Origin of the sequence: Bradyrhizobium sp. 199 (assembly GCF_023073355.1) — a bacterium.
Taxonomy (GTDB): Bacteria; Pseudomonadota; Alphaproteobacteria; order Rhizobiales; family Xanthobacteraceae; genus Bradyrhizobium.
On the sequence record NZ_JADPJI010000002.1, the window covers coordinates 1,073,923 to 1,131,593 of the forward strand.

At 64.7% G+C, this 57,671-nt stretch carries 46 protein-coding genes and 1 pseudogene (2 of these 47 only partly in view); 27 read left to right on the top strand and 20 right to left on the bottom strand.

From position 1 onward, the window contains the following. Positions 1-84, bottom strand: partial view of an SDR family oxidoreductase gene (locus tag IVB28_RS05140; protein WP_247524958.1) — the beginning only. 765 nt of this gene lie to the left of the window's left edge; 84 of the gene's 849 nt are visible here — the first part of the coding sequence; the start codon lies at positions 82-84; its stop codon lies off the left edge, out of view. Positions 85-241: 157 nt separating this feature from the next. Between IVB28_RS05140 and IVB28_RS05145 the strand changes: the two genes are divergently transcribed. Then, positions 242-976 (top strand): HAD family hydrolase, encoded by a 735-nt coding sequence (locus tag IVB28_RS05145; RefSeq protein WP_247525344.1) that lies wholly within the window; start codon positions 242-244, stop codon positions 974-976. Between the two features lie 45 nt (positions 977-1,021). Here IVB28_RS05145 and IVB28_RS05150 read toward each other — a convergent pair whose 3' ends face one another. Next, on the bottom strand, positions 1,022-1,429 hold the full coding sequence (locus IVB28_RS05150; protein WP_247525345.1) for a nuclear transport factor 2 family protein: 408 nt from the start codon (positions 1,427-1,429) through the stop codon (positions 1,022-1,024). Between the two features lie 88 nt (positions 1,430-1,517). After that, positions 1,518-2,999, bottom strand: coding sequence for a mannitol dehydrogenase family protein (locus IVB28_RS05155; RefSeq protein WP_247524959.1), 1,482 nt, complete (start codon positions 2,997-2,999; stop codon positions 1,518-1,520). Positions 3,000-3,137: 138 nt separating this feature from the next. On the opposite strand from IVB28_RS05155, the gene IVB28_RS05160 reads away from it, so the two are divergent. The 6 genes from IVB28_RS05160 (at position 3,138) to uxuA (ending at position 9,433) form a co-directional block, all read left to right on the top strand. Continuing rightward, complete coding sequence (locus tag IVB28_RS05160; RefSeq protein WP_247524960.1) at positions 3,138-3,950, top strand: FadR/GntR family transcriptional regulator; 813 nt, start codon at positions 3,138-3,140, stop codon at positions 3,948-3,950. A 68-nt stretch (positions 3,951-4,018) separates the two neighbouring features. Beyond that, positions 4,019-4,996: a sialic acid TRAP transporter substrate-binding protein SiaP gene (locus tag IVB28_RS05165; RefSeq protein WP_247524961.1), complete on the top strand. Its 978-nt coding sequence runs from the start codon at positions 4,019-4,021 to the stop codon at positions 4,994-4,996. A 138-nt stretch (positions 4,997-5,134) separates the two neighbouring features. Next, positions 5,135-5,713, top strand: a complete 579-nt coding sequence (locus IVB28_RS05170) for a TRAP transporter small permease (RefSeq protein WP_247524962.1) — start codon at positions 5,135-5,137, stop codon at positions 5,711-5,713. A 4-nt stretch (positions 5,714-5,717) separates the two neighbouring features. Next, entirely contained in the window at positions 5,718-7,124 is a 1,407-nt protein-coding gene (locus IVB28_RS05175; protein WP_247524963.1) for a TRAP transporter large permease, read from the top strand. Further along, positions 7,121-8,170: an L-idonate 5-dehydrogenase gene (locus IVB28_RS05180; RefSeq protein WP_247524964.1), complete on the top strand. Its 1,050-nt coding sequence runs from the start codon at positions 7,121-7,123 to the stop codon at positions 8,168-8,170. Before IVB28_RS05175 ends, IVB28_RS05180 begins: the two co-directional genes overlap by 4 nt. Positions 8,171-8,242: 72 nt before the next feature. Continuing rightward, positions 8,243-9,433 (top strand): mannonate dehydratase, encoded by a 1,191-nt coding sequence (gene uxuA, locus IVB28_RS05185; protein WP_247524965.1) that lies wholly within the window; start codon positions 8,243-8,245, stop codon positions 9,431-9,433. Between the two features lie 172 nt (positions 9,434-9,605). Here the strand turns inward: uxuA and IVB28_RS05190 are convergent, their stop codons facing one another. Continuing rightward, the gene (locus tag IVB28_RS05190; RefSeq protein WP_247525346.1) at positions 9,606-10,295 is read right to left on the bottom strand and encodes an aspartate/glutamate racemase family protein; all 690 of its coding nucleotides are present in this window, start codon (positions 10,293-10,295) and stop codon (positions 9,606-9,608) included. Between the two features lie 222 nt (positions 10,296-10,517). Here IVB28_RS05190 and IVB28_RS05195 point away from each other — a divergent pair, with 222 nt between their 5' ends. From IVB28_RS05195 to IVB28_RS05210, 4 genes are read left to right on the top strand one after another with little or no spacing between them, the layout of a single operon-like run. Continuing rightward, positions 10,518-12,179: a thiamine pyrophosphate-binding protein gene (locus IVB28_RS05195; protein ID WP_247524966.1), complete on the top strand. Its 1,662-nt coding sequence runs from the start codon at positions 10,518-10,520 to the stop codon at positions 12,177-12,179. A gap of 4 nt (positions 12,180-12,183) precedes the next feature. Beyond that, positions 12,184-13,449, top strand: coding sequence for an FAD-binding oxidoreductase (locus tag IVB28_RS05200; protein WP_247524967.1), 1,266 nt, complete (start codon positions 12,184-12,186; stop codon positions 13,447-13,449). Between the two features lie 9 nt (positions 13,450-13,458). Beyond that, a complete protein-coding gene (locus tag IVB28_RS05205) occupies positions 13,459-14,202 on the top strand; it encodes an aspartate/glutamate racemase family protein (protein ID WP_247524968.1) in 744 nt (247 codons plus the stop codon). A gap of 38 nt (positions 14,203-14,240) precedes the next feature. Then, positions 14,241-15,020, top strand: a complete 780-nt coding sequence (locus IVB28_RS05210; protein ID WP_247524969.1) for an SDR family oxidoreductase — start codon at positions 14,241-14,243, stop codon at positions 15,018-15,020. Between the two features lie 5 nt (positions 15,021-15,025). Here IVB28_RS05210 and IVB28_RS05215 read toward each other — a convergent pair whose 3' ends face one another. From IVB28_RS05215 to IVB28_RS05225, 3 genes are read right to left on the bottom strand one after another with little or no spacing between them, the layout of a single operon-like run. Then, entirely contained in the window at positions 15,026-15,820 is a 795-nt protein-coding gene (locus IVB28_RS05215; protein WP_247524970.1) for an IclR family transcriptional regulator, read from the bottom strand. Between the two features lie 21 nt (positions 15,821-15,841). After that, complete coding sequence (locus tag IVB28_RS05220; protein ID WP_247524971.1) at positions 15,842-17,575, bottom strand: FAD-dependent oxidoreductase; 1,734 nt, start codon at positions 17,573-17,575, stop codon at positions 15,842-15,844. Between the two features lie 7 nt (positions 17,576-17,582). Further along, positions 17,583-18,797: an ABC transporter substrate-binding protein gene (locus IVB28_RS05225; RefSeq protein ID WP_247524972.1), complete on the bottom strand. Its 1,215-nt coding sequence runs from the start codon at positions 18,795-18,797 to the stop codon at positions 17,583-17,585. A gap of 370 nt (positions 18,798-19,167) precedes the next feature. On the opposite strand from IVB28_RS05225, the gene IVB28_RS05230 reads away from it, so the two are divergent. The 6 genes from IVB28_RS05230 (at position 19,168) to IVB28_RS05255 (ending at position 23,531) form a co-directional block, all read left to right on the top strand. Beyond that, entirely contained in the window at positions 19,168-19,629 is a 462-nt protein-coding gene (locus IVB28_RS05230; RefSeq protein ID WP_247524973.1) for an Hsp20 family protein, read from the top strand. Positions 19,630-19,705: 76 nt separating this feature from the next. Further along, entirely contained in the window at positions 19,706-20,197 is a 492-nt protein-coding gene (locus IVB28_RS05235; protein WP_247524974.1) for an Hsp20/alpha crystallin family protein, read from the top strand. Positions 20,198-20,282: 85 nt separating this feature from the next. Continuing rightward, the gene (locus IVB28_RS05240; protein ID WP_247524975.1) at positions 20,283-20,618 is read left to right on the top strand and encodes a hypothetical protein; all 336 of its coding nucleotides are present in this window, start codon (positions 20,283-20,285) and stop codon (positions 20,616-20,618) included. A gap of 156 nt (positions 20,619-20,774) precedes the next feature. Beyond that, positions 20,775-21,881: a Do family serine endopeptidase gene (locus tag IVB28_RS05245; protein WP_247525347.1), complete on the top strand. Its 1,107-nt coding sequence runs from the start codon at positions 20,775-20,777 to the stop codon at positions 21,879-21,881. A 113-nt stretch (positions 21,882-21,994) separates the two neighbouring features. Beyond that, the gene (locus IVB28_RS05250) at positions 21,995-22,786 is read left to right on the top strand and encodes a fumarylacetoacetate hydrolase family protein (RefSeq protein WP_247524976.1); all 792 of its coding nucleotides are present in this window, start codon (positions 21,995-21,997) and stop codon (positions 22,784-22,786) included. Positions 22,787-23,147: 361 nt separating this feature from the next. Beyond that, positions 23,148-23,531 carry a hypothetical protein gene (locus IVB28_RS05255; protein ID WP_247524977.1) on the top strand — a complete coding sequence of 128 codons (384 nt, stop codon included), beginning with the start codon at positions 23,148-23,150 and terminating at the stop codon, positions 23,529-23,531. A gap of 156 nt (positions 23,532-23,687) precedes the next feature. Here the strand turns inward: IVB28_RS05255 and IVB28_RS05260 are convergent, their stop codons facing one another. Both IVB28_RS05260 and IVB28_RS05265 read right to left on the bottom strand, forming a co-directional pair. After that, positions 23,688-24,539, bottom strand: coding sequence for a CoA ester lyase (locus IVB28_RS05260; protein WP_247524978.1), 852 nt, complete (start codon positions 24,537-24,539; stop codon positions 23,688-23,690). Then, positions 24,539-25,000 (bottom strand): annotated as a pseudogene (locus tag IVB28_RS05265) (MaoC family dehydratase); the annotation flags it as partial. The pseudogene IVB28_RS05265 and the gene IVB28_RS05260, both read right to left, overlap by 1 nt. Positions 25,001-25,221: 221 nt before the next feature. Here IVB28_RS05265 and IVB28_RS05270 point away from each other — a divergent pair. Continuing rightward, entirely contained in the window at positions 25,222-26,388 is a 1,167-nt protein-coding gene (locus IVB28_RS05270; protein ID WP_247524980.1) for an acyl-CoA dehydrogenase family protein, read from the top strand. A 32-nt stretch (positions 26,389-26,420) separates the two neighbouring features. Here the strand turns inward: IVB28_RS05270 and IVB28_RS05275 are convergent, their stop codons facing one another. The 3 genes from IVB28_RS05275 to IVB28_RS05285 all read right to left on the bottom strand — a co-directional run bounded on the left by IVB28_RS05275 (position 26,421) and on the right by IVB28_RS05285 (position 29,452). Beyond that, positions 26,421-27,995, bottom strand: coding sequence for an AMP-binding protein (locus IVB28_RS05275; RefSeq protein WP_247524981.1), 1,575 nt, complete (start codon positions 27,993-27,995; stop codon positions 26,421-26,423). A gap of 33 nt (positions 27,996-28,028) precedes the next feature. Then, the gene (gene upp, locus IVB28_RS05280; RefSeq protein WP_247524982.1) at positions 28,029-28,664 is read right to left on the bottom strand and encodes a uracil phosphoribosyltransferase; all 636 of its coding nucleotides are present in this window, start codon (positions 28,662-28,664) and stop codon (positions 28,029-28,031) included. 320 nt (positions 28,665-28,984) lie between these two features. Continuing rightward, positions 28,985-29,452, bottom strand: a complete 468-nt coding sequence (locus IVB28_RS05285; RefSeq protein WP_247524983.1) for a hypothetical protein — start codon at positions 29,450-29,452, stop codon at positions 28,985-28,987. Between the two features lie 439 nt (positions 29,453-29,891). Between IVB28_RS05285 and IVB28_RS05290 the strand changes: the two genes are divergently transcribed. The 6 genes from IVB28_RS05290 to IVB28_RS05315 all read left to right on the top strand — a co-directional run bounded on the left by IVB28_RS05290 (position 29,892) and on the right by IVB28_RS05315 (position 38,158). Then, the gene (locus IVB28_RS05290; protein WP_049823729.1) at positions 29,892-29,981 is read left to right on the top strand and encodes a K(+)-transporting ATPase subunit F; all 90 of its coding nucleotides are present in this window, start codon (positions 29,892-29,894) and stop codon (positions 29,979-29,981) included. A 113-nt stretch (positions 29,982-30,094) separates the two neighbouring features. Further along, a complete protein-coding gene (gene kdpA / locus IVB28_RS05295) occupies positions 30,095-31,798 on the top strand; it encodes a potassium-transporting ATPase subunit KdpA (RefSeq protein ID WP_247524984.1) in 1,704 nt (567 codons plus the stop codon). An 18-nt stretch (positions 31,799-31,816) separates the two neighbouring features. Beyond that, positions 31,817-33,919, top strand: a complete 2,103-nt coding sequence (kdpB, locus tag IVB28_RS05300) for a potassium-transporting ATPase subunit KdpB (protein WP_247524985.1) — start codon at positions 31,817-31,819, stop codon at positions 33,917-33,919. A gap of 183 nt (positions 33,920-34,102) precedes the next feature. Then, positions 34,103-34,708 carry a K(+)-transporting ATPase subunit C gene (locus tag IVB28_RS05305; protein ID WP_247524986.1) on the top strand — a complete coding sequence of 202 codons (606 nt, stop codon included), beginning with the start codon at positions 34,103-34,105 and terminating at the stop codon, positions 34,706-34,708. Between the two features lie 40 nt (positions 34,709-34,748). Beyond that, positions 34,749-37,472, top strand: coding sequence for a sensor histidine kinase KdpD (locus IVB28_RS05310; protein ID WP_247524987.1), 2,724 nt, complete (start codon positions 34,749-34,751; stop codon positions 37,470-37,472). Next, a complete protein-coding gene (locus IVB28_RS05315; protein WP_247524988.1) occupies positions 37,469-38,158 on the top strand; it encodes a response regulator transcription factor in 690 nt (229 codons plus the stop codon). The genes IVB28_RS05310 and IVB28_RS05315 overlap by 4 nt, the downstream gene beginning before the upstream one ends. Before the next feature lie 129 nt (positions 38,159-38,287). Here IVB28_RS05315 and IVB28_RS05320 read toward each other — a convergent pair whose 3' ends face one another. After that, positions 38,288-39,169 (bottom strand): Ku protein, encoded by an 882-nt coding sequence (locus IVB28_RS05320; RefSeq protein ID WP_247524989.1) that lies wholly within the window; start codon positions 39,167-39,169, stop codon positions 38,288-38,290. Between the two features lie 117 nt (positions 39,170-39,286). Between IVB28_RS05320 and ligD the strand changes: the two genes are divergently transcribed. Continuing rightward, positions 39,287-41,986, top strand: a complete 2,700-nt coding sequence (gene ligD, locus IVB28_RS05325; protein ID WP_247525348.1) for a DNA ligase D — start codon at positions 39,287-39,289, stop codon at positions 41,984-41,986. A 130-nt stretch (positions 41,987-42,116) separates the two neighbouring features. Here the strand turns inward: ligD and IVB28_RS05330 are convergent, their stop codons facing one another. Next, positions 42,117-42,281 carry a DUF3309 family protein gene (locus IVB28_RS05330; protein WP_007595743.1) on the bottom strand — a complete coding sequence of 55 codons (165 nt, stop codon included), beginning with the start codon at positions 42,279-42,281 and terminating at the stop codon, positions 42,117-42,119. Between the two features lie 179 nt (positions 42,282-42,460). Between IVB28_RS05330 and IVB28_RS05335 the strand changes: the two genes are divergently transcribed. Further along, positions 42,461-42,778, top strand: a complete 318-nt coding sequence (locus IVB28_RS05335; RefSeq protein ID WP_247524990.1) for a polyhydroxyalkanoic acid system family protein — start codon at positions 42,461-42,463, stop codon at positions 42,776-42,778. A 2-nt stretch (positions 42,779-42,780) separates the two neighbouring features. On the opposite strand, the gene treY is transcribed toward IVB28_RS05335, so the two are convergent. The 6 genes from treY to IVB28_RS05365 are packed head-to-tail and all read right to left on the bottom strand — an operon-like array spanning position 42,781 to position 56,775. Further along, positions 42,781-45,561, bottom strand: a complete 2,781-nt coding sequence (gene treY / locus IVB28_RS05340; RefSeq protein WP_247524991.1) for a malto-oligosyltrehalose synthase — start codon at positions 45,559-45,561, stop codon at positions 42,781-42,783. Position 45,562: 1 nt separating this feature from the next. Beyond that, positions 45,563-47,314: a malto-oligosyltrehalose trehalohydrolase gene (gene treZ, locus IVB28_RS05345; protein ID WP_247524992.1), complete on the bottom strand. Its 1,752-nt coding sequence runs from the start codon at positions 47,312-47,314 to the stop codon at positions 45,563-45,565. Then, complete coding sequence (gene glgX / locus IVB28_RS05350; protein WP_247524993.1) at positions 47,311-49,389, bottom strand: glycogen debranching protein GlgX; 2,079 nt, start codon at positions 49,387-49,389, stop codon at positions 47,311-47,313. Before glgX ends, treZ begins: the two co-directional genes overlap by 4 nt. A 3-nt stretch (positions 49,390-49,392) precedes the next feature. Further along, positions 49,393-51,531, bottom strand: coding sequence for a 1,4-alpha-glucan branching protein GlgB (gene glgB / locus IVB28_RS05355; RefSeq protein ID WP_247524994.1), 2,139 nt, complete (start codon positions 51,529-51,531; stop codon positions 49,393-49,395). Continuing rightward, positions 51,524-54,817 carry a maltose alpha-D-glucosyltransferase gene (gene treS, locus IVB28_RS05360; protein ID WP_247524995.1) on the bottom strand — a complete coding sequence of 1,098 codons (3,294 nt, stop codon included), beginning with the start codon at positions 54,815-54,817 and terminating at the stop codon, positions 51,524-51,526. Before treS ends, glgB begins: the two co-directional genes overlap by 8 nt. A gap of 11 nt (positions 54,818-54,828) precedes the next feature. Next, the gene (locus tag IVB28_RS05365) at positions 54,829-56,775 is read right to left on the bottom strand and encodes a maltotransferase domain-containing protein (RefSeq protein WP_247524996.1); all 1,947 of its coding nucleotides are present in this window, start codon (positions 56,773-56,775) and stop codon (positions 54,829-54,831) included. 205 nt (positions 56,776-56,980) lie between these two features. Between IVB28_RS05365 and malQ the strand changes: the two genes are divergently transcribed. Beyond that, positions 56,981-57,671, top strand: the 5' end (the start) of a protein-coding gene (malQ, locus tag IVB28_RS05370; protein ID WP_247524997.1) for a 4-alpha-glucanotransferase. It continues 1,286 nt past the right edge of the window; only the first 691 of its 1,977 coding nucleotides appear in the window; its start codon is at positions 56,981-56,983; its stop codon lies beyond the right edge, outside the window.

Sequence of the window (57,671 nt, forward strand, 5' to 3'; positions counted from 1 at the left end):
GCCGGCGACATGCGAGAAGGCGCCGCCGAATTTGCCGACGAAATGCCTCGCGCTGTAGCCCAAGCCAAGAATGAAGAGCCGCATGCCTCTGCCGTATCGGTCGGAGTTCCCGTTCGCGCCGCGCGCCTCTCGCTCATAAGAGATTTTTGGGTTCGGCAAAAGATATTGCGATTTGTCTCGCCTGCCACCGCGGGGGATGCTCGCTCGTCACGGTAGATCGGGAGGGAGAGAGGTGTCGATCATGCAGGCAGGCGTGCTCGCCTCGGCGCCGGCGGATGCCGCGGAGCTGATCCGGCGCGCCGGCGCGCTGATCTTCGACGTCGACGGCACCCTGGCGGAGACCGAGGAACTGCATCGGCAGGCCTTCAACCATGCCTTCGCCCGTCACGGCCTCGACTGGCAGTGGGACCGCGCCGTCTACAAGGGCCTGCTGCGGGTCACCGGCGGCAAGGAGCGCATGCGCGCCTACCAACAAAGCTTGCGGATCAGCCTGCCATTGCGGGACGAGGACATCGCCGCGCTTCACCGCATCAAGACCGTGCACTACGCCAAGCTGGTCGAAACCGGCTGCTGTCCCTTGAGACCGGGCGTGATCCAGCTGCTCGCTGCGGCAAAGGCGCGCGGGCAGCGGCTTGCGATTGCGACCACGACCTCGCGCGGCAACATCGATGCGCTGCTGTCGCAAGCGCTGGGGACGAACTGGGCTGCGGAGTTCGACGCGATCCTCGCCGGTGACGACGTCAGGCACAAGAAACCCGCGCCGGACGTCTATCTCGAAACGCTGGTACGGCTGAAGCTGGACCCATCAAGCTGCGTTGCCATCGAGGATTCCGCCAACGGGCTGGCCGCGGCCTCACGCGCCGGCATTCCGGTTCTGATCACCCGGAGCATGTTCTTTGCGGATGATGACTTCAGCGCGGCCCGGGCCGTGCTGGATGACCTGTCGGAACTCGGGAGCGCCAGGCAAGAAAACTGAAAAACAACCCCATGCACAGTAGAATGGGCCGCGTGCTGGCCGCGTTCAGTGGACGCGGTGGCTCGTTCTATCGTCTTCAGCCTGTTCGACAATCTGCGCGATCGGGCTGGACTGGTGATGCACCAGGCGCCAGTCGTCCCCGACGCGGCGGAAATGGTTGGCGGCGGCCAAAGCGGTGCCGTCGACGATCTCGATGCAGAGCACGCGGGCGCTGTCGCCGTCGACGATCGCCTGGGGCTCGGCGCAGGCGATCTGCGGCCGCTCGGGGCTTTGCAGGATGTCGCGCCAGCTTCCGATCACCGTGGCGCGCCCGATGATGGCCGGCCAGCCGGGATGGATGCAGGAAATGGCATCGTCGTCCGCCCACATCCGTTCCATCCCGTCGAAGTCGCCGGTGGAAAAAGCGGCGTAGAAGGCCGCGTTGGCGGCGATGATCTTGCTGTCCTTTGCCATCGCTTCCGGGTGGAGCAAGGACTGGCAAAAATCAAGCGCGACTTCCGTCGACTTTGGCCGCAGTGCAGCATTGCTGCCCACTTTGTGGTCACGCCGAGACGAGCGTCTCCACTGCCCGCCGCGCGCCATCCTTGTAAAGTCGCCCGAGCGCCGCGGTCACGGCTTCGCGCAGGCGCGGCTCGGCACCCAGCGGCCCGAACACCTTCTGAACCCCAAGCAATGCGGGCGCGAGCCGCTCGGCGACGGGACCTGCCTCGCGCGCCAGCGCGGCGAATTCAGCGGCGAGCGGATCGCGCACGTCGATGGCGCGGCCCTGCTCGTCTGTTGCGGTGACGTAGCGCATCCAGCCGGCCACCGCGAGCGCATGAGTTGCGATCGGTAAATCCTTGCGCAGGCGATCCTGCATCGCGCCGAGCAGGCGCTGCGGCAGCTTTTGCGAGCCGTCCATCGCGATCTGCCAGGTGCGGTGATGCAGCGCCGGATTGGCAAAGCGCTTCAGCAGCGAGGCACGATAGGCGGCAAGGTCGGTGCCATCTGGCATCGTCAGCGTCACCGCCGCGTCCTCCATCACCTGCGCGGCGAGGCGCGCGAAATGCGGATCCTGCATGGTGTCCGCGATGGTCTCATAGCCGGAGAGATAGCCGAGATAGGCTAGCGCGGAATGGCTGGCGTTAAGCAGCCGCAGCTTCATCAGCTCGAACGGCTTGACGTCGCTGACGAGCTCGACCCCGGCTGCGGCGAGATCGGGCCGGCCCGCGCTGAAGCGGTCCTCGACCACCCATTGCGTGAAGGGTTCGGTCATCACAGGCCAGGCGTCGCGTAGGCCGAGCGCGTTCGCAACCGCATCGCGGTCGCTATCCGTCGTCTCCGGCACGATGCGGTCGACCATAATGGAGGGGAAGGCGACCGTATCCGCAATCCATTTGCCGAGATCCTTCGACCGGAGCGCGGCGAACTGCGTCACGATGCGCTGCACGGTGTGGCCGTTGGCTGCGAGATTGTCGCAGCTCAGCACGGTGAAGGGCGAAAGCCCCTGCGCCCGCCGGCGCGCCAGCGCAGCCACGATGAAGCCAGGCGCCGAGCGCGGCGCACCGAAATTGTTGAGATCGTGCACGATGTCGGGATGCCGTTCGTCCAGATCGCCGGTCTGCGGCGTGTGGCAATAGCCCTTCTCGGTCACCGTGAGCGAGACGATGCGAATGGCGGGATCGGCCATCCGCTCGACCAGGGCTGCCGGGTTTTCGCGGGCGACGACACTGTCGAGCAGCGCGCCGATGACGCGGTGCTCAGTGCCTTCGGCACGTGTGGCAACCGTGTAGAGATGATCCTGCGGGGCGAGGGCGTCGCGCGTATCCGGGCTGCGCAGGCTGGCGCCGACGATGCCCCAGGACGCGGCGCCTGCGGCAAGGCAATCGTCGATGACGACGGCCTGATGCGCGCGATGAAAGGCGCCGAGGCCGAGATGCACGATGCCGGGCGTGATGCGCGAACGTTCATAGGCCGGCCGGCGGATAGCTGGCGGCAGCCCGTCGAGATTGGCGCGGCCAAGGCGAATTGAACCTGGGCGCATGGACGTCTCCCCTTTGCTTGCCGCTGCTTGACATGACGCCAGTATCAGGTCAATGCTTCGGTCAATTGGTAAGACCAATTTCAAAATTGGCGGACCGCGGGCGGGAATGCCCCGCGCGATCCTTTCGGGAGGACCAGCGTGCCGCTGGAAGCTGTGGAGGCGAGACGGCTTTATCGCCAGGTCGCCGATCAATTGCGAAGCCTGATCGACAGCGGCGAGTACGCGGTCGGCAGCCGCTTGCCGACCGAGCGCGAGCTCGCCGAGCAGATCAAGGTGTCGCGGCCAACGGTGCGCGAAGCCCTGATCGCGCTCGAGGTCGAGGGGCGCCTGCGTATCCGCGTCGGTTCCGGCATCTATGTGATCGAGCCCGCCGCAATCGCCGCACCCGCAGCCGCGTCCGTCATCGAGGGGCCGTTCGAGTTGCTCCGCGCCCGCGAATTCCTGGAAGGCGCCATTGCCGAAGAGGCCGCGCGCGTCGCGACCAGGGACGATATCGCCCGAACCGATGCCTCGCTTCTCGCAATGGAGAAGGTCGAGCATCCCGGCGAAGCTTCGATGGTTCACGACCGCGCGTTCCACGTCGCGATCGCCGGCAGCCTCGGTAATGCCGTTCTGGTGCGCGTGGTCGGCGAGCTGTTCGACCAGCGGCTCAATCCCTATTTCGCGCAGCTCGCGCATTATTTCGAGAGCCCGGGCACCTGGCGCACCGCGCTCGACGAGCATCGCGCCGTGCGCGAGGCGATCGCGGCGCATGATCCGCAAGCCGCGCGCGAGGCGATGCGCGCTCATCTGGCGCGCTCGCAGGAGCGTTTTGCGCAGAATTTCGGCGCCGAGCCCGCCGCGGGATCGTCGTCCGGAGGCGGCCGCACGGTGCGAGCTGCGGCAAAGCCGTCGAAGCCGAAACATGCGCCGAAGAAGCGGGCCGCCGGCAACAGCGCGCGGCGGCGATGAGATTGTGCGGCCCGCATCCGTGTCGGGGCGGGCGAACAAGAAGCAGACTTGAACGGGAGAAAAAGTCGATGTTGAAAAAGATGACGATTGCCGCGGCGATCTCCGCCGCTACGCTGCTGGCTGCGACCAGTGCCGGCATGGCGCAGACCAAACTCAAATGGGCCCACGTCTACGAGACTTCGGAGCCGTTCCACACCTCCTCGGTCTGGGCCGCGCAGGAGATCGGCAAGCGCACCAATGGGCGCTACGCCATCGACGTTTATCCGGCCTCGCAGCTCGGCAAGGAAGCCGATATCAACCAGGGCCTCTCGCTCGGCTCGGTCGACATCATCATCTCCGGCTCGAGCTTCGCGGCCAAGAGCTTCCCGCCGATCGGCGTGACCTACTATCCCTACACGTTCCGCGACGCCGATCATCTGCTCGCCTACACCAAGAGCGACATCTTCAAGGAGCTCGCCAAGGGCTACGAGGACAAGAGCGGCCACCACATCGTCGCGGTGACCTATTACGGCGTGCGCCAGACCTCGTCGAACAAGCCGATCAAGACCTGCGCCGACATGAAGGGCCTGAAGATGCGCGTGCCCGACGTGCCGGCCTATCTCGCGATGCCGCGCGCCTGCGGCGCCAACACCGCGCCGATCGCCTTCGCCGAAGTCTACCTCGCGCTCCAGAACGGCACCGTCGAGGCGCAGGAGAACCCGCTGACCACGATCGAGGCCAAGAAGTTCTACGAGGTGCAGAAGCACATCGTGCTGACCGGCCACATCGTCGATCACCTCAACACCGTGATCGCCGGCGCGCTGTGGAAGAAGCTCTCTGACGAGGACAAGAAGATCTTCACCGACGTGGCGCAGGAAGCTTCCGCCAAGGCCACCGGCGAGATCAAGCAGAACGAAGCCAAGCTGGTCGCCTTCTTCAAGGACAAGGGCCTGAGCGTGACCGAGGTCGACAAGAACGAGTTCCGCGACACCGTGCTGAAGAACGTCGCGTTCGAGACCTTCGGCTATCGCAAGGCCGACTGGGAAAAGATCCAGGCGGTCAAATAATCCACGCTGTCGTTCCGGCGCTCGCGAAGCGAGAACCCGGAAACCTCGAGATTCCGGGTTCGGCCGCTCGGGCCGCGCGTTGCGCGGTCCCTTCGAGCCGCCCCGGAATGACGATCGAGAGGTTTGAGGAGTACCCCCATGTCGACCGCCGAAATACACCGGCAGATCACCGCGGACGAGATCGCCCATACTTTCGAGGAGGAGGCGACGCCGAAGGTCGATCTCGGCGTCTACGCATTCGAGGACTGGGTTGCGCTTGCGATCTTCTGGGTCATGGCGCTCGCCGTCTTCCTCCAGTTCTTCACCCGCTACGTGCTCAACGACAGCTACGCCTGGACCGAGGAGATCGCGACCTACTGCCTGATCGGTGTGGTCTTCATCGGCTCCTCGATGTGCGTGCGGCTGTCGCGGCACATCCAGGTCGACCTCGTCTACCGCTATCTGCCGCATCTCGTGGCGCGGGCGCTGTCGACAATGATCGACCTGATCCGGATCGCCTTCTTCGGCTACGCCATCAAGCTGGTCTGGGTCTACATCCATATCATCGGCGACGAGCAGATGACCACGATCAATCTTCCCAAGGACTACGTCTATTACGCCGTGCTGGCGGGCTTTGTGCTGATGTTCGCACGCTCCGTGCAGGTGGCCATCCAGAACTGGCGGCAGGGCTACTCGGTCCTCGAACGTCCCGGTGCCTACGACGGATCGGAAGGATAAGACCATGCTGCTGTTACTCGGAGGATTTCTCATCCTGATGCTGCTCGGCGTTCCCGTGGCGATTGCCATGGCCGCGTCGTCGCTGCTTTACATCCTGGTCAGCGGCGTGACGCCCGACGTCACGCTGGCACAGCGCATGATCGCCGGGGTCGAGAGCTTTCCGCTGCTCGCGGTGCCGTTCTTCATCCTGGCCGGAAATCTCATGAACATCGCCGGCGTCACCGGGCGGATCTACAAGTTCGCCGTCGCACTGGTGGGGTGGATGCGCGGCGGCCTCGGCCACGTCAACATCATCGGCTCGGTGATCTTCTCCGGCATGTCCGGCACCGCGATCGCGGACGCTGCCGGTCTCGGCACCATCGAGATCAAGGCGATGAAGGACCACGGCTACTCAACCGAGTTTTCGGTCGGCGTCACCGCGGCCTCGGCGACGCTCGGGCCCATCATCCCGCCATCGTTGCCGTTCGTGATCTACGGCATGATGGCGAACGTTTCGATCGGCGCGCTGTTCCTCGGCGGCGTCATTCCCGGCGTCGTGCTGACGCTGTTCATGATGGCCACGGTCACCTACTTCGCGCATAAGAACAAATGGGGCAGCGACACGCCGTTCTCCTGGCCGCAGCTCGGCTCCGCCGGGCTCGAGATCTTCATCGTCCTGTCGTTCCCGATGGCGATCTGGCTGATGGTGCTCGCAGGCCTCTCGGTCAACGTCGCGGTCGCGATAGGGCTCGGCACGCTGCTCGTGATCGACTGGTATTTCGACTTCTCGGCGGTGATGGCGCTGATGGCGCCCGTGATCCTGATCGGCGGCATGACGCTCGGCTGGTTCACGCCGACCGAAGCCGCCGTCGCCGCGGTGATCTGGTCGCTGTTCCTCGGCCTCGTGCGCTACCGCACCATGACCTTCCAGACGGTCGCCAAGGCGACGTTCGACACCATCGAGACCACGGCCTCGGTGCTGTTCATCGTCACCGCCGCCTCGATCTTCGCCTGGCTGCTGACGGTGTCGCAGGCAGCCCAGATGCTGTCGGACTGGATGCTCAGCATCACCCACAACAAATGGGTGTTCCTGGCGCTCGCCAACGTGCTGATCCTGTTCGTCGGCTGCTTCATCGACACCACGGCGGCGATCACCATCCTGGTGCCGATCCTGCTCCCGATCGTGCTCAAGCTCGGCATCGATCCGATCCACTTCGGACTGATCATGACGCTGAACCTGATGATCGGCCTGTTGCATCCGCCGCTCGGCATGGTGCTGTTCGTGCTCGCCCGCGTGGCAAAGCTCTCGGTCGAGCGCACGACGGTTGCGATCCTGCCCTGGCTGGTGCCGCTGATGCTCGCGCTGATCGCGATCACCTACATCCCCGAACTCACCCTCTGGCTGCCGAAATACATGGGACTCTCCAAATGACCTCAATCGCTCTCGCCGCAACCCTGTTCGGTCCCGAAGATTTGCGCATGGTCGAGCATCCGCTCGACAAGCTCGCAGACGGCATGGTGCGCATCCGCTTCGGTGCCGGCGGCATCTGCGGCTCGGACATGCATTATTTCCGCCATGCGCGGACCGGCGATTTCGTGGTGAAGTCGCCGTTGGTGCTCGGCCACGAAATCTCGGGTGAGGTCGTGGAGATCGCAGGAGCCGCGGCCAGCCTGAAGTTCGGCGACCGCGTCGCCGTCAACCCGTCGCGCTGGTGCGGCCATTGCGTCGCCTGCCGCGACGGCCGGCCCAATCTCTGCGAGAACATCTACTTCATGGGCTCGGCCTCGAAGACACCGCACATGCAGGGCGGCTTTGCCAATTACTTCGATGCCATCCCGGCGCAATGCGTCAAGATCCCGGATCACGTGTCCTATCAGGCCGCGGCGCTCGCCGAGCCGCTTGCCGTCTGCCTGCACGCGGTCGCGCGCGCCGGCAATATCGAGGGCAAGCGCGGCATCATCTTCGGTGCCGGCCCGATCGGGCTTCTGACCATGCTCGCCGCGCACCGCGCCGGCATGGCTGACATCACCGTGGCCGACATCGCGCCGGCGCCGCTGGCCTTTGCGACCAAGCTCGGAGCCTCGCATGTCGAGAACGTTTCGGGCGGCGAGGACGGCCTAAAGGCGCAGGCAGCGTCGCGTCCTTACGACGTCGCCTTCGAAGTCTCGGGCACGGCCGCGGGCCTTGCCAGCGCGATCGGCATCGTCAGGCGCGGCGGCATTGTGGTGCAGATCGGCAATCTGCCGGGCGGCCAGATCCCGACGCCGTCGAATGCGGTGATGGCGAAGGAGATCGACCTGCGCGGCTCGTTTCGCTTCGGCTTCGAATTCGCAACCGCCGTGGAACTGATCTCCAATGGCAGCGTGGACGTGCTGTCGCTGGTCACCGCCGAGCGTCCGCTCTCGACCGCGCCGGATGCGCTCCGGCTGGCGCTCGACCGCTCGCAGAGCGTCAAGGTCGTGCTGACCGCCAGCTGACTTTTGTTTTGACGCGTTTTCTTCACGCGAACCGGTTCCCGCTTCGCTTGAAAACACTTTAGGAGATTGCGCATGATGCTCGAAGGTTGGCGCTGGTACGGGCCGGATGATCCCGTGTCCCTGGATGACGTCAGGCAGGCCGGGGCGAGCGACATCGTCTCGGCGTTGCATCAGGTGCCGATCGGGGAGGCCTGGACGCGCAAGGCGGTCGAAGAGCGCAAGAACTTCATCGAGAATGGCCAACCGGGCCGCTCGAAGCTGACATGGTCGGTGGTGGAATCGATTCCGATCCCCGACGACGTGAAGCGCCTCGGAGGCAAGGCGACGAAGTCCATCGAGGCGTGGATCGCGAGCCTGGAAGCAGTCGCCGCTTCTGGCATCAAGATCATCTGCTACAATTTCATGCCTGTGGTGGACTGGTGCCGCACCGACCTCGAATGGGAGCTGCCGAACGGCGCCCGCGCCATGCGGTTCGACCAGGACCGCTTTGCCGCGTTCGAGCTGCATATCCTCAAGCGCCCGGAGGCTACGCAGGAATATTCGCCCGAGCAGCAGGCTCGCGCGAAAAAGCTGTTCGAGCAGATGAGCCAGGCCGATATCGATTATCTCGTCATGGTGATCGCCAGCGCGCTGCCGGGCTCAACCACCGAGCCGATGACCATTCCGCAATTCCGCGACCGGCTCGAGACCTATCGCGACATCACGCCCACGGTCCTGCGGCAGCACCTCGCCGAATTCCTCGCGCGTGTCACGCCGGTGGCCGAGCAACTCGGGGTGTCCCTGACCTTGCATCCCGACGATCCGCCGCGCCCGTTGTTCGGCCTGCCGCGCATTGCGTCCTCAGCCGATGATTATCAGGCGCTGTTCGACGCCGTGCCGTCCAAGGCCAACGGCATCTGCCTGTGCACGGGCTCGCTCGGCGTGCGGCCTCAGAACAATCTGCCGGAGATGGCCGAGCGCTTCGGCCCGCGCATCGCCTTTGCACATCTGCGCGCGACCAAGCGCGAGGCCGACGGGCTGTCGTTCTACGAGTCCGACCATCTCGATGGCGACGTCGACATGGTCGCGGTGCTGAAGGCGCTGTTGAAGGAGAACGCCCGACGCGCGCCCGACAAGCAGATCGTGTTCCGCCCCGACCACGGCCACCGCATGCTGGACGATCTCACAGCGACCAAGCGCACCAATCCCGGCTACACCGCGATCGGCCGCCTGCGTGGCCTAGCCGAACTCCGCGGCGCGATCAGGGCGATCGAGCATCGGTGAGGCCACTGCTCCATCCACATCGTCATTGCGAGTGCAGCGAAGCAATCCAGAATATCCCCCGTGGAGAGACTCTGGATTGCTTCGCTGCGCTCGCAATGACGTGCAGAAAGGGGTGCTTCACCCTGAGACCGCCTGCTTGATGGCATGCCGCATCGCGGGCCTTGCTTCAGGCTCAACCGATGGCGAAATCAGCCGCCGCCTCCGCGTGAATCGCCGTGGTGTCGAACGTCTCGACTGAGGTGTCATCAGGGCCGACCAGCATCGTGATCTCGGTGCAGCCCAGGATGATGCACTCCGCGCCGGCGGCGACGAGCGCCGCCATCACGTCCTGGTAGCGACGGCGCGAGGGATCGGCGACAATTCCGAGGCACAGCTCCTCGTAGATGATCCGGTTCACATCGGCGCGCGCGTCGGCCGGGGGAACCAGCACGTCGAGATCATGCGCGCGCAGCCGATCGATGTAAAAATCCTCCTCCATCGTGAACTTCGTGCCGAGGAGGCCGACCCGCCGGTATCCCTTCGCCCGAATTCGTAGCGCCGTCGCATCACCCAGGTGAATGAACGGAACGGTCACGCTGGATATGATGGCAGGCGCCAGCTTGTGCATCGTGTTGGTGCACAACACGATCGCTCGCGCGCCGGCGCCTTCAAGACGCTGCGCGACGTCAGCCAGGCTGGCCGCCGCCTCGCTCCAGCGGCCCGCATACTGCATCTGCTTGATTAGCTCGAAATCGTAGGAATATATCAGCAGCGGGGCGGAATGCAGCTTGCCCATGCGATCGCGGACCCGCTCATTGATGAGCTTGTAGTAAAGCGCGGTGCTCTCCCAACTCATGCCCCCGATCAGCCCGACGGTTTGCATTCCGGTGCTCCAGACGATGTAGTTCGCCGGATAGTAGACGAAGAGGCCGGAGCTCGCCATCTCCAGTCCAGGAGCGCCGCAGTACGTGCTGTAGTGCAAACGGCAGGGATCGGCATGACGCCTGCGCAGGCGATGCGAGCCTTTCGACCTTGCGCGCTCTCTCAGGCTGTCTTACGCAGTTCCCGAATAATGGCGCATCGCCAAAGCCCTGAGGGAGCCGACATGACCATCCGCAACACCCGCACCGGGGGCCAGATCCTGATCGACCAGCTCGTGGCGCAAGGCGTCGATCGCGTCACCTGCGTGCCGGGCGAGAGCTATCTGGCCGCGCTCGATGCGCTGCATGACAGCCCGATCGACGTCATGATCTGCCGCGCGGAGGGCGGCGCGGCGATGATGGCGGAGGCCTATGGCAAGCTCACCGGGCGGCCCGGGATCTGCTTCGTCACCCGCGGCCCCGGCGCCACCAACGCCAGCCACGGCGTCCACATCGCGATGCAGGATTCGACGCCGATGATCCTGTTCGTCGGCCAAGTCGACACCGGCATGCGCGAGCGCGAGGCGTTCCAGGAGCTCGATTACAAGGCGGTGTTCGGCACCATGGCGAAATGGGCGGTCGAGATCGATCGCCCCGACCGGATTCCGGAACTGGTGGCGCGCGCCTTCCGCGTCGCCATGCAGGGCCGCCCCGGTCCTGTCGTGATCTCGCTGCCGGAGAACATGCTGACCGAGACCGCGGCCGTGGCCGATGCCATGCGCATCGAGCCGGCGGTGAGCTGGCCCGCGCCGGCCGACATCGAAAAGCTCGGCGCCATGCTCGCAAGCGCCAAGGCGCCGCTGGTCATCCTCGGCGGCTCGCGCTGGACCGAAGAGGCGACCAGGAGCATCGCGCGCTTCGCCGAGCGGTTCGACCTGCCGGTCACGACCTCGTTCCGCCGGGCCTCGCTGATCGACGCCGATCATTCGCATTATGCCGGCGATCTCGGCATCGGGCCGAGCCCGGGGCTGAAGGCACGCATCGAGAATGCCGATGTCGTTCTTCTCATCGGCGGGCGCATGTCGGAAATGCCGTCCTCGTCCTATACGCTGCTCGATATTCCGAACCCGCAGCAGAAGCTGATCCATGTCCATCCGGGCTCTGAAGAGCTCGGCCGGGTCTATCAGCCTGATCTCGCGATCCAGGCGACGCCCGCAGCGTTTGCCGCGGCCGTCGAGACGCTGAAGCCTTCAGTCGCAGTGGCCTGGAAGGGCGAGGCCGCCAAGGCGCACGCCGATTACCTCGCCTGGACCGAGAAGGCGCGCGAGCTGCCGGGCACGTTCCAGTACGGCCAAGTCATGACCTGGTTGCGCGACCGGCTACCGAAGGACGCCATCGTCTGCAACGGCGCTGGCAATTATGCCGGCTGGATCCATCGCCATCACCGCTTCCACAGCTTTGCGGCCCAGCTCGCGCCGACCTCGGGCTCGATGGGTTATGGCGTGCCGGCGGCGGTGCTTGCGAAGCGGCAATATCCGGATCGTACCGTCGTCGCTTTCGCCGGCGACGGTTGCTTCCTGATGAACGGGCAGGAGTTCGCGACGGCCGTGCAATATGACGCAGCCCTGGTCGTCATCATCGTCGACAATTCGCAATACGGTACCATCCGCATGCACCAGGAGCGCGACTATCCCGGCCGCGTCGTCGGCACCCAGCTCAAGAACCCTGACTTTGCGATGTACGCCAAAGCATTCGGCGGCCATGGCGAGCGCGTCGAGCGCACCGAGGAATTCGCGCCGGCGTTTGAGCGCGCGCTGGCTTCCGGCAAGCCGTCGATCCTCCACTGCATCATCGATCCCAGGGCGATCTCGGTCGGCAAGGATTTTGCACCCACGGTGAAGGCGTAAAGCGATGCCGGCCGGCCGCCACGTCGCCATCATCGGTGCCGGCGCGGTCGGTGTGATCAGCGCCATCGAGTCGTTGCGCGAGGGCCATCGCGTCACGCTGATCGATCCGGGCGAGCCCGGCGGCGAACAGGCGGCGAGCTATGGCAATGCCGGCTGGCTGTCGTCGCACTCGGTGATCCCGCCGGCCGAGCCGGGCATCTGGAAGAAGGTGCCCGGCTATCTCATGGATCCGCTCGGCCCGCTTGCGATCCGCTGGTCGTATTTGCCGAAGGCGCTGCCGTGGCTGATCAAGTATCTGCTCTCGGGCTGGACAGAGGCGCGGGTCGAGACGACGGCCTTCGCGCTGCGCGATCTCTTGAAGGACGCGCCGCTGCTGCACCGGAAGCTCGCGGAAGAAGCCGGCGTGCCCGAATTGATCGAGCGCAACGGCGTGATGCATGTGTTCCCGTCGCGCGGCAACTTTGACAACGATCTCGGCTGGCGCTTGCGCAAGAAGGTCGGTGTCGAATGGCTGGAGCTTTCCGCCGACGAGATGCGTCAGCGCGAGCCTGATTTGCATCCGCGCTACACCTTCGGCGTGGTGGTGGAAGAGGCCGGCCGCTGCCGCGATCCCGGCGCTTATGTCGCCGCGCTCGCCAACCATGCGCTGGCGAGCGGCGCGAAATTCGTGCGCGCCAAGGCGACCGGCCTCAAGCTTTCCGGCAATCAGCTCGTCGCGGTCGTGACCGAGACCGGCGAGATCGCTTGCGATGCCGCGGTGATCGCCGCCGGGGCGCGATCGAAGCAGCTCACCGCCTCGATCGGCGATCCCCTGCCGCTCGAGACCGAGCGCGGCTATCACGTCATGATCGAGAATCCGGAATCGGGGCCGCGCAGCTCGATGATGGCGTCGGACGCCAAGATGGTTGTGAACTGGACCGACAAGGGCCTGCGCGCCGCCGGCACCGTCGAGATCGCCGGCCTTGAAGCCGCGCCGAACTGGAAGCGTGCCGAGATTCTGCGTAACCACCTCGTCAGCATGTTCCCCAAACTGCCGAAAGACATCCCGGCCTCGCGCATCAAAACCTGGTTCGGGCATCGGCCGAGCATGCCCGACGGACGTCCGTGCATCGGCTATGCCAGCGCCTCGCGCGACGTCGTGTATGCTTTCGGCCATGGCCATGTCGGCCTGGTCGGTTCGGCCCGTACCGGCCGGCTCGTCGCCCAGCTCGTCAGCGGCAAACCGCCTGAAATTCCGCTGGCGCCGTTTGCGCCCGAACGTTTCCTCTGAGGCCGCAGCATGACCAGCTCAGGCAAATCGTCCCCCCGCATCGCCCGTGGCGGCAAGGCCATCTATGGCGCGCCGCTCGGCATTCTGATGCTGGAAGCACGCTTTCCCCGTATTCCCGGCGACATGGGTAACGGCACGACCTGGCCGTTCCCCGTGCTCTATCGTGTGGTGAGCGGGGCATCGCCGGAAAAAGTGGTGCTGGAGGGCGCGGCGGGCCTGCTGCCCGATTTCATCGACGCGGCGAAAGACCTGGTGCGGCTCGGCGCCGAAGCCATCACCACCAATTGCGGATTCCTCTCGCTGTTCCAGAAGGAGATCGCGGCCGCGGTCGGCGTTCCCGTTGCGACGTCCTCGCTGATGCAGGTGCCCTGGGTGCAGGCGACCTTGCCGCCGGGCAAGCGCGTCGGTCTCGTCACGGTGTCGGGCTCTTCCTTGACGCCGGCCCACCTCGAAGGCGCGGGGGTGCCGCTCGATACGCCGCTGGTCGGCACCGAGAACGGCAAGGAGTTCTTTCGCGTCCTGATCAAGGCCGAGAAGGACGACATGGACATCGCGCAGGCCGAGCGTGACGTGGTCGAAGCCGGCAAGCAGCTCGTCGCTGAAAACCCTGACGTCGGCGCCATCGTGCTCGAATGCACCAACATGCCGCCCTATGCGGCAGCGCTTCAGGCCGAAGTCGGGTTGCCGATCTACGACATCTATTCCATGATCACCTGGTTTCATGCCGGACTGCGCCCGCGCGTCTTTGCGTGACGCGTCCGAAAGATCGTCACAAGTCCTGGAGTGAGCCCATGAAACTATCCGGCAAGGTCGCTGCCATCACCGGCGCAGCGCGCGGCATCGGCAAGGCCTGCGCGAAGAGATTTTTGGATGACGGCGTCAAGGTCGTGATTTCGGATGTCGATGCCGACGGGCTAGAGGCAACCGCCGCTGAGCTCGGTCGTCCCGATGCCTTGCGCACAATCGTCGGCAATGTCGCCAAGCGCGCAGACGTGGATCAGCTCGTCGCCGCCGCCGTGAAGGAATTCGGCCGGCTCGACATCATGGTCAACAATGCCGGCGTCGCCCGCAACCGGGACATCCTTGAGATTACCGAAGAGGAGTTCGACGAGATCATCGGCATCAATCTGAAAGGCGCGTTCTTCGGCGTGCAGGCGGCGGCCAGGCAAATGATCGCGCAAGGCAGCGGCGGGGTGATCATCAACATGTCCTCGGTGAATGCGCTGCTGGCGATCCCGGCGCTGGCGACCTACGCGATGTCCAAGGGCGGCATGAAGCAGCTGACCTCGGTCGCGGCCGTTGCGCTCGCTCCGCACAACATCCGCGTCGTCGCGGTCGGACCGGGCACGATCCTGACCGACATGGTGGCGTCATCGATCTACACCTCCGAGGATGCCCGCAAGACCGTAATGTCGCGTACGCCCGCCGGCCGCGGCGGCGAGCCGAGCGAGGTGGCGTCCGTCGTCGCGTTCCTGGCGAGTGATGATGCGTCTTACATCACAGGGCAGACGATCTACCCCGATGGCGGAAGGCTGATCCTGAACTACACGGTGCCGGTGAAGGAGAAGTAGGGGGATCACTCCGCCGCAACCGTCATCCCATGGCCAAGCCGCTTCGAAATGCCGCCGGCGCAGTCGCGCAACGCGTGCGCGATCGGGCTGTCCCAGCGCGCGTCAAAGGTGCCTTCGGGGCCCATCGCGGTGATGACCAGCGCGACATGGCCGGAATGGTCGAACACCGGCGCCGAGAACGCATTGACGCCGGGCAGGGGATCGCCGAGCGCGCGGGCGAGGCCGTGCTTGCGGACCTCATTGAGCATCTCGGCAACCTTGGCGCCCTTCACGGCGCGCTTCGGATTGAAACCGACGCCGTGACGGTCGAGGCCGCTTTCGAGCCCGGCAGTGATCGTCTTCTCCGGCAGGAAAGCCGCAAAGGCGCGGCCCGTGGCCGTCTCCAGCAGCGCCATCACCGAGCCGGCGCGCATGACGATGTGCACGGGCTGGGCCGGCTCCTCGAGCTGGACCACGGTCGGGCCGTGCGTGCCCCACACGGCGAGAGACACTGCATGTCCGATCTGGCTCGCGAGTGCGGCGATCTTCGGCCTTGCGATGCGGGTGCCGGAGAGCCGGCGCAGGCTGATCAGGCCGAGCTCCAGCGCCAGCGCGCCGATCTCGTAACGGCCGGTGGTCTCGTCCTGCTCGATCAAGCCGATGCGGGAGAAGCTGGCGAGATAAGGATGCGCCTTGGCCGGCGTCATGCCGGCCTCACGCGCTAGATCGCGCAGCATCATCGGCTCGCCGCACCTTGCGAGCGCGCGAAGCAATTCTCCGCCGACCTCGATCGACTGGATGCCGCGGCTTTCTCTCTTCATGCGCCTCCGATGCGCTTGGCTTTACGCCGCGTTGCGCTTGGCGGCGCTGTCGGCAAGATGTCGTCCGGCAATGTAGCCGAAGGTCAGCGCCGGCCCAAGCGTGATGCCGGCGCCCGGATAATTGCCGCCCATGATGCTGGCCATGTCGTTGCCGGCGGCATAGAGCCCTGGAATGACGCGGCCCTCGGCGTCGAGTGCCCGCGCGTTCTCGTCGGTGACGATGCCGGCATAGGTGCCGAGGTCGCCGATCACCATCTTGATGGCATAGAATGGCCCGTTCTCGATCGGCGCGACGCAGGGATTGGGGCCGTGCATGGCGTCGCCCTGGTAGCGGTTATAGGCCTTCGAGCCCTTGCCGAAGGCGGCATCGTGGCCAAGCGACGCGGTCGCATTGAACTGGCTGACAGTCTCGGTAAACGCCTTCGCATCGATGCCGGCCTTTGCCGCCAACGCCTCCAGCGTGTCGCCGCGAATGAGATAGCCGTTATGGAGGTGATGACCCAGCGGCATCGGGAAGGGCGGCACGCAGCCGAGGCCGTATTTGCGCAGCGTCTTGTGATCGCACACGAGATAAGCCGCGATCTCCTCGCCGGGCTTGGCCGCCTTTACCATGGCCTGGACGAAGTCGTGATAGGAATTGCCCTCATTGGCAAAGCGCCGGCCATCGCGCATCACCGCGATCACGCCGGGCTTGGCGCGGTCGATGAAGTGCGGCATCACGCCCTTCGATCCGTCCTTGCGTGTTGTCAGCGACACCGGCACCCAGGCCGCTGCGTTCGGCAGGCGATCCTCGACATGCCCGCCGGCGGATTCCGCGAGACGCAGACCGTCGCCGGTGTTGCCGGTGGGGCCCGGCGAGAAATGCTCGCTGCCGGTCGGCGCGTGCGGAAACATTTTTCTGCGCCGTTCGACGTCATGCGGGAAGCCGCCGCAGGCGAGCACGACGCCCTGCCTTGCGCGGACGCGCACCTCGCGTCCCTCGCGCACAACGATCGCGCCTGTCACGGTGCCGTTCTCGACCGTCAACTCGCGCACCGGCGCGGACAGCCACATTGGAATCTTCAGGTCGAGCGCGGATTTGGCGAGGCGCCCGGCCAGCGCATTGCCGTTGGTGAGCGTCATGCCGCGGCCATAGCGCAGCACGTCCATCAGGTGCCGCGACAGGCGCTTTGCGACATATAAGGCAGAAGTCAGCGACTTCGTCACCCGCATGAAGTGGATGATCTCCTTGCCGGAGCCAAGCATCATGCCGAACACGGTGAGCTCGGGCAGCGGCATGCCGAGCGACTTGATGAGGTCGCCGAGCTCGCGGCCGTCGAACGGACGTGTCACCATGGAGCGGCCGGCTTGCGCACCGCCGGGTGCCTCGGCATGATAGTCAGGAAACACCAGCGGCATGTCGAAGCGCAGCGCCGTCTTGGTGGTGAAGAAATCGACCGCCTCGGGGCCGGCGCTGAGGAATGCATCGACGCGCGCGGCATCGAAGTTGTTGCCGGCCTCGTGCCGCAAGTAAGTGCGGGCCTGCTCCGGCGTCTCTTCGATGCCGTACGCCTTCGCCAGCGAGGTGCCGGGAATCCAGAGCCAGCCGCCGGAGCGGGCGGTGGTGCCGCCGAAGCGCGGCTCCTTCTCGACGATCAAGACGTCGAGGCCGCGATGGCGCGCGGTGATCGCGGCCGACATGCCGGAGCAACCCGATCCGGCCACGAGCACATCGCACTCGTAAGTCTCAATTGCGCTATGCTGGTTGCCGGTCATCTGGGCCTCACTTCTTCAGGAGCGGACATTTGGACTCGGAGACCGGGCGGAAGGCGTCTTCGCCCTTTACGGTCTTGACGATGTCCAGATAATCCCACGGCTCCTTCGACTGCTCGGGTGTTTTCACTTTGGCCAAATACATGTCGCGGATGACGCGGCCGTCCTCGCGCAGCTTGCCGCCATGGACGAATGTATCCTCGATCGGCAGCTCGCGCATCTTGGCCATCACCTTGGCGGAATCGTCAGTGCCGGCGGCCTTGATGGCCTTGAGATAATGCAGCACCGAACCGTAGACGCCGGTCTGGATCATGGTCGGCATCACCTTGGTGCGCTCATAGAACTTCTTGGACCAGGCGCGGGTGGCCGGGTCCATGGCCCAGTATGAGGCCGTGGTCATGTAGGTGCCCTGCGCGGCCTTCAGCCCGATCGCATGAACGTCGGTGTCGAACATCAGGAGACCAACCAGCTTCTGGCCGCCCTGGACAAGGCCGAACTCGCCGGACTGCTTGATCGCGTTGTCGGTGTCCTGGCCGGCATTGGCGAAGGCGACGACGTCGGATTTCGAGCTTTGCGCCTGCAGCGCGAAGGAGGAAAAGTCCGCTGTGTTGGTCGGGTGCTTGACGCCGCCAAGCACCTTGCCGCCCAGCTCGTTGACGAAGCGCGTGGCGTCCTTCTCGAGCTGTTGGCCGAAGGCATAGTCGGCGGTGATGAAGTACCAGGACTTGCCGCCCTCCTTGATCACGGCGGAGGCGGTCACCTTCGACAGCGCGTAGGTGTCGTAGGTGAAGTGCACGGTGTTTGGGCTGCACAGCTCGTCGGTCAGCGAGCTCGCACCGGGGCCGGAGAGCAGCGCGATCTTGTTGCGCTCGCGCACCATGTTGTGGACGGCGATCGCGATGCCGGAATTGGGGATGTCGACGACGGCGTCGACCTTGCCGTTGTCGAACCAGCCGCGGACGATCTGCACGCCGACATCGGTCTTCATCTGGTGATCGGCGCTGATGATCTCGATCGGCTTGCCGAGCACGGTCGGTCCGAACTCCTCCACCGCCATCTTCGCGGCCTCGACCGAGCCCGGCCCGCTGTTGTCGCGGCCCCAGCTCGAGAGATCCGTCAGCACGCCGATCCGCACGGCGTCGTCGGACACTTGTGCGGTGGCGGCTGTGGTCGTCGCTGCCGAAGTCATGGCCGCGAGCATAGCGCAGGCCAGAAGCCCTCTCATCGTTGTTCCCTCTCTTTTATTGGCCGCTTGGCGCGGCTGGCACTTTCGGCATCGAATTAGATAAATGTGAATTAGTTTGTCAATGGCGAATTGAAGCGCGGGCGGGGGCGGTTTGGCTGGAGACGCGCGGTGCGCGCACCTGCTTCCACGCCGTCATTGCTTCGTCGCAAGGACTCCTCGCACCGGCGGTGGAGGCGGCCTCAAAAAAATTTTGCGCCGGCCCCTTGAAAGCCGTTCCTCATCTTCTAAGTCGTTTTTCGCCGCGAGAGCGGTGTGCCGGATGCTAAAACCGGGTCCGGCACGGGCGCCGGGCTGGGTTTCCCCGCCTTGCGCTCCTTCGTATCCATCTTGCTCTTTGGAGGACTTGGTTATGAGGACCAGTTTTGACTTCGCGCCCCTGTGGCGTTCCACTATCGGCTTCGACCACCTGGCCGACCTCGTCGACACCACGCTGCGCCAGGCGACCGAGGATAATTATCCCCCCTACAATATCGAGCGTTCCGGCGAAGACCATTACCGGATCAGCCTCGCCGTGGCGGGGTTCGGCGCCAACGACATCACGGTGACGGCCGAACAGAACGCGCTCACCATCGAGGGCAGGAAGCCCGAGACCGCTACGCGCGAATACCTGTACCAAGGCATCGCCGCGCGTCCGTTCCGGCGCGTGTTCAACCTTGCCGACTATGTCCAGGTGAAGCAGGCCTCGTTCCAGGACGGGCTCCTGATCATCGACCTCGTCCGCGAGGTTCCGGAAGCCATGAAGCCGCGCCGGATTCCCATCGCGGGCGTCGCTCCTGCGGCATCGCAGATCGAGCAGAAGAAAGCAGCCTGAGCGCTCGATCGAGCTAGTGGCGGAACGCGGCGCACCGATGTGCGTCCGCGCTCCGCGATGCATGGAGGAGAGAACTATGGGCTTTCGTGATCTAATTCCCTGGTCAGGGAAACAGGAACTCGCGCCTGCGCGCGAAAACTTCGATCCCTTCCTGACGCTTCATCGCGAGATGAACCGTCTGTTCGACGACGTCTTCCGAGGCTTCGGCGGGACCGGCCTGTCGCCGCTGATGGAGGGCCGTTTCGGCTGGCCGAAGGTCGAACTCAGCGAGACCGACAAGACGTTGACCGTCTCGGCCGAGCTTCCCGGCCTGACGGAAAAGGACGTTCAGGTCGAAATCGCCAACGGCGTCCTGACCCTCCGCGGTGAGAAGAAAGCCGAGCGCGATGGCGACGGCAGGTACTTCACCGAGCGGTTCTATGGCGCATTCGAGCGGCAGATCCCGCTGGAGGGCGTCGAGGAAGATAAGGCGGAGGCATCGTTCAGGAATGGCGTCCTGACCGTGTCGCTGCCGAAGTCGGAAAAGGCACGCGAAGGCGTCAAGCGCATCGCGATCAACACGCACTGACACTATGCGGGACGGCGGCGGTCGGCGCGGCCGTCCATCGTCAACGCACCGGTCCCTTGAAAGGAGCATGAGGGAGGCACGACCGATGACCAACGTGAACACCAATGCTGGCACTCTCAACCCGCTGTTTCATCCTGCTGCCCACTACGATTCGCCATCCGATGTCTTGAATGCGGAGGAGCTCACCGCGCCGGAGAAGCGGATCATCCTGTCGTCCTGGGCATCCGACATGTACGCGGTCGAATCCTGTCCCGCGCTGCGCGAGATACCAGGCGTGAGCCACACCATCCGGCTTGACGATGTCTTGGCGGCACTGCGCAAGCTCGACGGCGACAACGACAATGACGACCCGCCACGCGGGGGCGGCGTCCCGATGCGGTTGCGGCGGCCCTGGGCCGCCGCGGAGAGGCGCGCCATATGATCCTCACCCACAGCGTCCTTGCGCTCGTGCTGTTCGGCCAGGCCTCGGCGGCCATCGCCGTTCCGTTTCTCGCCATGCACGGTCTCCTCGCCGCGCCGCGTGACTGAGATCGCAAAGTTCTTCATCCAGATCCCGGTTCAGCGGCAGGTGACCAAGATGAATGTTGTGCGGCTGCTCTTGCCGACGTTGCTGGTGCTGGCACTCACCGCCTTGCAGCCGGCCGCTGCTCAAATTCCAGACCTGAAGACGGGCGGCTCGGTGCCCACCCTGGCGCCATTGGTGCGCCAGGTGACGCCGGCCGTCGTCAACATCTCCGTGCATGGCCGCGTGCGGGAGGACAATCCGCTCTACCGCGACCCGCTCTTCCGTGAGTTCTTCGACGTTCCGCGCCAGATCGAGAAGCAGGTCAACGCGACCGGCTCCGGGGTCATCGTCGATGCCCAGCGCGGCTATGTCCTGACCAACAACCATGTGGTCGAAGGTACCGCCGCCGTTCAGATCACCACCAAGGACGGCCGGCAGTTCTCGGCCAAAGTCGTCGGTCGCGATCCGCCGACGGATGTCGCGGTGCTGCAGATCCAGAACCCGGCCGGGCTCAAGGCGCTTTCCTTCGGCGACAGCGACGCGCTCGAAGTAGGCGACTTCGTGCTTGCGATCGGCAACCCTTTCGGTCTCGGCCAGACCGTGACGTCCGGCCTCGTCAGCGCGCTCGGCCGGACCGGACTCGGCAAGCAGGGGTACGAGGACTTCATCCAGACCGACGCGGCGATCAATCCCGGCAATTCCGGCGGGGCGCTGGTCAGCCTGCGCGGCGAACTGGTCGGCATCAACTCGGCGATCATCTCGCCGGGCGGCGGCAATGTCGGGATCGGCTTTGCAATCCCCGTCAACATGGCGCGGAAGGTGATGGAACAGATCGTCGCCAAGGGCCGCGTCGAGCGCGGCCGGATCGGCGTGTCGCTGAAGGACGTTCATCCTGCGCTCAACAAGGGATTGAACCAGGGGGCCGTCATCGCGGAGATCGCGGCGGATTCGCCGGCCGAACAGGCAGGTCTCCGCAAGGGCGATATCATCACCCGGGCCGACGACCGCCCGATCCGCACCGCCGCCCAGCTTCGCAACACGATCGGCCTCGCGCGCGTCGGCGAGGAAGTGAAGCTCACTGTTTTGCGCAATGGCGCGCCGCTCGAGACCGTCGTGAGAGTAGCGCCCGCGCCCGAACCAAGCAGTGCCGCCGCCGGCGGCAATCGTCTCGTCCGCTAGCAGGGCCGCGGTGCGCGGTGCCGCTTCGATCCATGTTGCCGGTACGCCAAATATCGACTATCAGCCGGATCGGCGCGCATGACGCTGCCCAAGCAAAACAAAGGGAGCACCCGATGACCTCACCCACGCGACGTGATCTGCTCGCCACCGCTGCGGCGGCCACCGCCGTTTCGATGGCCGAGGTTGCGCCAGCCGCAGCGCAGGCCGGACCGAAGCCCATCTTTCCGGTGCCGATGGTGACGATCCCGATCGTCGGCGAGACCCAGGTGTTCCAGGTCCGCCGTATCTACTGCATCGGGCGCAATTATGCGGCACATGCGATCGAGCGTGGCTCCGATCCGAACCGCGAGCCGCCGTTCTTCTTCCAGAAGCCGACTGACGCGATCCAGAATGTCGCGATCGGCGAGGTCGCCGATCATCCCTATCCGTCGCTGACCAAGAACTACCATCACGAGGTGGAGCTGGTCGCCGCGCTGAAATCCGGCGGCACCAATATCCCGGCCGATAAAGCGCTCGACCACGTCTATGGCTACGCGCTCGGCCTCGACATGACCCGGCGCGACCTCCAGAACGGCATGGCCGCGGAGAAGAAGCCATGGGAGATCGGCAAGAGTTTTGACCACGCTGCCGTGCTCGGTCCGATTCACCCCGTGAGCAAGACCGGCCATTTCGAGAAGGGCGCGATCTCGCTCGCGATCAACGGCACCGTCAAGCAGAACTCGGATCTCAGCAAGATGATCTGGAGCGTGGCCGAGCAGATCGCGAAGCTGTCGGAAGCATTCGAGCTGAAAGCCGGCGATATCATCTATTCCGGCACGCCGGAGAATGTCGGTCCGGTGGTGAAGGGCGACGTGCTGTTGTGCAAGCTCGAGGGCTTGCCCGACCTGTCGATCAAGATCGTGTAGTCGCCTTCGCCTCTCCCGTGGCTGACGATCGCTTTCAGAGCGGTCCCTGGCGCCATCCTTCGAGACGCCCGCCTTCGGCGGGCTCCTCATCAGGATGAGGACTGAATGTGTAGCGGGAGCTTCAACGAGCGCTGCCGCTGAGCCTCAACCTGAGGAGACCGCAGAAAGCGGTCGTCTCGAAGGACGAGGCGTGCGGCGAGCGTTGCCCAAACTTATATGCGGCAATCCTCGCGGCGAGAGGGGAGGCCATCCTCCCCCTCACGGCCGGTTCCGCCGGCCGATTGCCTTCTGGTGGCCGGCAAGGGAACCTCCTGCGGCCATATTTGAGCAGGAGTGATTTCCCCATGAGGGAGGCGCTCCAATGACCAAAGCTCTGATCACTGCTGTCGCAATGCTGGCCTGCGTGCCCGTGAGCGCGGTTGCGCAGGAGCGCGCCGGGGATGCAGCGCTGGGCGCGGTTTCCGGCGCGGTCGTGCTGGGCCCCGTCGGCGCGGTCGCCGGAGCCTTGATCGGCTACACGGCCGGACCTTCGATCGCTCGTTCCTGGGGCATGAGAGGTTCGCAGTCGACAAGATATCGGCAGTCGCCGCGCCGCGCGGCCGTGACCCGCGTTTTACCGCGCACGCGCGAGGCAATGAATGCCAACGGCCAGATGAGAGCTACCGGCCATCCGGCCCCGCCGGTTCAAGCCGCGCCTCCCGTGCCGGCACAACCCGCGGCACCGCCCGTTCAGGGATTCGACTGAGACGGAGCTTTACTTCTCGCACGTAGTCGGTCGCTGGCGAGGCTTGCGCCTCGCTCTAAAGCGCGATGCGATTAGGATGAATCGCCATCGCGCTTTAGGTTGTTGTTTAAGCATGATCTCTTCGGAAAACCGCTGCGCACTTTTCCGGATCATGCTTTAGGGATGGCCGAGGATTTTCTTGGCGGCGCGAAGATGCGGCTTGTCAATCATCTGGCCGTCGAGCCGCAGCGTGCCGGAATTGGGATTGCTCGCGAACGCCGCGATCACCTTCTCCGCCCAGGTCCGTTCGGCTTCCGTCGGCTCGAACGCCGCATTGACGACATCGACATGCTTGGGATGGATCAGCGCCTTGGCGGAAAAGCCGTCGCGGCGCGCGGCGCGCGTCTCCTGCTCAAGGCCAGCGAGGTTGTCGATGTCGGTATAGACCGTATCGATCGGCGCGACCTCGGCCGCGGCCGCCGCCATCAGGCAGAGATCGCGCGCGAGGCGATAGGGGCTGTGGAACACGCCGCCGGACGCCTTTTCGGTCGCGCCGAGCGAGGCCGAGAGATCTTCCGCGCCCCACATCAGGCCGGCGAGGCGAGGAGAGCATCCCTTGTAGCTACCGAGGCCGAAGATCGAGCCGGCAGTCTCCGTCGCGACGCAGACGATGCGGATCGTGCCGACCGCGATGCCGGCCGCAGCTTCCAGCGCTTCGAGCCAGGTCGCGACTTGGCGTACGTCATCGCCGCCTTGCGATTTCGGCAGTACGATGCCGTCGGGCTTGCCGGGTATCACCGCGGCGAGATCGGCCAACGTCATGCCGGTATCGAGGGCGTTGACGCGGACATAGAGCTGATGCGGGCCGCGAGAGCCCTGCAGCATTTGAAGTGTCAGCCCGCGCGCCTCCGGCTTCTTCTCGGTGACGACGGAATCCTCGAGGTCGATGATCAGCGCGTCGGCCTTGCCTTCGCTCGCCTTCTCGAATTTGCGCGGGGAATCGCCCGGCACGAACAGCATCGAACGCATCAGACCGGCCTCTTGTGCATCATCGCCATGCGGCGGCATTTGCCGACAATCTCGTCGTTCTGGTTGAGGGCGTGGTGCTCGAACTCGACGATGCCGGCCTTGGGCCGCGATTTGGATTCCCGCACCGAGAGCACCTTTGTCGTGGCCCGCAAGGTGTCGCCATGGAAGACCGGCTTTGGAAAGATGACGTCAGTCATGCCGAGATTGGCAACGGTTGTCCCCATGGTCGTATCATAGACCGTCATGCCGATCATGATGCCGAGGGTGTAAAGGCTGTTGAAAATGCGCTGGCCGAACTCGGTCTTTTCGGCGAAATGGGCATCGATGTGCAGCGGCTGCGGATTGAGCGTCAGCAGGCTGAACATGGTATTGTCCATCTCCGTAACGGTCCGGGTCAGCGGATGCCTGAACTCCTGGCCGACCGAAAAGTCTTCGAAATAAAGCCCGGCCATCGCGGTTTCCTCCCTGCGAAATAACGGCGCGCTCTAAGCGTCGCGCCGCATGACCCTATGCATGGTAGACACACTCGATCGACAATTTCACGTATCTGTACCCGGTTTTTCAAGTTAAAGAACGCAAGCGAGGGAACGTCCGGCGCAGCAATCGGCCACGGCCTTCGCGTCGGGAATGCGAGGGGGAGGGAGGTTGCGCGGTCGCGGCTCCCGACGAGGAGATCACGAATATGGATTTCGCGCTCACCGATCAGCAGGAAACCATTCGCGACGCGATCGCCAAGATCTGCGAACGCTTTCCCGACGCCTACTGGCTGAAGAAGGACCACGAGGGCGGTTTCCCGCACGATTTCCACAAGGCACTGGCCGACGCCGGCTGGCTCGGCATCTGCGTGCCGGAAGCCTATGGCGGCTCGGGGCTTGGCATCACGGAAGCTGCGATCATGATGCGCACCATTGCGGAATCGGGTGCCGGCATGTCCGGTGCGTCCGCGGTGCACATCAACGTGTTCGGTCTCAACCCGGTCGTGGTGTTCGGCACCGAGGAGCAGCGCAAGCGCATGCTGCCGCCGATGGTCGAGGGCCGCGAGAAGGCGTGCTTCGCTGTCACTGAGCCCAACACGGGCCTCAACACCACGCAGCTGAAGACCCGCGCGGTCGCCAAGAACGACCGCTACATCGTCAACGGCCAGAAGGTGTGGATATCGACCGCGCAGGTCGCGCACAAGATCCTGCTGCTGGCGCGCACCACGCCGCTGGAAGAGGTGCGCTCGCCGACCCACGGCCTCAGCCTGTTCTACACCGATTTCGACCGCAACAAGATCAAGGTCCACGAGATCGAGAAGATGGGCCGCAAGATCGTGGATTCCAACGAGCTGTTCTTCGAGGACTTTGAAATTCCGATGCAGGACCGGATCGGCGAGGAAGGCAAAGGCTTCCAGTACATTCTCGAGGGCATGAACCCGGAGCGTATCCTGATCGCGGCGGAGGCGGTCGGCCTTGGCAAGCTCGCGCTGGCGCGAGCCACCGAATATGCCAAGACGCGGGTGGTGTTCAACCGTCCGATCGGCAAGAACCAGGGCATTCAGCATCCGCTCGCGGTGAACTGGGTCGAGCTCGAGGCGGCCTGGCTGATGGTGATGTCGGCGGCCTGGCAATACGACAAGGGCATGCCGTGCGGTGCCGCAGCCAATGCCGCGAAATATCTCGCGGGCGAAGCGGGCTTTTCGGCTTGCGAGCAGGCCGTGATGACCCATGGTGGCTTCGGCTACGCCAAGGAATTCCACGTCGAGAGATATCTGCGCGAGGTGCTGATCCCGCGCATTGCGCCGGTCAGCCCGCAGCTCGCGCTCAGCTTCATCGCCGAAAAGGTGCTTGGGCTGGCAAAGTCCTACTGAGCGACCCTTCGGGCGCAGCCGGACAGGCTCGGCTATTCCGCGGCGATCCGCTCCATCGCCATGGCGCGAAGCCGGGCACGCTGGATCTTCACGCCGTTGGCGCTGTCGGTAACAGGGAAGGCATCCACGACATAGATTCGCGCCGGTACCTTGTAGCCGGCGAGCCGGTCGCGCAGGTGCGCGATCAGCGTCTCCGGTATCGGCGGCTCGTTTGCGGGGATCACGAACGCGGCGCAGCGTGCCTGACCCTTCAGATCGACCGCGACCACCTGGGCGTCGGTCACGCCGCGGCAAGATTTTAGCTCGTCCTCGATTTCGCCGGGCGCGACAAGGAAACCGCCGAGCCGCATGGCGTCGCCCGCGCGGGTCTCGTAGACGAAAGAACCGTCGCCGCGCAGCCGGCCGATATCGCCGGTGCGGAAGAACCCGTCGGCCGTGATTGCATCGTGCGTCGCATCCTGGTTGTTGAAATAGCCGAGGAAGCGCGACGGCGCGCTGATCTCGATCTCGCCGGAGACGCCGAACGGCGCAAGCTCGCCGGTTTCGGCGTCGCGCACGCGCACTCTTGCGTCAGGTGACATCGGCCAGCCGCCGCCCTCGATGCGATCGGCGAAGGCATCGCCGGGGCGGGCGATCGAGAACAGGGCCTGGACCTCGCTCGAACCGTAGAGGCCGAACAACGGCAGGCCGCGCGCCTCGGCCTCCGCGGCAAGTTCGCGCCAGCCGGGCTGGAACGCGGCGAAGCCGCAGACTTCCAGATGCAGGAACGGGCGTCGCGCATCGGTGATGGCGAGGATGCGGCGGAACATCTCGTCGGAGCCGAAGGTGTGCGTGATCCCCTGCTCGCTCAGGATTGTCAGCGCGGGCGCCGCCTCGAAGGCGTCGAGCACGTGGACGGTCGCGCCCGCCGCGACGAAGCCGAGCAGGCTGGTCATGCCAAAGGTGCCGCAGAACGGCAGCATGGCCAGCAGCGAGTGGCGCTGCGGATCAAGCTGGAGCGCTGCGGCGACGCAAGCGGCGTGCGTGGCCAGCGTGCGCTGCGAGTGCGCGACGAGCTTCGGCCCCTTGGTGGTGCCTGATGTCGTGTAGAGCAGGACCGGCAGGTCGATGTCGTCCTGAGCCGGGGGCGCGGGGGGATAAGTCCTATCGAAGGCGTCGAAGCGCACGCAGGGCCAGTGCGCCGGGATCGCATCTGCGCCGATCACGGCGAGCTGTTGCAGCGCGGGTACTTCGTGCTTGGTAACGTCGGCGAGGATCGCGGCAAAATCGATCGAGCGGAATGCGGCTTCGACCACCATCAGCTTGGCGCCGGACAAGCGAAGCAGATGCGCGACGTCCCCGCTGCGGTAGCGCGTATTGACGGCGGCGACGACGGCGCCAAGGCGGGCGGCGGCGAACAGCAGCGCAATCCATTCGATCCGGTTGACCAGCCAGACCGCGACCACGTCGCCCTTGCCGATGCCTTGCGCCGCGAGCCAGGCCGCGGTCTGCTCGATCCTCCGGGAGAACTCAGCGCGCGAGACCGGCATGTCTGCGAACACGAAGGCCGGATGGGGCGTGGCCTCTGTCCGGATCAACGATTGCAGCGAAAATGCATTGGCACTCATGGCGACCGGAGTAACCTGATCGCGCAAACCTGTCTACTTGGTGCCGAACATCCGGTCGCCGGCGTCGCCGAGGCCCGGCACGATGTAGCCGTGGTCGTTGAGCCGCTCGTCGATCGCGGCGGTCCAGATCGGCACATCAGGATGTTCGCTCTGGAACTGCGCAATGCCCTCGGGCGCGGCCAAAAGGCAGACGAAGCGGATATCGCGGGCGCCTCGGGCCTTGAGCAGGGAGGCGCCGGCGCAGGCCGAGTTGCCGGTCGCCAGCATCGGGTCCATCAGGATCACGGTGCGATCGGACAGGTCCTGCGGTGCCTTGAAGTAATATTCCACGGCCTGCAACGTCTCGGGGTCGCGGTAGAGCCCGATATGGGCGATGCGCGCCGAGGGCATCAGCGCCAGCATGCCGTCGAGGAAACCGACGCCTGCGCGCAGGATCGGCGCCAGCGTGAGCTTCTTGCCGGCGATCTTCGGCGCCTGCATCGCCGCGATCGGGGTCTCGATTCCGACGAGCTCCAGCGGCAGGTCGCGCGTCACCTCGTAGCCGAGCAGCATCCCGATCTCGTTCAGGATCTCGCGAAAGCTCTTGGTCGAGCGGTCCTTCTCCCGCATCAGGGAGAGCTTGTGCTGGACCAGGGGGTGGGCGACGACGTTGACGTTGCTGCTGCTCATGAAACCGCTCTACACGGTTCCCTGGAATTGCGCCAGATCGGCCGGGTGGTTTCCGCGGGGACAGGTGACGTCACCCGGGCATTGCCACCGCGCTGCGGGTCCGGTGCTCGCCGCATAGGCAGGCAGCCACGGTCAATTCACGGTCGATCGCCCTACGCATCGCGTCCATCGCGGGCTGACGCAGGCGCTTCTGCGCGGTCGCATGTGACGGCTTGTGGACGGAGCGTAGCGCGGCGACGGTCTCCACAAGGGCGCCCTTGGTGGCTGTTCCACGCCATATGTCAGCGTCGGCATTTCTGGAATCCTTATGTCAGGCCGTTCTAGCGGAAATTGTCGCAAGCAAGCGGCTCGTAAGGCAGGTCCAGCATGGGGTGGGCCGAAGGAACGCTCGGCCGCGTCGCGTCCGCAGCTAATTCCCGGACCTCAACGAAGGCGGACAGCAGAGCCAGCACGAGGTCGGCGTGGCGCGCCTCGACCGTGGCGTCGAGCCAGTCCGGCAACTCGCGCTCGCGCGACAGCGCACAATGCCACTCGCCCTCGTCATAGGCGATGCGGCGCACCTGCCACATCGGCAGTTCGAGCGCCATCAGCGCCAGCGCCGCATCGGTCCAGGCTTCAGCGTCGATCAGGCGGATGACACGCGCCGTACGTTCGCTTTGGCCGAGCGAACGAAGGCACCGGCAGGCGTTGTCTATGATGTCTGACGTCAACGGACGCGTCATCGCCGGTGCCGCGCGAAGCTGCCGGCCGAGGGAAGGTGGATCAAGGCGTCGGAGAGCGGCGGTCATGTCAGGCATCCTGGAGAGGGCGTCGGTCCGTCGGCCGGCAGCGCCAGGATGGGCCTCGATGGCATTTGAAAACGAGATGGGGGTCGGGCGAGAGATATAGGGATTTCATAAGTGGAGGGTGAGGAGAGGGTGGGGGCTATTCAGGGCGAGCACCACGCGCCTTTATGAGATTCCTATAACGTCGCCATAGGCCCCATCTCGAAAACCTATGCCAGCGCTGGCATTTCAGCACGGTCAAGAGTCCCTGCTGTCGTCCGTGGACATGCGTTCCGTGTCGTTCGCGAGCCGCGGGGTCACCAGAGAATGTTGCGCCGGACGTTGGCGACGCAACGAGGAGCAATCCGATGATGGACATTCTGATGCTGGCGCTGGGTTTCGGCTTCTTTGCGCTCGTGATCGGCTACACCTACGCCTGCGAGCGGCTTTGAGGACGCGGACCATGATCTTCGATTATGCGCTCGCCGGCGCCGTCTCGTTCGGCCTGCTGGCCTATCTCACCTACGCGTTGCTGCGGCCCGAGCGGTTCTGACCCGTGCTGCTGCTTTTCGAATTGCTGCTCGCGGACGCCGTGCTCGTCGCCGGCCTGCTGACGGTGCTCCTGCCGCTCCTGCGCCGGACACCAAGCTTGAAGGGTTGATTTCCATGACCATGGTCGGTTGGCTCCAGATCATTCTGTTCTGCGTCATCATCGTCGCACTCACAAAACCGCTCGGCTGGTATATGACGCGGGTGTTTGGTGGCGAGCGCACGATCCTGTCGTCCGCGCTGCGGCCGATAGAGGCCGGCATCTACTGGATTTCCGGCGTCGACGAGAAGCGCGAGCAGCATTGGCTGACTTACACGGTCGCCATGCTGCTGTTCCATGTCGGCGGATTCCTCGTCATCTACGGCGTGATGCGGCTCCAGGCCATGCTGCCGTTCAATCCGGCGGGGCAGCCCGCGGTGGCCGAGGATCTCTCCTTCAACACCGCGGTCTCCTTCATCACCAACACCAACTGGCAGAACTACGGCGGCGAAAGCACACTGTCCTACCTGACCCAGATGGTCGGCCTGACGCATCAGAACTTCCTGTCGGCGGCAACTGGCATCGCGCTGGCGGTGGCCCTGATCCGCGGCTTCTCGCGCGCCTCGACGCGCACCGTGGGCAATTTCTGGGTCGACGTCACCCGCTGCACGCTCTACGTCCTGCTACCGATCTGCATCGTCTATACGCTGTTCCTGGTCTGGCAGGGCATGCCGCAGACGCTTGGCGACTATGTCGAGGCAACCACGCTCGAAGGCGCCAAGCAGACCATCGCGGTCGGCCCCGTCGCTTCCCAGGTGGCAATCAAGATGCTCGGCACCAATGGCGGCGGCTTCTTCAACGCCAACGCCGCGCATCCCTTCGAGAACCCGACAGCGCTGTCGAACTTCGTGCAAATGCTCTCTATTTTCGCGCTTGGCGCCGCGCTCACTAACGTATTCGGTCGCATGGTCGGCAATCAGCGCCAGGGCTGGGCAATCTTGTCCGTGATGGGCGTGCTGTTCATCGCCGGCGTCGCTATCACCTATTGGGCGGAGGCGAATGGCACCTCGATGCTTCAGGCGTTGGGCCTGACCGGCGGCAACATGGAGGGCAAGGAGGTCCGCTTCGGTATCCTCGCATCCTCGCTGTTTGCCGTCGTCACCACCGCAGCTTCCTGCGGCGCCGTCAACGCCATGCATGACAGCTTCACCGCACTCGGCGGCATGATCCCGCTGATCAACATCGAGCTCGGCGAGATCATCGTCGGCGGCGTTGGCGCCGGCATGTACGGCATGCTGCTGTTCGTCATCCTCGCGATTTTCGTTGCGGGCCTCATGGTCGGCCGCACGCCGGAATATGTCGGCAAGAAGATCGAGGCGCGCGAGGTCAAGATGGCGATGCTGGCGGTCCTGGTTCTGCCGCTGATGATCCTCGGCTGGACCGCCGTCGGCGTGGTCTATCCGGCGGCTGTGGCCTCGATGGCGAATGCCGGGCCGCACGGCTTCACCGAAGTGCTCTACGCCTTCACTTCGGCCGCGGGCAACAACGGCTCAGCCTTCGCAGGCCTCACCGGCAACACCTTCTTCTACAATCTCACGCTGGCCTGCGCGATGTTCGTCGGCCGGTTCTTCATGATCATCCCGGCGATGGCGATCGCGGGATCGCTCGCGGAGAAGAAATCGGTCCCGCCGTCCATGGGCACGTTCCCGACCACCGGGGGCCTTTTCGTCGGCCTCGTCGTCGGCGTCATCCTGATCATGGGCGGCCTCACCTTCTTCCCGGCGCTGGCGCTCGGTCCGATCGTCGAGCATCTGGCGATGAACGCCGGCAACCTGTTCTGATTGTCTGGAGTGACCTCGATGGATACGGCCAAACTGCAAAAGCGTGCTCCGATGTCGGCAATGATCCTTGTCCCTGCGATCCGCGCATCCTTCACCAAGCTCGATCCGCGACTGATGATCAAGAACCCCGTGATGTTCGTGGTCGAAATCGTTGCTGCGCTCACCACCCTGATCTTCCTGCGCGACCTCGTCACCGGCGGCGCCGGTCTCGACTTCACCTTCCAGATCCTTGTCTGGCTCTGGTTCACGGTGCTGTTCGCCAATTTCGCCGAGGCAGTGGCAGAGGGCCGCGGCAAGGCGCAGGCCGAGACGCTGCGCAAGACGCGCACCGAGAGCCAGGCCAAGCTCCTGACTGGCCCCGGCGCGGCCTTCAGGCTCGTGCCGGGCACGAGCCTGAAGGTCGGCGACATCGTGCTGGTCGAGGCGGGCGACACGATCCCCTCGGACGGCGAGGTCATCGAGGGCGTCGCCTCGGTCAACGAGGCTGCCATTACCGGCGAGTCCGCACCCGTCATTCGCGAATCCGGCGGCGACCGCTCGGCAGTGACAGGCGGTACGCAGGTGCTATCGGACTGGATCCGCGTTCGCATCACGGCAGCCCAGGGCTCGACCTTTATCGATCGCATGATCAAGCTGGTCGAGGGCGCCGAGCGGCAGAAGACGCCGAACGAGGTCGCGCTCAACATTCTGCTTGCCGGCCTCACCATCATCTTCGTGTTCGCCACGGTCACCATTCCCAGCTATGCGGCCTATGCCCGCGGCTCGATCTCGGTGGTCGTGCTGGTCGCGCTGTTCGTGACGCTGATCCCGACGACAATTGGTGCGCTGTTGTCCGCCATCGGCATCGCCGGCATGGACCGTCTGGTGCGTTTCAACGTGCTGGCGATGTCCGGCCGCGCCGTCGAGGCCGCCGGCGACGTCGACACGCTGCTGCTCGACAAAACCGGAACCATCACGCTTGGCAACCGGCAGGCGACAGCCTTCCGTCCCGTGCGCGGCGTCACCGAGCAGGAACTGGCGGATGCCGCCCAGCTCGCCTCGCTCGCCGACGAGACCCCGGAGGGCCGCTCGATCGTGGTGCTGGCCAAGGAGAAATACGGCATCCGCGGCCGCGACATGGCTGAGCTCGGAGCGACCTTCATCCCGTTCACGGCGCAGACCCGGATGAGCGGTGTTGATGCCGGGGGCTCGTCAGTGCGCAAAGGTGCGGTCGATGCCATGCTGAACTATATCGGCGGCGGCGCGCCACTGGCCGTTATCTCTGGCAACGCGGCTCGAGCCATTCAGCCCCCCGCCCTCTCTGACATCGGCCGCGAGATCCAGGCCATTGCCGACGAGATCGCCAAGTCCGGCGGCACACCGCTGGCTGTCGCCAAGGACGGCAAGCTGCTCGGGATCGTCCAGCTCAAGGACATCGTCAAAGGTGGCATTCGCGAGCGCTTCGCCGAGCTCCGCCGCATGGGCATCCGCACCATCATGATCACCGGCGACAATCCGATGACGGCGGCCGCGATCGCGGCGGAAGCCGGCGTCGACGATTTCCTGGCGCAGGCCACGCCCGAAGACAAGCTCAAGCTGATCCGCGACGAGCAGGCCAAGGGCAAGCTGGTTGCGATGTGCGGCGACGGCACCAACGACGCGCCGGCGCTGGCGCAGGCCGATGTCGGTGTCGCCATGAACACCGGCACCCAGGCCGCCCGCGAGGCCGGCAACATGGTCGACCTCGATTCCAACCCGACCAAGCTGATCGAGGTGGTCGAGATCGGCAAGCAGCTCTTGATGACGCGCGGCGCGCTGACGACGTTCTCGATCGCCAACGACGTCGCCAAGTATTTTGCCATCATCCCGGCGATGTTCCTGGCGTTCTATCCCCAGCTCGGGGTGCTCAACGTCATGAACCTGTCGAGCCCGCAGAGCGCCATCCTCTCGGCGATCATCTTCAACGCGCTCGTCATCGTCGCGCTGATTCCGCTCGCGCTGAAAGGCGTCGCCTACCGCGCCGTCGGTGCCGGCGCGCTGCTCCGGCGCAATCTCTTGGTCTACGGCCTCGGCGGCATCGTCATTCCCTTCATCGGTATCAAGGCGATCGATCTCGTCGTCGTTGCCTTGCACCTGGCTTGAAATGTCAATGCGAACGACAAGGCGATCCTGCCAGACCCTCATTTTGAGGAGTGCGCGGAACGCGCGTCTCGAAGGATGAAGGCCCGGCTGGTGGCCTCGCCCTTCGAGACGCCGCTCGGGCGCGGCTCCTCAGGTGAGGTTCTGGTTTCTTCGCTCGCAATGACGAAATAAAGGAGACCCAACATGCTCAGAGAAATCCGCCCCGCCATCGTCCTTTTGCTGGTGCTCACCGCCATCACGGGCCTGGCCTATCCGCTCGCGATGACGGCCATTGCCGGCGCGCTGTTTCCTGCGCAGGCACAAGGCAGTCTGATCAAGAAGGACGGCAAGGTCGTCGGCTCAGCCCTGATCGGGCAGGAGTTCAGGGACGATAAGTACTTCCACGGCCGCCTGTCGGCGACGCTGGCTCCGGACCCGAACGATTCGACCAAGACGGTTTCGGCACCCTACAACGCCGCCAACTCGGGCGGCGCCAATCTCGGCCCAACCAGCAAGGCGCTAGCCGACCGGCTGAAGGCGGACGTGGACAAGCTCAGGGCTGAGAATCCGAACCAGCCGGTCCCGGTCGATCTGCTGACGACCTCGGCCAGCGGCCTCGATCCCGATATTTCGCCCGAAGCGGCGCAATTCCAGGTGCCGCGGGTGGCGAAGGCGCGGAATCTGCCGGAGGATGCGGTCAAGCAGCTCGTTGCTGCCAACTCCGAAGGCCGCTTGGTCGGCTTGCTCGGCGAACCCCGGGTTAACGTATTGGCGCTGAATCTCGCGCTTGACCAAGCGGCGGCGAAGTAGCGGTCTAGGCTCGCAGCGCACAGATGATTATATTGCAAAGATGGTCCGAGAGCGCCGCGATCCCGAACAACGACCGTCCCCGGAGGCGCTGCTGGAGGCAGCGCGCCGGGAGGAGAGCGTCAGCGGCAAGCTGAAGATCTTCGTCGGCGCCGCGCCCGGCGTCGGCAAGACCTATGAGATGCTGCAGAGCGCCCACTCCAAGCGCAAAGCCGGGATCGATGTCGTGGTCGGCTTCGTCGAAACCCATGGCCGCGCCGAGACCGAAGCGTTGGTGCGAGGGCTCGAGATGGTCCCGCGCAAGCGGCTGGACTACCGCGGCCAGGTCGTCGAGGAGATGGACCTCGATGCCGTGATCGCGCGCCGGCCAAGGATTGCACTGGTCGACGAACTCGCCCACACCAATGCGGCCGGCAGCCGTCATCCCAAGCGCTATCTCGACGTGGAGGAGCTGCTCTCCCACGGCATCGATGTCTACACCGCCGTCAACATCCAGCACATCGAGAGCCTAAACGACGTCGTCGCCCAAATCACGCATGTCCGGGTCCGAGAGACGGTGCCCGATTCCGTGTTCGACCGCGCCGACGCGATCGAGCTGATCGACCTCACGCCGGACGATCTGATTCAGCGCCTGAGGGAGGGGAAAGTCTATGTGCCCAGGCAAGCCGAGCGGGCACTGGAGCACTATTTCTCGCCGGGCAATCTGACAGCCTTGCGCGAGCTTGCTTTGCGGCGCACCGCCGAGCGGGTCGACGAGCAGCTGCTCAACCACATGCAGGCGAATGCGATTTCCGGGCCCTGGGCCGCGGGCGAGCGCATCCTCGTCTGCATCAGCGAGGATCCGCGCGCGGCCGGCCTCGTGCGCTACACGAAGCGGCTGGCGGACCGGTTACATGCGCCGTTCACCGCGGTATCGATCGAGACGCGGCGATCCCTGCAATTGTCCGATGAGCAGCGCGATCGGCTGGCCGATACGCTGCGGCTCGCGGAATCGCTCGGCGGCGAGGCGCTGACCATTCCCGCCGTCGGCCGTCGCATCGCCGACGACCTCGTCAATTTCGCGCAAGGCAACAACGTCACCCAGATCGTGATCGGCAAGTCGAGCCGCTCGCGCTGGTTCGAGATGACGCGCGGCTCGGTCGTGCATGACCTGGTTCGCCTTGCGGGCAATATCAGCGTTCACGTCATCCCCGGCGACGAACTTCCGGCCGAGGATGCGCCCAGGACGGCGGTACCGACCGCGGCGCGATCCGAGCCGTTCAATCCGCTGCCTTACCTGAAGGCGCTGGGCATCGTCCTGATCGGCCTCGGCGCCGCCGTACTGCTCCAGCCGCGGTTCGGCATCGAGAATGTCGATCTCGTGCTGTTGACGGCGGTGGTTACGGTTGCGGCCCGCTACGGGCTGTTGCCGTCGTTGCTTGCGACTGTCGCGGCCTCGCTCTGTTATAATTTCTTTTTTCTGCCGCCGATCTACACCTTCACGATCACGGACCCGACCAACGTCGCCGCCTTCGTGCTGTTCACGGCGGTGGCGATGATCGTCTCCAATGTCGCGGCGCGCGTGCGCACGCAGGCTGACGCGGCTCTCGGCCGGATCAGAATGTCCGAGCAGCTCTACGCTTTCAGCCGCAAGCTGGCGGGCACCGCTACGCTCGACGACGTGTTGTGGGCGACGGCCTACCAGATCGCGTTGATGCTGAAGGTCCGCGTGGTGCTTCTGCTGCCGGAAGAAGGCCTGCTCACGGTGAAATCCGGCTACCCGCCTGAAGACGAGCTCGATCAGGCGGACCTCGCCGCGGCCAACTGGGCCTGGAGCAACGACCGCCCCGCCGGCCGTGGCTCGGATACCTTGCCGGGCGCAAAACGGCTATTCCTGCCGATGCGCACCGGGCGCCGCCCGATCGGCGTCATCGGCATCGACAACGACCGCGCCGGGCCACTGCTGACGCCGGACCAGCGCCGGCTGCTGGATGCGCTGGTGGACCAGGGCGCGCTGGCGATCGAGCGCGTGCTGCTGGTCGAGGATATGGACCGCGTCAAGCGCACGGTCGAATCCGAGCGCCTGCGCTCGGCGCTCCTCACCTCGATCTCGCACGATTTGAAGACGCCGCTTGCCTCGGTGCTGGGCGCGGCTTCGACCATGCGTGATCTCGCCGGTGCCTTGTCCGACACCGAGAAGCGCGACCTGCTCGCCACCGTGATCGACGAATCCGAACGGCTTAACCGCTTCATCGCCAACCTGCTCGACATGACCAAGATCGAATCCGGCGCCATCGTACCCAACGCAGCGCTGCACGATCTCGGCGAGATCGTGGGCAGCGCGCTGGCTCGCGCGGCCAAGATCCTGGCGGCCCACAAGGTCGAGCTGGTGCTGGCCGCCGATCTGCCGATGCTGCAGCTCGATGCCGTGCTGTTCGAGCAGGTGCTGTTCAACCTGCTCGACAACGCCGCAAAATATTCGCCGCCCGACACGACGGTGTCGATCCGCAGCCGCCGCGACAGCGATCGTGTCGTGCTTGAGATCGCGGACGAGGGGGTCGGCATCCCGCCCGACGAGCTCGAGAGCGTATTCGACAAATTCTATCGCGTGCAGAAGGGCGATCATGTCCGCCCTGGGACAGGCCTTGGCCTTGCCATCTCCCGGGGCTTCGTCGAGGCGATGCGCGGCACGATCTCGGCCGCCAACCGGAGCAACCGGAGCGGCGCTGTCCTCACCGTCCGTCTTCCCGTTCCGGCACAAGGCCGCGCATTGGATACCGCCGCATGAGCGCAGCGCGGATCAAGGTCCTGGTCATCGACGATGAGCCGCCGATCCGCAAATTGTTGCGGATGGGGCTGACGACGCAAGGCTATGAAATCCTGGAGGCGTCGAACGGCAAGATGGCGCTGGAGAAGCTTGTTGAGGAGCCGGCGCTGATCATTCTCGATCTCGGCCTGCCCGACGTTCAGGGACACGAGCTGCTGCGCACCATTCGCGCCCGCAACGAGAGCGTGCCGATCGTGGTGCTGTCGAGCCGCGGCGACGAAGCCGGCAAGGTACAGGCGCTCGATCTCGGCGCCGACGATTATCTGACCAAGCCGTTCGGCATGGACGAACTGCTGGCCCGCCTGCGCGCCGCGCTGCGGCACCAGCTTCAGGTACAGGGCGAACGCCCGGTGTTTCGCACCGGAGATCTCTCGGTCGATCTCGTTCGACGCATCGTCAAAGTCGGCGAGCGTGAGGTCAAGCTGTCGCCGAAGGAATATGACCTGCTGCGCGTGCTCGTGCAGCACGCCGGCAAGGTGCTGACCCACCGCTTCCTGCTGAGGGAGCTGTGGGACGAACTGACCGACGCGCAATATCTGCGCGTCTATGTCCGCCAGCTCCGCCAGAAGATCGAAGCCGATCCGGAACGGCCGCAATATGTACTGACTGAGACGGGGATCGGATACCGGTTGAAGGCGGGGGATTGATGGTATCGCTTGTGGCGCGATGCTGTCCCCGCATCGTCATTGCGCGCGGAGCGAAGCAATCCAGGAATCTCTCCGCGGAGGTCGTCTGGATTGCTTCGTCGCAAGAGCTTCTCGGAACGACGCAGTAAGTCAGCCCGCCTTCCTGTGCCTTGCCGTCGACCGGTGCGCCTTCTTCGCGGCTCCGTGCCGCCCCGTTGCACGGCGCGGATGCGACTTTGCGGCTTTCTTCCCGCCGCGTCCCTTCAGGCTCTGCTTCAGCGCGTCCATGAGATTGACGACGTTGCTCGGCCGCTCCTCGGGTTCGGGCAGTTCGATCTTCTTGCCGCTGGCCTTGCGCTTCACCAGCGCCTTCAGCGCGTTCTCGTACTCGTCCTTGAACTTGCCGGGGTCGAAATGCGCGGCCTTGGTCTGCAGGATGTGGCCGGCGAGCTCGACCATGTCCTTGGTGATCTTCGGGCTCTTGATGTCGCCGAAGAACTCGCCTTCGTCGCGCAGCTCGTAAGGAAAGCGCAGCGTGGTGCCGAGCAGGCCCTTGCCGAGCGGCTCGATCGCCATGATGTGCTCGCGGTTGGTGAGAACGATCTTGGCGAGTGCCACGCGTTCCTGGTCCTTCATGGCGTCGCGGATCACCGCGAACGCGTCGACCGCAGCCTTGCCGTCGGGCGCGATGTAATAGGGATGATTGAGATAGCGCTGGTCGATCTCCTCGCTCGGTACGAAGCTCTCGATGTCGATGGTGTGGTTGCTCTCGATCTGGACCGCCTCGAGCTCCTCCGGTTCAATCTCGACATATTTCCCCTTGCGCAGCTCGTAACCGCGCCCCTTCTGGTCGCTCTCGACGACATCGCCGGTTTCGGCATCGATCATCTGCTGCTTGAGCCGGTTGCCGGTCTCGCGGTTGATCAGGTGAAACCGCGTCTTCTCGGCCGCAGTGGTCGCCGGATAAAGCACCACCGGACAGCTGACCAGCGACAGCTTCAACGTTCCCTTCCAATAGGCGCGCGGTGCCATTCCATTCTCCAGCGTTTTCAGTGCGTTTTGGAACCCCAACCCTGCCATCGGGTTTTGGTTCCGGGCGGGAGTCTGGCCGTGATAGGCTTGAACGCCGAAAGAGAAGCGGGACTGGTCGTGCTGCAAAAACTCTCCACTTACCGACAGAAGCGTGATTTCGAGAAGACGCCCGAGCCATCGGGCAAATCCGCAGTGGCGCCGTCGAAGCAGCGGCGATTCGTGATCCAGAAGCACGATGCGAGCCGGCTCCACTACGATCTCAGGCTCGAATTCGACGGCGTGTTCAAGTCCTGGGCCGTGACGAAAGGGCCCTCGCTCGATCCGCACGACAAGCGGCTGGCGGTCGAGGTGGAAGACCATCCGCTCGACTATGGCGATTTCGAAGGCACCATTCCGGAAGGGCAGTATGGCGGCGGCACGGTGATGCTGTGGGACCGCGGCACCTGGGAAGCGGAAGACGCCGAGCGCGGATTCAAGAAAGGCGATTTGAAATTCACCCTGCATGGGGACAAGCTGCACGGGAGCTGGGTGCTGGTGCGCATGCGCAACGACCGCACCGGCGGCAAGCGCACCAACTGGCTCCTGATCAAGCACCGCGACGAATTTGCCCGCGAGGGTGCGGACAATAACATTCTCGACGAAGATAAATCGATCGCCTCCGGCCGCGCGATGGAGCAGATCGCCGAAGGCAAGGGCCGCGCGCCGAAACCGTTCATGCTGGCGAAAGGTGCCAAGACCAAGGCCGATGCGGTCTGGCAATCCAACCGGGCCGAGGAAGCCAAAGGGCAAACCGTCAAGCCGGCCCCCCGCACGGCATTGAAAGCCGGCAAGACCTTCAAGAGCAGGACCTTCAATGGGGCTGGAAAGAAGAAAGCGACGACCGCGACCAACGCTGGGAAGGTGGCCGAGATGCCGGACTTCGTGGCGCCGCAGCTCTGTACGCTGGTCGAGCGGCCGCCGGCCGGCGAGGGCTGGTGCCACGAGATCAAGTTCGACGGCTATCGCGTGCAGCTCCGGGTCGAGAACGGCGAGGCGACGCTGAAGACGCGCAAAGGCCTCGACTGGACTGGCAAGTTCGGCTCCATTGCCAAGGAGGCGGCTGCACTGCCGGACGTGATGATCGACGGCGAGATCGTCGCGCTTGACCACAACGGCGCGCCGAATTTCTCCTCACTTCAGGCTGCGCTGTCGGACGGGAAGACCGATGAGCTGATCTTCTTTGCCTTCGACCTGCTGTTCGCGGAGGGGCAGGATTACCGCCGGCTGGCGCTCGGCGAGCGCAAGGCGCGGCTCAAGGAGCTGCTGGAATCCCGCAAGCGCAAATCGAGCCAGATCCGCTATGTCGAGCATTTCGAGAGCGGCGGCGATGCGGTGCTGCAATCGGCCTGCAAGCTCGAGCTCGAAGGCGTGGTGTCGAAGAAGCTGGACGCGCCCTATCGCTCCGGCCGTACCGAGAGCTGGGTCAAGGCCAAATGTCGCGCCGGGCATGAGGTGGTGATCGGCGGCTACAAGACCACCAACGGCAAATTCCGCTCGTTGATGGCCGGCGTGCATCGCGGCGACCATCTCGCCTTTGTCGGCATGGTCGGCACCGGCTTCGGCGCCGACAAGGTCAAGCGCATCATGCCGTCCTTGAAAGCGATGGCGGCCAAGGAAAGTCCCTTCGGCGGCAAGAACGCACCGAAGAAGAGCCGCGAGGTGCACTGGCTGAAGCCGGAGCTGGTCGCGGAGATCGAGTTCGCCGGATTCACCGCCGACGGCAATATCCGCCAGGCCGCGTTCAAGGGCTTGCGGCAGGACAAGCCCGCCGAGGAGGTCGGGGCGGAGACGCCAGCCGACACCGAGCTCGCCAAGCCCACAGCCAGCAAGCGCGTGGCGAAGTCGGCCAAGCGATCGAAGGACGCCGGCACGGCCGAAGTGATGGGCGTCGTCATCTCCAAGCCGGACAAGGAGCTCTGGCCGGATGGCGGTGACGGCGAGGGCGTGACGAAGCTCGATCTCGCCCGCTATTTCGAGGCGGTCGGGACCTGGATGATCGATCATCTGAAGGGCCGCCCGTGCTCGATCGTGCGTGCGCCCGACGGCATCGGCGGCGAAAAGTTCTTTCAGCGTCATGCCATGCAGGGCACTTCGAACCTGATCGAGCTGGCCAAGGTCTCGGGCGATCGTAAACCCTATTTGCAGATCGATCGCGTCGAAGGGCTTGCCGCCGTTGCGCAGATCGGCGGCGTCGAGCTGCATCCCTGGAATTGCGCGCCAAACGCCTATGATACGCCGGGCCGGCTGGTGTTCGATCTCGATCCGGCGCCTGACGTCGGGTTCGCCGGTGTGGTGGAGGCGGCCAAGGAGATGCGGCAGCGGCTGACCGATATCGGCATGGAGAGCTTCTGCAAGACCACGGGCGGCAAGGGCCTGCATGTCGTCGTGCCGCTGCGCCACGGCGCGCGCGACCAGGTGAGCTGGAAGGAAGCCAAGGCCTTTGCGCAAGGCGTCTGCCAGTGGATGGCCGATGAAAGTCCAGAGCGCTATCTGCTCAACATGTCGAAGAAGCTGCGTGAGGGAAAGATCTTCCTCGACTATCTCCGCAACGACCGCATGTCGACGGCGGTGGGACCGTTATCGCCGCGGGCACGCGCGGGTGCCACGGTGTCGATGCCGGTCACCTGGGCGCAGGTGAAGAGCGATCTCGATCCGAAGCGATATACGCTGCGAACCGTGCCGGGCTTGCTGCCGCGCTCGAAGGCGTGGGAGGGCTATGAGGATGCGGCCGTATCGATCAAGGCGGCGATCAAGAAGCTGTCAGGGAAAAGGAAGTAGGTCCTTGCGACGGGCGCAACCCCCGTAAGGGTGGGCAAAGCGAAGCGTGCCCACCACCTTCTTGTTGCGGCGAGGAAAAGTGGGCACGGCGCAAGAGCGCTTTTGCCCACCCGAAATCCTCGCTGTATCGCTAGATCCTTCCCAGCAGAAGCAAGATCAGCAGGATGACGATGACGAGCCCGAGGCCGCCGCCGCCGTAATAGCCGGTGCCATAGAACGGGCCGCCGCCGATGCCGCTGAAGCCGCCAAGCAGGGCGATGACCAGAATGATCAGAATGATCGTACCGATTGACATGCAAATCTCCTCAGCCCTTTGTTGAAAGGGTCGTTGCAACCTGTCCCGTGGTGCGGGGGCAACTTGCCGCAGGTTCTAAAGTTCCGGCTTTGAAACAATGCGGGAGGATCAACTTGCATGGAACCTTTGTGCATGCGGCCGGCATACTATGTGAGAGTCAATCACAGTAGGGGAGGGCCATGTCAGCACCGCTCGTCGTTTCGATTCCGCATCGTCTTGGCCGCGAGGAGGCCGTGCGCCGGTTGAAAACGGGACTGGGCCGTGCCGCGGCAAGCATTCCCGTGATGCAGGTCGAGCAAGAGAGCTGGAGCGGAGACACGATGAATTTCCGCATCCGCGCGCTCGGGCAGATCGCGAGCGGTCAGGTCGACGTCGGCGATGATCAGGTCCGGGTCGAGGTGGTGCTGCCCTGGCTGTTGCAGCGCTTTGCCGAGATGGCGCAGGCCGTGATCAAGAAGCGCGGCCAGTTGCTGCTGACCAAGGACGGGGGCAAGTAACTTCAGCCGCGTTGCCGGGGCGGGTTCGCCGCGCTCGTGCTGCGGGCCTCGACGACAAAGGCGGGAAAATCACGGAAGGCCTGCGAGAGCGGCAGTTCGTTGCCTGCAAAACTCGCCGCAGCATAGCCCGTGACATCAACGGTTGCGTCGAAGCCTTCGAGCGTGGGCCATTCCCGCCCGGCTTGTGTGAACGGCGCGAACTGACGCCCGACGACGACGATCGCGGCAGCGCGGCCGTAGCGGCGGGCGAAGGCAATGAGATGGTCGGCATGTGCGCCGCGCACCGCCAGCGGTTCGTAGTCGCCTTGAGCGAAAACGTCGGCGAGCTCATTGCGCAGCTTGAGGAGACGCCGTGTCCAGCCCAGTTTGATCAGGCCGTCCGGCCAGCTCTTGACCAGACCATGCCAATCCGGATCGTTCAGTGAGCTCAGCACCGCGTGCCGCGCGGCAAAGTCGACCGGGCGACGGTTGTCGGGGTCGACCAGCGACAGGTCCCAGAATTCAGTGCCCTGATAGAAGTCGGGCACGCCGGGCAGAGTCGCCTTCAGGGTGAGCTGGCTCAGAGAGTTCAACATGCCGAGCAGTGCGAGGCGGCGGGCCAGCGTTTGCAGCGCCTCCAGGAATTCGCCCGACAGCGCCGGGTCGAGGATCTTGTCGACGAAGCTCTTCACGCCGTTCTCATAGGCCTCATGCGGATTGAGCCAGCTGGTCTCTTCCTTGCCCTCGCGCGCGGCCTTCAGCGCATAAGCCTGGATGCGCTCGACGAAATCGGCATCGACCGGCGCCTGCAGTGGCCAGGCCCCGAGCAGCGTCTGGTAGAGCATGTATTCGAACGTCGCCGACGGTGCGCGGAAATTGCCCTGAAGCGTGAGGTGCGGCGCGTTCAATACCTTCCAGCGTGAAACCGCGCTGGTCCATTCGCCGGGAATTTCGCTGAGCGCCGCGATCCGCGCGCGGGCGTCCTCGCCGCGTTTGGTGTCATGCGTGGCGGTCGCCGTCATTCCTTGCGGCCATTCCTTGGCGCGGGCCTGCATGGCCTCGTGGAAAGCGGGAACAGTGAGGCCGGTGCTGGCGGGGTCGCCGCCGACCTCGTTGAGGGCGAGCAGCCGGTGGAACTGATAGAACGCGGTGTCCTCCAGCGACTTCGCCATCATCGGCCCGGTGAATTGCTGCAGCTTCAGCGCGAAGCGGCGCACGCGCGGGACACTGTGGGGCGGACGACCGGGCTTGAGCAGGTCCATGGTCAGCGCGTCGCGCAGGAAATCGAAGATGCCTTCGTCCGCGGCGAACCATTCCGAACGGGCGCGCGCGATGGTGTCGTCGATCAGCTTGCGGTCGGGCGCCGTCGGGCCGCTGTTGGTCAGATAGGTGCGGTACACCGGGAAATGAAGCACATAGAGTTCCAGCGCCTGGCGCAGGCTGTCGGCGGAGAAATCGCGAGTCGAGTAATGTCCGTTGGCGATGCGCGCGAGCAGGCGCGTCAGCACGGTGAATTCGCTGGTGAGCAGCGTCTGCAGCACGCGCCGCTTGGCGTCCTTCACGTAAGGCGCAAGCTGCGGCGGCCGGTTGCTGACCTGCCGCCAGGTCTCGTCCAGCGCCGCCAGTCCCTTGGCGTCGACTAGCACCTGGGTGATGACGTTCATCCATTCATAGCCGGTGGTGCCTTGGACGCCGGCGAAGTGCGGCAGGCGTTCGTGCTCGCACAGAATCTTCTCGATCACCGTGTAGAACGGCTTGGTGTTGCCTTGCGCGTCGCGCACCAGCCGGCGCAGGCGCTGGCAATATTGGGCGGGATCACGCAGGCCGTCGATGTGATCGAGCCGGATTCCCTGCAATTTGCCGTCGACGATGAGCTGCTTCACCAACCGGTGCGTGGCGGCAAATGTGCTCGCGTCCTCGACGCGCAGACCTGCCAGTCCGTTGACGTCGAAGAAGCGGCGATAATTGATGTCGCTGGAGGCGAGCCGCCAATGCCCGAGCTTGTAATGCTGGCGCTCCAGCAAATGATGCAGCGCTAGCGTCTGCGCGGGACGATCCTTGGCGGCACGATAGGCGGCAAGTCCGTGTGCGATGATCTCGGCGGCACCCGCGATCTCCCTGAGTTCGGTCTTGAACGCGGGGGCTTCCTTGCGGTTGGGGCGGCGCAGTCCGGTGTATCGCGCTGCGAGCGAGAGCAGGCGTTTGCCGGCCTCCGTCTCGGCGGCATCCGCTTCCTTCACGATCATGCGCAGCATCTCGCCATAGCGCTCCGGCGCGATGGGTAGGCGATGCTCGAAATACCAGGCGGAGAAGCTTCCCTGATCCGGATCATAGCGCGGCTCGATGTCGCCGCGCTCGAGCGCCTCGCCATAGGATGCACCGAGGATCGGCAGCAGCACGCCGGCGCGGGCGCGGTAGGGCAGCAGGTCCCAATCGATGTCGAACGAGGCCGCGTGAGGCGAGGCCTGGCCCCATTCCAGCACGTCCAGCCACCAGGGATTGTCGGCAAAATGAACGCCGACATGGTTGGGCACGAAGTCGATGATGAGGCCGAGGTCGTTCTGCCTAAGGGCCTCGCTCAGCCGCGCGAAGCACGTCTCGCCGCCGAGCTCGGGGCTGAACTGGCTGTGATCGACGGTGTCGTAGCCATGGGTCGAGCCCTTGCGTGCCTTCATCACCGGCGAGGCGTAGAGATGCGTAATTCCGAGCGCCTTGAGGTAAGGAACGATCGCTGTGGCCTTGTCGAAGTCGAAATCGGCGGTGAGTTGAAGCCGGTAGGTCGCAAGAGGAATGGCGGGAGGCATGTCAACCTCCGAGGTGCCAGACCACCGACCAGGGCGGGAGCCGCTCGCCGGCCCCGCCGCCCCAGATCGGTCTGCCCGCGCTGATGTCGGACGTGAACTCCTGGTCCGCCAGATTGGCAGTCAGGCGCAACGTCGTGCCGTCGCCCATGCGCCAATGCGCAGTGACCAGTCCGTTGTCGGCAGCATTGGCGTCGCCGAAAGTCGCCCCCTTCAGCCGCGGCATGATCTCCTTGCGGCGGACCGCGAGCAGTTGCCGCACCAAGGCGAGTCGTGCGTCCTGCTCCGCCGTGCGGCCGGTCCAGTCAAGCACGGCCGACTGCAACGTGGCCGGATCGAGCGGGTCGGGCACCTCGTCGCCGAATTTCTCGTAGGCCCAGGCATATTCCTGCTTGCGCCCCTTGCGGACGGCATCGGCCAAGCCGCCCTGGAAATCGCAGAAGAACGGGAAGGGCACCGTCGAGCCCCATTCCTCGCCCTGAAACAGCATCGGCACCATCGGCGCCAGCAGCGTCACCGCCAGCGCCGCTTCGATCTGCTGCGGCAATGCCAGGCTTTCGAGCCGATCGCCGAGCGGACGGTTGCCGATCTGATCGTGGTTTTGCAGGAAGTTGACGAAGGTCGCCGGCGGCAGCTCGCCGCTCGGCTCGCCGCGCGGTTTCTTGCCCCAGAACTCCGAAACCTCGCCCTGATAGACGAAGCCTGACGCCAGCGCGCGCGCGAGGTCGATACGCGGCGTCTGGTAGTCGGCATAGTAGCCGGCGAGCTCGCCGGTCAGCATCACGTGCCAGACATGGTGATAATCGTCGTTCCACTGCGCGCGATATTTGCCGTTTGGTGGATTTTGCGCGGCGTCGAGCAGGCTGGCGCGATTGTCGCCGTTCTCCAGCACGAGATGGATCTGCCGCCCCGTCGCCTTGGCGAGCTCGCCGGCGGCAACGCTGAGGTCCTGCAACATCGACTGCTCGCCGGGGACCGCCATGATGTGATTGGCGGCATCCAGCCTGAGGCCGTCGAAACGGTAGTCGCTCAGCCAGGACAGCGCATTCTCGGCCGCGAAGGCGCGCACCTGCGGCACGCGATAGTCGATGGCTCGGCCCCAAGGCGTGTGCGCGTCGGTGAAGAAGGCCGGCGCATAGCGGCCGAGATAATTCCCTTCGGGGCCGAAATGATTGTAGACGACGTCGAGGAACACCATCAGTCCCCGCAGATGCGCCTCGTCGATCAGCGTCTTCAGGTCTTCGGGGCGGCCATAGGCGCTGTCGGGCGCATACCACAGCACGCCGTCATAGCCCCAGCCGCGGCGGCCTGCGAAATCGGCCAGCGGCATCAGCTCCAGGGTGGTGATGCCGGTTGCGGCGAGATGATCGAGCTTGTCGATCATGGCGCGGTAAGAGCCTGTCGAGGTGAAGGTGCCTACGTGCGTCTCGATCAGCACCGTCTCTTCCCAGGGGCGGCCGCGCCAATCGGGCGCGCGCCATGAAAAGGCGTCGTGATCGATCACCTCGCTTGGGCCGATCACGTCCTCGGGCTGGAACGCCGATGCCGGATCGGGCACGTCGATCTCGTCATCGATCCTGAACTTGTAGCGACTGCCCACGGGAAGGCCGGCAATATCGGCGACATACCAGCCATCCTGGCGGCACTGCATCGCGTGTCTTCGGTCGAGCAGGAGGTCGACGCGGCGGGCGGCGGGTGCCCACAGACGGAACGACACGCCTTCCTTCGTCGGCCTCGCCCCGAAGGATGGCCTCATAGAGCCCCCGCGAAGGCGAGCACGGAGCGCGGCGGCGCCTTGCTGTCGCTTCCGGGCTGGAAGTCAGCCGTGTTCAGCTTGGCATCCGTCGTGTTCAGGATCTGCTGCCAGCTTTTGTATTCGGTCATTTTGGGCAATTTGAATGCGATTTCTTGGGGCGCGGCGTTCAGAACGATAAAGATCGCGGCGCTGCCTGGTTCCATCGGCCCCATCACATAGGAGAGGAATCTGCCTTCGGGGAATTTCCAGTCGTTTTCGGTCATCTCGTCGCCCGCCGGTGTCAGCCACAGCGCGCCGTAGGAGATGCCGTCCTTGGGGCGGCCGTCCAGCCAGCGATGGCTGCGAAGTTGCGAGAACCGGCGGCGGATGTCGGCGAGATGCGCGACGAAATCGACCATGTCATCGCCCTCCTTGCCGAGATTGTCCCAGCCGACCCAGCCGATCTCGTTGTCCTGGCAATAGGCGTTGTTGTTGCCGGATTGCGAATTGCCGACCTCGTCGCCGGCGAGGATCAGCGGAACGCCCTGCGCGAGCATCAGACAGGCCAGCACGTTCTTGCGAAGCTGGCGGCGCAGGCCGATGATCTCAGGATCGTCGGTCGGCCCCTCGACACCGCAATTGTTGCTGTGGTTGTCGTTGGAGCCGTCGCGATTGTCCTCGCCGTTGGCCTCGTTGTGCTTCTCGTTGTAGCTGAAGAGGTCGGCGAGCGTGAAGCCGTCGTGGACGGTGATGTGGTTGATGCTGGCGCGCGGCCGCCGGCCGTCATGGTTGAACAGATCGGAGGACGCCGTCATGCGGCTTGAGATGTCGCCGATCAGGCTGCCTTCGCCGCTCCAGTAGCGACGCATGGCGCTGCGATAGCGATCGTTCCATTCCGACCATTGCGAGGGGAATGCGCCGACCTGGTAACCGCCGAGGCCAAGGTCCCAGGGCTCGGCCACGAGCTTGACGGTCGCCAGCACCGGATCCTGCCGGATCGCGGTCAGGAACGAGATACCGCGATCAAAGCCGTTCGGCCCGCGCGCGAGCGTGGTGGCGAGGTCGAAGCGGAAGCCGTCGACGTGGCAGACCTCGACCCAGTATCGTAGCGAATCCATCACCATCTGCAGCACGCGAGGATGGGTGAGGTTCACGGATGAGCCGCAGCCGGTGAAATCGTCGTAGTAGCGCGGGTTCTCGCGGTTCAGCCAGTAATAGGAAGCGTTGTCGATGCCGCGGTAGCACAGTGTCGGACCGAGGTGATTGCCTTCGGCGGTGTGATTGTAGACGACGTCGAGCATCACCTCGATGCCGGCATCGTGCAGGCGCGCAACAGTGGTGCGAAACGAGTCGAGCGCATTGTCCTGGGCATAGCGCGCCTCGGGGGCGAAGAAGGACAGCGTGTTGTAGCCCCAGTAATTGACGAGCTTCTTCTCCACCAGGATGCGGTCGTCGACGAAGCTGTGTACCGGCAGCAGCTCGACGGTAGTGACGCCGAGCTTCTTCAGGTGCTCGATCATCGCCGGCGAGGACAGGCCGCCATAGGTGCCACGCAGGTTCGGCGGCACGTCGTCGCGCTTCTGCGTCAGACCCTTGACGTGAGCCTCGTAGATGACGGTGTCTTCCCAGGGAATGTTGGGACGGATCTCGCGGCGGCCCCAGTTGAAGGTCTCGTCAACCACGACGGCCTTGGGCATGCCGCGCGCGTTGTCGCGGCGGTCGAAGGAGAGATCCTCGCGCGGGCTCCCGGTGCGGTAGGCAAAATGCGCATCGCTCCAGACCAGGCGTCCCGAGAGCCGCTTGGCATAGGGGTCGAGCAGCAGCTTGTTGGCGTTGAAGCGGTGGCCGTGCTCGGGCTCATAGGGACCGTGCACGCGATAGCCATAGAGCTGGCCGGGCGAGACGTCGTTGAGATAGCCGTGCCAGACATCCTCGGTCCGCTCGGGCAGCTCGACGCGCTCGAGCTCGCGTCGGCCCTGGCTGTCGAACAGACAGAGCTCGACCTTCTGTGCGTTGGCCGAGAACAGCGCGAAATTGGTGCCGCGTCCGTCCCAGCTTGCGCCGAGGCGTGCGGGCGATCCAGCAGTCAGGCGCATGTGTCAGCTTTCCGGAACGAGGAAGATCGCAGCGAGCGGTGGAATGGTGAGGCGGATTTCGCCGCCCTCGGCATGGACTTCGCCGATGTTCCCGACATTGCTGCCGCCATAATGGGCGGAATCCGAGTTGAGCACTTCCTTCCACTTGCCGCCAAAGGGCACGCGAACCCGATAGTTCTGGTAGACGTTCGGCGAGAAGTTGACGATCACCATGCACCGCGCGTGCTCGTCAAATCCCTTGCGCAGCCAGGCGAACACGTTGCGGTTGGCATCGTCCGTGATCAGCCATTCGAAACCGGCCTGATCGCAGTCCATCTGGTGCAGCGCCGGCACCGCGCGATAGAGCCGGTTGAGGTCGCGGATCAGAGCCTGGATGCCGGAATGGCATTTGTATTCGAGCAGGTGCCAGTCGAGCGACTGGTCGTGATTCCATTCGCGGCTCTGCGCGATTTCGGCGCCCATGAACAACAGCTTCTTGCCGGGATGTCCGAACATGAAGCTGTAATAGGCGCGCAAATTCGCAAAGCGCTGCCACTCGTCGCCCGGCATGCGGCCGAGGATCGAGCGCTTGCCGTGCACGACCTCGTCATGCGAGAGCGGCAGGATGAAGTTCTCCGAAAAGGCGTAGTGCAGGCCGAACAGGATGTCGCCGTGGTGATGCTTGCGGTGGATCGGATCCTTGCTGATGTAGTTCAGCGTGTCGTGCATCCAGCCCATGTTCCACTTGTAGCCGAAGCCAAGCCCGCCGAATTCGACCGGGCGCGAGACCTGGGGCCAAGCGGTGGATTCCTCGGCAGCCGTGGTGGCCTGCGGGAATCGGGCGAACAGTTCGGTGTTGAAGCGCCGCAGGAAGTTGATTGCCTCGATGTTTTCGCGGCCGCCATACTGGTTCGGGACCCACGCGCCCGGCGGGCGGCTGTAGTCGAGGTAGAGCATGGATGCCACCGCATCGACGCGCAGCCCGTCGATCGCGTAGCGCTCCAGCCAGAATAGCGCGTTCGACACCAGGAAGTTCGTTACTTCGGTGCGGCCGTAATTGTAGATCAGCGTGCCCCAGTCGAGGTGACGGCCCTGGAGCGGGTTGGCGTGCTCGTAAAGCGCGGTGCCGTCAAAGCTGCCAAGGCCATGCGGATCGTCCGGGAAGTGACCGGGCACCCAGTCGAGCAGCACGCCGACGCCTTCGCGGTGGCAGGCGTCGACGAGGGCCGCAAAATCTTCCGGTGTGCCGAACCGGCTGGTCGGGGCATAGAGGCCGGTCGGCTGATAGCCCCAGGAGCCGTCGAAGGGATGCTCGCTGACGGGGAGAAATTCGAGATGGGTAAAACCCATGTCGCGGGCATAGGCCGGCAGCTGCTCAGCCAGCTCGCGATAGCTCAGCCATTCCTCGCCGTTCTTGCGGCGCCATGAGCCGAGGTGAACCTCGTAAATCGACATCGGCGCCGACAGCGCGTTGATGCCGTCGGGTGCCGGGCGCGGCCGCGGCAGATGCGCCTCGTCGAACACGATGGAAGCCGTCTTCGGCCGCACCTCGCTGGCGAACGCCATGGGATCGGACTTCAATGGCAGCAGATGGCCGTGCGGTCCGATGATCTCGAACTTGTAGTGATCGCCAGCCTTGGCATGCGGGATGAACAGTTCCCAGTAGCCGGCGCCGCGCACCCGCATCGGATGGCGTCGCCCGTCCCAGAAATTGAAATCGCCGACCACGGACACGCGCCGGGCATTCGGCGCCAGCACCACGAAGCCGATGCCGTCGATGCCTTCGTGCCGCATCGGATGCGCGCCGAGCTTGTCGTAGAGGCGCTGGTGGGTGCCTTCGCCGAGCAGATAGAGATCGAAATCGGTCAGGACCGGCGGAAAGCGATAGGCATCCTCGAACTCGACGACATTGCCGCCGAACTTTGCGCGCAGCTGGTAGCGCTTGGAGCCGTTGGGCAGGGCACCGATGAACAGACCGGCATCGTGCACGCGGTCGAGCGAGGCGACCTCGCCATGTTCGCCGACTGCCTCGACATTGGAGGCCTCGGGCAGAAACGCGCGCACCACGCTTCTGCCGCCCTCAGGGTGCAGCCCCAGATAGTGGAAGGGGTCGGAGTGGCGGCCCTCGATGATCGCATAGGCTTCGGCAGGGAGTTTAGGCATGGGCTTCGCTCTCGGTATTGGACAGAATGCGAAGCAGTCCGGTCAGCGGCGCATGGAGCCCCTCAGGCCGGTGGGACAGCTCGTACTCTACTTCATTGAACGCTTGATCAAGCAAAAAGAACCTCAACAGGCCTTCCGCAGATTGCGAATCTTCAGGCCATAGCCGCCGATCGGTCATGGCGTCGCGATAGGCGGACAGGAAGGTTGCGGCGGCTCGCTCGCGCCATTTGTCGAGCGCGGCCGTGAGCCGGCCCTGCTCGTCGGAGGCACCCGTGAGCGCGCGATTCAGCGCTGCGTTCACCGAAATATCGATCGAGCGGATCATGCCGGCGACGTCGCGCGCGGCAGGCAGCTTGCGCCGCTTGCCGGCCAGCGGCAGACGCGGATCGCCGTCGAAGTCGATGATGAAGATATCGTCCTTCACGATCAGAGTTTGCCCCAGGCGGAAGTCGCCATGATGACGGATGTTCAACCCGCCGATCTCGGAACCCAATAGCGCATCGAGCTGGCCGGGCAGGGTCGCGCGTACTGCGGCGAGCCGGTCGATCAGCGGGCGGTCCGCCTCCCGCAGGCCGTCGCGGCTGTCGACCAGCCGCTCGAAAATCCTTCCGGCCCGCGCTTTGAGGTCGGACACGAACCGCTCGACGTGCACAGGGCCGATCGGCTCCGGGGCGAGATCGTCCGTCTTCGCCGCGGCCAGGGCGACATGCATCTCGGCGAGCCGCCTTCCGATCTGCGCGATGAAGTGCAGGTAGAGCGCCTGCTCCTGGGTCTCGCGGGGTGTTTCGTCCGCGGACAACACGCGCTGCTCGTCGATATAGCGGTCGAGATAGCCCGTGGTCACGGTCCAGCCGTCACCCTGGTTCTCGACATAGGCATGCAGCACGCCGAGCGCGCTGCGCTGATTGCCCTCGACCAGCTCGACGCTGCCGAGCAGCGCCGGCGTATTGGCGAAACGCGCGACCTCGGTGAGATAATGGCCGATCTCGATCTCGGGATTGATGCCGCTTTCGAGCTGACGATAGAGCTTGGCGACGTACTGGTTGTCGACCAGCGCGGTGCTGTTCGACTGCTCGATCGCGCGGATCCGTTCGGGCTCCTTGATGGTGTAGTCGGCGAAACGGCTGGTCGCCTTGAACTCGAGCCGCAGATTGTTCTCCTCAACCACCAGATTCTGCGACAGGTTGCGCAGGAACAGGCCGATGAAGATCTGATCGGTCGCGACGTCGAGCAACGTGCCTTCGCGTGCACCCTGGCGCACGGCGGCGAGCGCCTTGGGGTTGAAGCGCTCCCGATCGAAGCGCACCCACTCGATCTGCATCGGCAGCACGTAACGCCGCGCGGCGTTGTGGTCCGCCCTCTCGAAAAACGCGATCCAGGGCCTGTTGTCGCCGATGTCGCAGAACGGCACGGCCGAGGTCAGCGTGGTCTTGATCTGCTTGGGATTGTGCTCGGGATACCACCGTGTCCGCGACAAGAATCCCGGCAGCACGTCGCGTTCGAACACGCCGCGCTCGCGGGCGAGCGATACCCAGTTGGAATTCACCGGCACCACCAGCGTCTCGAATTCCGGCACCGCGCGCGGCGTCACCGGCTCGGACTTGTCGCGCTCCTGAAGCTGGAACCAGTAGAAGCCGTAAGGACCCAGCGTGATCATGTAAGGCAGCTCGCCGATCGCGGGGAAGCGGGTGCGGCCGAGCATCTCTTGCGGGATGCGGTCCTTCCACGGCGACAGATCGAGCTCGGTCGCTTGAGCTGCCCGCGAGAGATTGGCGACGCAAAGGATCACCTCGTCGCGATATTGCCGGACATAGGCCAGCACGGCGCGGTTGGCCGGGCGGATGAAGGTCATGGTGCCGCGGCCAAAGGCGAGCGTCGACTTGCGCACCGAGATCAGCCGCTTGGTGGCGCTGAGCAGCGAGGACAGGCTGCGCGACTGCGCTTCCACGTTGACCGATTCATAGCCGTAGACCGGGTCCATGATCAGCGGCGCGTAAAGGCGGGCCGGGTCGCAGCGGGAGAAACCCCCGTTGCGGTCCGGGCTCCACTGCATCGGCGTGCGCACGCCGTTGCGGTCGCCGAGATAGATGTTGTCGCCCATGCCGATCTCGTCGCCGTAATAGATGATCGGCGTGCCGGGGAAGGACAGCAGCAGCGAGTTCATCAGCTCGATCTTGCGCCGGTCGTTGTCCATCAACGGCGCGAGGCGCCGGCGGATGCCGACATTGATGCGGGCGCGCGGGTCATTGGCGTAGGTGGTCCAGAGATAGTCGCGCTCGACGTCGGTGACCATCTCCAGCGTCAGCTCGTCATGATTGCGCAGGAACAGCGCCCATTGACAGCTCGCCGGGATGTCCGGCGTCTGGCGCAGGATGTCGGTGATCGGGAAGCGGTCCTCCTGAGCGATCGCCATGTAGATGCGCGGCATCAGCGGGAAGTGATAGGCCATGTGGCACTCGTCGCCACGGCCGAAATATTCCTGCACGTCCTCTGGCCATTGATTGGCCTCGGCCAGCAGCAGCTTGCCCTTTGAGTAGGAGTCCAGCTCCTGGCGCAGTCGCTTGATGATGGCATGCGTCTCGGGCAGGTTCTCGTTCGAGGTGCCCTCGCGCTCGCACAGGTAGGGAATGGCATCTAGCCGGAAGCCGTCGACGCCGGCGTCCAGCCAGCGCTTCATCACCTGGATCAGCGCGCTGACCACGCGCGGATTGTCGAAATTGAGGTCCGGCTGGTGCGAGAAGAACCGGTGCCAGTAGAACGCGCCGGCCTCGTGATCCCAGGTCCAGTTCGACTTCTCGGTGTCGGTGAAGATGATGCGCGTGCCCTGGTATTTCTGGTCGGTGTCGCTCCAGACATACCAGTTGCGAGCGCTGGAGCCCGGATGGCTGCGGCGCGCGCGCTTGAACCATCTGTGCTGGTCCGACGTGTGGTTGACGACGAGCTCGGTGATGACGCGCAGGCCCCGCTTCTGCGCTTCCTGGATGAAGCGCTTGAAGTCCTTCATCGTCCCGAAATCGGGATTGACCGAGCCGTAGTCGGCGATGTCGTAGCCGTCGTCGCGGCCGGGCGAGGGGTAGAACGGCAACAGCCACAGCGCCGTGACGCCGAGCTCCTGCAGATAGGGCAGCTTCTCGGTCAGTCCGGCGAAATCGCCGATGCCGTCATTGTTGCTGTCCGCGAAGGCCTTGACGTGGAGCTGGTAGATGATGGCGTCTTTGTACCAGAGTTCATCCACGATCTCGGCAACCTCAGCCTTCTTGGTGTCGACGGAAGATAGAACATTCATGGCGTGGCCCCTTACGCCAGGCAGCGGAACAAGAGCGCCGGATCGCGGTCGGGATCGATGCGTAACCTGATCCCGCCCCACTCGATGCGGGACCGTTCTCCGGTGAGGAGGTTTTCGAGTGTCGTCACATGGTGTCGCTGCCCACCGGCGTCAACGGTGACGTCGCCGAGCGGGAGCCAGCATTCGCGCACACGGCGCGACAGCGCAATCACGATGACGACAGTGTTGGCGGGCTCGGCCGCCGCCTTGACGAAGGCGATCGTCTCGCCGTCTTCGATGCCGAGAAAACGCAAGTTCGCCGTTTGCTGAAGTGCGGCGTTGTCGTTGCGGATGCGGTTGAGCGCGGCAATGTAGGATTTGATGTTGCCGGGCTTGTCCCAGTCGCGCTGCTTGATCTGATATTTCTCGGAATCCAGATACTCCTCGCGGCCGGGAATCGCCTCGTGTTCGAGCAGCTCGAACCCGCTGTATACGCCGTAGCTGCCCGACAATGTCGCCGCCAGCGCAACGCGCGACTTGAACGCCCAGGCTTCTCCGCTCTGGAGATGATAGGGCAGCAGATCGGGCGTGTTGACGAACAGGTTCGGTCGATAGAAGTCGCGCTCGGGATAGCGCGTCAGCTCGCCGAGATATTGCTCCAGCTCCCACCGCGAAGTGCGCCAGGGGAAATAGGTGAAGGACTGCGCAAAGCCGAGCTTGGCGAGGCCCTTCATCAGCTTTGGCCGCGCAAAAGTCTTGGAGAACAGGATCACCTCGGGATGCCGGCGGCGGATGTCGCGGATCAGCCAGTCCCAGAATGCAAGCGGCGCGGTGTCGTGGTTGTCGATGGCGAAGATGGTGACGCCATGGTCGATCCAGAACAGCATGGCGTCGCGAAAAGCGTTCCACAGGCCGACACGGTCGACTGAGGCGAAATCGGGGATCACGATGTCGGAATAGAGTTCATCCGCCGTCCGTACCGAGCGGTCCGGCCGCCATTTGAACCATTCCGGATGCTGCGTCAGCCAGGGATGGTCCGGCGAGCATTGCACGGCGAAATCGAGTGCCAGCTCGAGACCGTATTCCAGGCAGGTCGCGACCAGCGCGCGGAAGTCCTCGATGGTGCCGAGCGCGGGATGCAGCGCATCGTGGCCGCCCTCGGCGGCTCCGATCGCGTAGGGCGAGCCGGGTTCGCCTTCGGTTGCCACCGGCGCATTGTTGCGGCCTTTGCGGCGGTGACGGCCGATCGGGTGGATCGGCGTGAAATAGAGCACGTCAAAACCCATCGCCGCGATATCAGGCACGCGGGCGATGCAATCGCGGAGCGTGCCGTGCTGGCCGGGGATCCGGCTCTGGCTGCGCGGCATCATCTGGTACCAGGCGCCAAACCGCGCCTTGTCGCGGTCGATGGTCAGCGGGAAGGGCTGTGAGCGGGTCAGGTCGGGCCGTGACTGACTCTCGGCCATGGCATCGCCGAGCTCGGTCGCGAGCAGCGAGGTGACATCGCCGGTCTGAAGGTAATCCTCGCATTGTCTGACGATGATCGCCGCGGCGGCCTGCTGCGCGCCGTGCGCCTTGGTCAAGAGCCCGGCGCCCTCGATGGCATCAAGGCTGACATCGGCACCGGTGCGCTGCTTGCGCACGACCCCATGGGACCAGGTGGCGAACTCGTCGGTCCAGGCTTCCACTGCATAGACGTATTGGCCGGGCTCGACCGGCGTGAACGCACCGGACCAGCGGTCATTGCCATGATGGATCATCGGCTCGCGCCGCCAGTCCCGGTCCTGCTCAGGACGCCAGAGCAGCGCGGCGCTGACCACAGCGTCGCCGTCGCGGTAAACATCGGCCCACACCTCGACCCGTTCGCCCGCGATCCGCTTCACGGCGAAGCGGCCGCCATCGATCGCGGGATAGACGTCTTCGATGAGGAAAGCGCTGCCGGCTGCGGCACTTTCGACAGTTTGAATTGTCTTGTTCACGGTGATGCCATTGACAAGAAAGCAGGGGCCCGTTTCCCTTGTCGGGAACCTACGCTTGATACCTATATAGAAAGCCGCTTGTGTGTCATTAGTTCCCCCTGGGAACGGCAACCGCCGTTTGTGCGTTAAGGCCGACTAACGTCTTCCGCTGCCTCGTTAAAATCGATGCCCCCGGCAATCGGGTGGCCTGCAAGCTGCGTGCCGAATGGATCTTTTAGCTCAAGCCCGGATCAAGGGCGTCCAATCCGAATTTGTCGATGCTCTGGGGAAGTTGCGGGTCACCGACCCCGTGGCCCTCAAATTGATCCTCGACGCCCTGCCGGAGAAGCGGGTTTACCGCTTCGTCAGCGGGCCGGTCGTGGTTCGCGCGCTCGGACATCCGCGCACGGAATTGACGGCCATCGGCGCGCCGCCGCTGCAATGGACATTGGCCGCAAACGGCAAATCAATGGCCCAAGGCTTGATTGCGCAAGGCGAGACGCGCGAGCCTGTGATCGCCTGGCCCGCCGGCCTGCCGCTCGGTTATCACCGGTTGACACTGACCGATGCCGAAGGTGTGACGGAAGAGGTCCCGATGATCGTGGCGCCCGAGCGAGCCTTCGGCGGCGATTTCGACCGCGGCTGGCTGCTCGCCGTTCAGCTTTACAGCGTCCGTTCGGACCGCAATTGGGGCATCGGCGATTTCACCGACCTTGCCGGTCTGGTGCGGCTCGCCAAGCAGCTCGGGGCCGACGGCGTCGGGCTCAATCCGCTGCACGTCCTGTTCGACGACCACCCGGCCGATTGCAGCCCCTATTCGCCGAACAGCCGGCTGTTCCTCAACCCGCTCTATATCGACGTCGAGGCGATTCCCGAATTCTCGGCGGACCTCGTGCCCGACGCGGCCGCCACCGCCG

Coding starts and splice junctions, on each gene's coding strand:
- uxuA (WP_247524965.1), top strand. CDS start 8,243: ATGATGCTCGAAGGTTGGCGCTGGTACGGGCCGGATGATCCCGTGTCC.
- IVB28_RS05195 (WP_247524966.1), top strand. CDS start 10,518: ATGACCATCCGCAACACCCGCACCGGGGGCCAGATCCTGATCGACCAG.
- IVB28_RS05235 (WP_247524974.1), top strand. CDS start 19,706: ATGGGCTTTCGTGATCTAATTCCCTGGTCAGGGAAACAGGAACTCGCG.
- IVB28_RS05220 (WP_247524971.1), bottom strand. CDS start 17,575: ATGACCGGCAACCAGCATAGCGCAATTGAGACTTACGAGTGCGATGTG.
- IVB28_RS05335 (WP_247524990.1), top strand. CDS start 42,461: ATGTCAGCACCGCTCGTCGTTTCGATTCCGCATCGTCTTGGCCGCGAG.
- upp (WP_247524982.1), bottom strand. CDS start 28,664: ATGAGCAGCAGCAACGTCAACGTCGTCGCCCACCCCCTGGTCCAGCAC.
- IVB28_RS05320 (WP_247524989.1), bottom strand. CDS start 39,169: ATGGCACCGCGCGCCTATTGGAAGGGAACGTTGAAGCTGTCGCTGGTC.
- IVB28_RS05275 (WP_247524981.1), bottom strand. CDS start 27,995: ATGAGTGCCAATGCATTTTCGCTGCAATCGTTGATCCGGACAGAGGCC.
- IVB28_RS05200 (WP_247524967.1), top strand. CDS start 12,184: ATGCCGGCCGGCCGCCACGTCGCCATCATCGGTGCCGGCGCGGTCGGT.
- IVB28_RS05245 (WP_247525347.1), top strand. CDS start 20,775: ATGAATGTTGTGCGGCTGCTCTTGCCGACGTTGCTGGTGCTGGCACTC.
- glgX (WP_247524993.1), bottom strand. CDS start 49,389: ATGCGCCTGACTGCTGGATCGCCCGCACGCCTCGGCGCAAGCTGGGAC.
- treZ (WP_247524992.1), bottom strand. CDS start 47,314: ATGAGGCCATCCTTCGGGGCGAGGCCGACGAAGGAAGGCGTGTCGTTC.
- IVB28_RS05165 (WP_247524961.1), top strand. CDS start 4,019: ATGTTGAAAAAGATGACGATTGCCGCGGCGATCTCCGCCGCTACGCTG.
- IVB28_RS05250 (WP_247524976.1), top strand. CDS start 21,995: ATGACCTCACCCACGCGACGTGATCTGCTCGCCACCGCTGCGGCGGCC.
- IVB28_RS05145 (WP_247525344.1), top strand. CDS start 242: ATGCAGGCAGGCGTGCTCGCCTCGGCGCCGGCGGATGCCGCGGAGCTG.
- IVB28_RS05175 (WP_247524963.1), top strand. CDS start 5,718: ATGCTGCTGTTACTCGGAGGATTTCTCATCCTGATGCTGCTCGGCGTT.
- IVB28_RS05255 (WP_247524977.1), top strand. CDS start 23,148: ATGACCAAAGCTCTGATCACTGCTGTCGCAATGCTGGCCTGCGTGCCC.
- IVB28_RS05315 (WP_247524988.1), top strand. CDS start 37,469: ATGAGCGCAGCGCGGATCAAGGTCCTGGTCATCGACGATGAGCCGCCG.
- IVB28_RS05285 (WP_247524983.1), bottom strand. CDS start 29,452: ATGACCGCCGCTCTCCGACGCCTTGATCCACCTTCCCTCGGCCGGCAG.
- IVB28_RS05215 (WP_247524970.1), bottom strand. CDS start 15,820: ATGAAGAGAGAAAGCCGCGGCATCCAGTCGATCGAGGTCGGCGGAGAA.
- IVB28_RS05210 (WP_247524969.1), top strand. CDS start 14,241: ATGAAACTATCCGGCAAGGTCGCTGCCATCACCGGCGCAGCGCGCGGC.
- IVB28_RS05230 (WP_247524973.1), top strand. CDS start 19,168: ATGAGGACCAGTTTTGACTTCGCGCCCCTGTGGCGTTCCACTATCGGC.
- kdpB (WP_247524985.1), top strand. CDS start 31,817: ATGGATACGGCCAAACTGCAAAAGCGTGCTCCGATGTCGGCAATGATC.
- IVB28_RS05310 (WP_247524987.1), top strand. CDS start 34,749: ATGGTCCGAGAGCGCCGCGATCCCGAACAACGACCGTCCCCGGAGGCG.
- IVB28_RS05170 (WP_247524962.1), top strand. CDS start 5,135: ATGTCGACCGCCGAAATACACCGGCAGATCACCGCGGACGAGATCGCC.
- IVB28_RS05260 (WP_247524978.1), bottom strand. CDS start 24,539: ATGCGTTCGATGCTGTTCGTGCCGGGCGATTCCCCGCGCAAATTCGAG.
- IVB28_RS05180 (WP_247524964.1), top strand. CDS start 7,121: ATGACCTCAATCGCTCTCGCCGCAACCCTGTTCGGTCCCGAAGATTTG.
- treS (WP_247524995.1), bottom strand. CDS start 54,817: ATGAATGTTCTATCTTCCGTCGACACCAAGAAGGCTGAGGTTGCCGAG.
- IVB28_RS05190 (WP_247525346.1), bottom strand. CDS start 10,295: ATGCAAACCGTCGGGCTGATCGGGGGCATGAGTTGGGAGAGCACCGCG.
- IVB28_RS05155 (WP_247524959.1), bottom strand. CDS start 2,999: ATGCGCCCAGGTTCAATTCGCCTTGGCCGCGCCAATCTCGACGGGCTG.
- treY (WP_247524991.1), bottom strand. CDS start 45,561: ATGCCTCCCGCCATTCCTCTTGCGACCTACCGGCTTCAACTCACCGCC.
- IVB28_RS05305 (WP_247524986.1), top strand. CDS start 34,103: ATGCTCAGAGAAATCCGCCCCGCCATCGTCCTTTTGCTGGTGCTCACC.
- IVB28_RS05150 (WP_247525345.1), bottom strand. CDS start 1,429: ATGGCAAAGGACAGCAAGATCATCGCCGCCAACGCGGCCTTCTACGCC.
- kdpA (WP_247524984.1), top strand. CDS start 30,095: ATGACCATGGTCGGTTGGCTCCAGATCATTCTGTTCTGCGTCATCATC.
- IVB28_RS05290 (WP_049823729.1), top strand. CDS start 29,892: ATGATCTTCGATTATGCGCTCGCCGGCGCCGTCTCGTTCGGCCTGCTG.
- IVB28_RS05240 (WP_247524975.1), top strand. CDS start 20,283: ATGACCAACGTGAACACCAATGCTGGCACTCTCAACCCGCTGTTTCAT.
- IVB28_RS05205 (WP_247524968.1), top strand. CDS start 13,459: ATGACCAGCTCAGGCAAATCGTCCCCCCGCATCGCCCGTGGCGGCAAG.
- glgB (WP_247524994.1), bottom strand. CDS start 51,531: ATGCCTAAACTCCCTGCCGAAGCCTATGCGATCATCGAGGGCCGCCAC.
- IVB28_RS05330 (WP_007595743.1), bottom strand. CDS start 42,281: ATGTCAATCGGTACGATCATTCTGATCATTCTGGTCATCGCCCTGCTT.
- IVB28_RS05270 (WP_247524980.1), top strand. CDS start 25,222: ATGGATTTCGCGCTCACCGATCAGCAGGAAACCATTCGCGACGCGATC.
- IVB28_RS05225 (WP_247524972.1), bottom strand. CDS start 18,797: ATGAGAGGGCTTCTGGCCTGCGCTATGCTCGCGGCCATGACTTCGGCA.